The 57,671-nt window shown below is 70.3% G+C and carries 47 protein-coding genes and 1 pseudogene (1 of these 48 only partly in view); 29 read left to right on the top strand and 19 right to left on the bottom strand.

Annotated elements, in window-relative coordinates; all coding sequences use genetic code 11:
- Positions 1-18: 18 nt before the first annotated feature.
- The 5 genes from ABGB10_RS26940 to ABGB10_RS26920 all read left to right on the top strand — a co-directional run bounded on the left by ABGB10_RS26940 (position 19) and on the right by ABGB10_RS26920 (position 6,098).
- The gene (locus ABGB10_RS26940; protein ID WP_347663773.1) at positions 19-1,155 is read left to right on the top strand and encodes a glycosyltransferase; all 1,137 of its coding nucleotides are present in this window, start codon (positions 19-21) and stop codon (positions 1,153-1,155) included.
- Positions 1,152-2,204, top strand: a complete 1,053-nt coding sequence (locus ABGB10_RS26935) for a glycosyltransferase (RefSeq protein WP_347663772.1) — start codon at positions 1,152-1,154, stop codon at positions 2,202-2,204. The genes ABGB10_RS26940 and ABGB10_RS26935 overlap by 4 nt, the downstream gene beginning before the upstream one ends.
- Positions 2,201-3,700 carry a glycoside hydrolase family 130 protein gene (locus ABGB10_RS26930; protein WP_347663771.1) on the top strand — a complete coding sequence of 500 codons (1,500 nt, stop codon included), beginning with the start codon at positions 2,201-2,203 and terminating at the stop codon, positions 3,698-3,700. Before ABGB10_RS26935 ends, ABGB10_RS26930 begins: the two co-directional genes overlap by 4 nt.
- A gap of 47 nt (positions 3,701-3,747) precedes the next feature.
- Entirely contained in the window at positions 3,748-4,962 is a 1,215-nt protein-coding gene (locus ABGB10_RS26925; RefSeq protein ID WP_347663770.1) for a PP2C family protein-serine/threonine phosphatase, read from the top strand.
- Between the two features lie 68 nt (positions 4,963-5,030).
- Positions 5,031-6,098, top strand: a complete 1,068-nt coding sequence (locus tag ABGB10_RS26920) for a DUF2855 family protein (RefSeq protein WP_347663769.1) — start codon at positions 5,031-5,033, stop codon at positions 6,096-6,098.
- Positions 6,099-6,126: 28 nt separating this feature from the next.
- On the opposite strand, the gene ABGB10_RS26915 is transcribed toward ABGB10_RS26920, so the two are convergent.
- Positions 6,127-6,279, bottom strand: coding sequence for a sigma factor-like helix-turn-helix DNA-binding protein (locus ABGB10_RS26915; protein ID WP_347663768.1), 153 nt, complete (start codon positions 6,277-6,279; stop codon positions 6,127-6,129).
- Positions 6,280-6,456: 177 nt separating this feature from the next.
- Between ABGB10_RS26915 and ABGB10_RS26910 the strand changes: the two genes are divergently transcribed.
- The 3 genes from ABGB10_RS26910 (at position 6,457) to ABGB10_RS26900 (ending at position 9,794) form a co-directional block, all read left to right on the top strand.
- Entirely contained in the window at positions 6,457-8,328 is a 1,872-nt protein-coding gene (locus tag ABGB10_RS26910) for a sigma-70 family RNA polymerase sigma factor (RefSeq protein WP_347663767.1), read from the top strand.
- Positions 8,329-8,585: 257 nt separating this feature from the next.
- Complete coding sequence (locus ABGB10_RS26905; RefSeq protein ID WP_347663765.1) at positions 8,586-9,071, top strand: DUF305 domain-containing protein; 486 nt, start codon at positions 8,586-8,588, stop codon at positions 9,069-9,071.
- Positions 9,072-9,095: 24 nt separating this feature from the next.
- Positions 9,096-9,794, top strand: a complete 699-nt coding sequence (locus ABGB10_RS26900) for a hypothetical protein (protein WP_347663764.1) — start codon at positions 9,096-9,098, stop codon at positions 9,792-9,794.
- Between the two features lie 18 nt (positions 9,795-9,812).
- On the opposite strand, the gene ABGB10_RS26895 is transcribed toward ABGB10_RS26900, so the two are convergent.
- A complete protein-coding gene (locus ABGB10_RS26895; RefSeq protein WP_347663763.1) occupies positions 9,813-10,373 on the bottom strand; it encodes a GNAT family N-acetyltransferase in 561 nt (186 codons plus the stop codon).
- Between the two features lie 81 nt (positions 10,374-10,454).
- On the opposite strand from ABGB10_RS26895, the gene ABGB10_RS26890 reads away from it, so the two are divergent.
- From ABGB10_RS26890 to ABGB10_RS26830, 13 genes are all read left to right on the top strand, one after another.
- Positions 10,455-11,165 (top strand): siderophore-interacting protein, encoded by a 711-nt coding sequence (locus ABGB10_RS26890; RefSeq protein WP_347663762.1) that lies wholly within the window; start codon positions 10,455-10,457, stop codon positions 11,163-11,165.
- Complete coding sequence (locus ABGB10_RS26885) at positions 11,162-12,418, top strand: MFS transporter (protein WP_347663761.1); 1,257 nt, start codon at positions 11,162-11,164, stop codon at positions 12,416-12,418. Before ABGB10_RS26890 ends, ABGB10_RS26885 begins: the two co-directional genes overlap by 4 nt.
- 28 nt (positions 12,419-12,446) lie before the next feature.
- Positions 12,447-13,616, top strand: a complete 1,170-nt coding sequence (locus ABGB10_RS26880; RefSeq protein ID WP_347663759.1) for a siderophore biosynthesis protein — start codon at positions 12,447-12,449, stop codon at positions 13,614-13,616.
- The gene (locus ABGB10_RS26875) at positions 13,613-15,241 is read left to right on the top strand and encodes an IucA/IucC family siderophore biosynthesis protein (protein WP_347663758.1); all 1,629 of its coding nucleotides are present in this window, start codon (positions 13,613-13,615) and stop codon (positions 15,239-15,241) included. Before ABGB10_RS26880 ends, ABGB10_RS26875 begins: the two co-directional genes overlap by 4 nt.
- Positions 15,238-16,836: an IucA/IucC family protein gene (locus ABGB10_RS26870; RefSeq protein ID WP_347663757.1), complete on the top strand. Its 1,599-nt coding sequence runs from the start codon at positions 15,238-15,240 to the stop codon at positions 16,834-16,836. The genes ABGB10_RS26875 and ABGB10_RS26870 overlap by 4 nt, the downstream gene beginning before the upstream one ends.
- Positions 16,833-17,975 (top strand): alanine racemase, encoded by a 1,143-nt coding sequence (locus tag ABGB10_RS26865; protein ID WP_347663756.1) that lies wholly within the window; start codon positions 16,833-16,835, stop codon positions 17,973-17,975. The genes ABGB10_RS26870 and ABGB10_RS26865 overlap by 4 nt, the downstream gene beginning before the upstream one ends.
- 370 nt (positions 17,976-18,345) lie before the next feature.
- Complete coding sequence (locus ABGB10_RS26860; RefSeq protein ID WP_347663755.1) at positions 18,346-19,620, top strand: cellulose binding domain-containing protein; 1,275 nt, start codon at positions 18,346-18,348, stop codon at positions 19,618-19,620.
- 206 nt (positions 19,621-19,826) lie between these two features.
- Positions 19,827-21,221 (top strand): glycoside hydrolase family 6 protein, encoded by a 1,395-nt coding sequence (locus tag ABGB10_RS26855; RefSeq protein WP_347663754.1) that lies wholly within the window; start codon positions 19,827-19,829, stop codon positions 21,219-21,221.
- Between the two features lie 244 nt (positions 21,222-21,465).
- Entirely contained in the window at positions 21,466-22,122 is a 657-nt protein-coding gene (locus tag ABGB10_RS26850; RefSeq protein ID WP_347663753.1) for an AraC family transcriptional regulator, read from the top strand.
- Between the two features lie 56 nt (positions 22,123-22,178).
- Positions 22,179-22,838 carry a dihydrofolate reductase family protein gene (locus tag ABGB10_RS26845; protein ID WP_347663752.1) on the top strand — a complete coding sequence of 220 codons (660 nt, stop codon included), beginning with the start codon at positions 22,179-22,181 and terminating at the stop codon, positions 22,836-22,838.
- 121 nt (positions 22,839-22,959) lie between these two features.
- Positions 22,960-23,946 carry a MerR family transcriptional regulator gene (locus tag ABGB10_RS26840; RefSeq protein ID WP_347663750.1) on the top strand — a complete coding sequence of 329 codons (987 nt, stop codon included), beginning with the start codon at positions 22,960-22,962 and terminating at the stop codon, positions 23,944-23,946.
- 73 nt (positions 23,947-24,019) lie between these two features.
- Positions 24,020-24,907: a helix-turn-helix transcriptional regulator gene (locus ABGB10_RS26835; protein ID WP_347663749.1), complete on the top strand. Its 888-nt coding sequence runs from the start codon at positions 24,020-24,022 to the stop codon at positions 24,905-24,907.
- 99 nt (positions 24,908-25,006) lie between these two features.
- Positions 25,007-26,011: a hypothetical protein gene (locus ABGB10_RS26830; protein ID WP_347663748.1), complete on the top strand. Its 1,005-nt coding sequence runs from the start codon at positions 25,007-25,009 to the stop codon at positions 26,009-26,011.
- A 101-nt stretch (positions 26,012-26,112) separates the two neighbouring features.
- Here the strand turns inward: ABGB10_RS26830 and ABGB10_RS26825 are convergent, their stop codons facing one another.
- Together ABGB10_RS26825 and ABGB10_RS26820 are read right to left on the bottom strand one after the other, a co-directional pair.
- Positions 26,113-26,523 carry a hypothetical protein gene (locus ABGB10_RS26825; protein ID WP_347663747.1) on the bottom strand — a complete coding sequence of 137 codons (411 nt, stop codon included), beginning with the start codon at positions 26,521-26,523 and terminating at the stop codon, positions 26,113-26,115.
- 11 nt (positions 26,524-26,534) lie between these two features.
- A complete protein-coding gene (locus ABGB10_RS26820) occupies positions 26,535-26,963 on the bottom strand; it encodes a hypothetical protein (RefSeq protein WP_347663746.1) in 429 nt (142 codons plus the stop codon).
- 82 nt (positions 26,964-27,045) lie between these two features.
- Here ABGB10_RS26820 and ABGB10_RS26815 point away from each other — a divergent pair, with 82 nt between their 5' ends.
- A complete protein-coding gene (locus tag ABGB10_RS26815; protein WP_347663745.1) occupies positions 27,046-27,663 on the top strand; it encodes a TetR/AcrR family transcriptional regulator in 618 nt (205 codons plus the stop codon).
- A gap of 32 nt (positions 27,664-27,695) precedes the next feature.
- Here ABGB10_RS26815 and ABGB10_RS26810 read toward each other — a convergent pair whose 3' ends face one another.
- The 4 genes from ABGB10_RS26810 to ABGB10_RS26795 all read right to left on the bottom strand — a co-directional run bounded on the left by ABGB10_RS26810 (position 27,696) and on the right by ABGB10_RS26795 (position 33,438).
- Entirely contained in the window at positions 27,696-29,315 is a 1,620-nt protein-coding gene (locus ABGB10_RS26810; protein WP_347663744.1) for a protein kinase, read from the bottom strand.
- Between the two features lie 740 nt (positions 29,316-30,055).
- On the bottom strand, positions 30,056-30,763 hold the full coding sequence (locus tag ABGB10_RS26805; RefSeq protein ID WP_347663743.1) for a DUF305 domain-containing protein: 708 nt from the start codon (positions 30,761-30,763) through the stop codon (positions 30,056-30,058).
- 82 nt (positions 30,764-30,845) lie between these two features.
- Entirely contained in the window at positions 30,846-31,319 is a 474-nt protein-coding gene (locus ABGB10_RS26800; protein WP_347663742.1) for a hypothetical protein, read from the bottom strand.
- 46 nt (positions 31,320-31,365) lie between these two features.
- Positions 31,366-33,438 (bottom strand): copper-translocating P-type ATPase, encoded by a 2,073-nt coding sequence (locus ABGB10_RS26795; protein ID WP_347663741.1) that lies wholly within the window; start codon positions 33,436-33,438, stop codon positions 31,366-31,368.
- A gap of 390 nt (positions 33,439-33,828) precedes the next feature.
- Between ABGB10_RS26795 and ABGB10_RS26790 the strand changes: the two genes are divergently transcribed.
- Entirely contained in the window at positions 33,829-34,263 is a 435-nt protein-coding gene (locus ABGB10_RS26790) for a transposase (RefSeq protein WP_347663740.1), read from the top strand.
- A gap of 264 nt (positions 34,264-34,527) precedes the next feature.
- Here ABGB10_RS26790 and ABGB10_RS26785 read toward each other — a convergent pair whose 3' ends face one another.
- On the bottom strand, positions 34,528-35,514 hold the full coding sequence (locus ABGB10_RS26785; RefSeq protein WP_347663739.1) for a helix-turn-helix domain-containing protein: 987 nt from the start codon (positions 35,512-35,514) through the stop codon (positions 34,528-34,530).
- A 295-nt stretch (positions 35,515-35,809) separates the two neighbouring features.
- Between ABGB10_RS26785 and ABGB10_RS26780 the strand changes: the two genes are divergently transcribed.
- Positions 35,810-36,304 (top strand): peptidoglycan-binding domain-containing protein, encoded by a 495-nt coding sequence (locus tag ABGB10_RS26780; RefSeq protein ID WP_347663738.1) that lies wholly within the window; start codon positions 35,810-35,812, stop codon positions 36,302-36,304.
- 243 nt (positions 36,305-36,547) lie between these two features.
- Here the strand turns inward: ABGB10_RS26780 and ABGB10_RS26775 are convergent, their stop codons facing one another.
- On the bottom strand, positions 36,548-36,772 hold the full coding sequence (locus tag ABGB10_RS26775) for a hypothetical protein (protein WP_347663788.1): 225 nt from the start codon (positions 36,770-36,772) through the stop codon (positions 36,548-36,550).
- A 102-nt stretch (positions 36,773-36,874) separates the two neighbouring features.
- On the opposite strand from ABGB10_RS26775, the gene ABGB10_RS26770 reads away from it, so the two are divergent.
- Complete coding sequence (locus ABGB10_RS26770) at positions 36,875-37,486, top strand: transposase (RefSeq protein WP_347663737.1); 612 nt, start codon at positions 36,875-36,877, stop codon at positions 37,484-37,486.
- A 384-nt stretch (positions 37,487-37,870) separates the two neighbouring features.
- Here ABGB10_RS26770 and ABGB10_RS26765 read toward each other — a convergent pair.
- The 5 genes and pseudogenes from ABGB10_RS26765 to ABGB10_RS26745 form a co-directional block, all read right to left on the bottom strand.
- Positions 37,871-38,519, bottom strand: a pseudogene (locus tag ABGB10_RS26765) (nucleotidyl transferase AbiEii/AbiGii toxin family protein).
- Positions 38,520-38,521: 2 nt separating this feature from the next.
- On the bottom strand, positions 38,522-39,088 hold the full coding sequence (locus ABGB10_RS26760) for a hypothetical protein (RefSeq protein ID WP_347663736.1): 567 nt from the start codon (positions 39,086-39,088) through the stop codon (positions 38,522-38,524).
- Between the two features lie 96 nt (positions 39,089-39,184).
- Positions 39,185-39,679 (bottom strand): helicase-related protein, encoded by a 495-nt coding sequence (locus ABGB10_RS26755; RefSeq protein WP_347663735.1) that lies wholly within the window; start codon positions 39,677-39,679, stop codon positions 39,185-39,187.
- Positions 39,680-39,887: 208 nt separating this feature from the next.
- On the bottom strand, positions 39,888-41,201 hold the full coding sequence (locus ABGB10_RS26750; RefSeq protein ID WP_347663734.1) for a reverse transcriptase family protein: 1,314 nt from the start codon (positions 41,199-41,201) through the stop codon (positions 39,888-39,890).
- Between the two features lie 342 nt (positions 41,202-41,543).
- A complete protein-coding gene (locus tag ABGB10_RS26745) occupies positions 41,544-42,725 on the bottom strand; it encodes a toll/interleukin-1 receptor domain-containing protein (RefSeq protein ID WP_347663733.1) in 1,182 nt (393 codons plus the stop codon).
- Between the two features lie 105 nt (positions 42,726-42,830).
- Here ABGB10_RS26745 and ABGB10_RS26740 point away from each other — a divergent pair, with 105 nt between their 5' ends.
- Together ABGB10_RS26740 and ABGB10_RS26735 are read left to right on the top strand one after the other, a co-directional pair.
- Complete coding sequence (locus tag ABGB10_RS26740; RefSeq protein ID WP_347663732.1) at positions 42,831-46,997, top strand: CHAT domain-containing protein; 4,167 nt, start codon at positions 42,831-42,833, stop codon at positions 46,995-46,997.
- Complete coding sequence (locus ABGB10_RS26735) at positions 46,990-47,673, top strand: hypothetical protein (RefSeq protein ID WP_347663731.1); 684 nt, start codon at positions 46,990-46,992, stop codon at positions 47,671-47,673. Before ABGB10_RS26740 ends, ABGB10_RS26735 begins: the two co-directional genes overlap by 8 nt.
- Before the next feature lie 35 nt (positions 47,674-47,708).
- Here ABGB10_RS26735 and ABGB10_RS26730 read toward each other — a convergent pair whose 3' ends face one another.
- Positions 47,709-48,215, bottom strand: coding sequence for a GNAT family N-acetyltransferase (locus ABGB10_RS26730; protein WP_347663730.1), 507 nt, complete (start codon positions 48,213-48,215; stop codon positions 47,709-47,711).
- An 88-nt stretch (positions 48,216-48,303) separates the two neighbouring features.
- Between ABGB10_RS26730 and ABGB10_RS26725 the strand changes: the two genes are divergently transcribed.
- Both ABGB10_RS26725 and ABGB10_RS26720 read left to right on the top strand, forming a co-directional pair.
- Positions 48,304-48,933 (top strand): hypothetical protein, encoded by a 630-nt coding sequence (locus ABGB10_RS26725; protein ID WP_347663729.1) that lies wholly within the window; start codon positions 48,304-48,306, stop codon positions 48,931-48,933.
- A gap of 190 nt (positions 48,934-49,123) precedes the next feature.
- The gene (locus ABGB10_RS26720; protein ID WP_347663728.1) at positions 49,124-53,167 is read left to right on the top strand and encodes a tetratricopeptide repeat protein; all 4,044 of its coding nucleotides are present in this window, start codon (positions 49,124-49,126) and stop codon (positions 53,165-53,167) included.
- 125 nt (positions 53,168-53,292) lie between these two features.
- On the opposite strand, the gene ABGB10_RS26715 is transcribed toward ABGB10_RS26720, so the two are convergent.
- The 3 genes in view from ABGB10_RS26715 to ABGB10_RS26705 are tightly spaced (each overlapping or abutting the next) and all read right to left on the bottom strand, a layout consistent with a single transcriptional unit that may run on beyond the window.
- The gene (locus ABGB10_RS26715) at positions 53,293-56,196 is read right to left on the bottom strand and encodes a Z1 domain-containing protein (RefSeq protein ID WP_347663727.1); all 2,904 of its coding nucleotides are present in this window, start codon (positions 56,194-56,196) and stop codon (positions 53,293-53,295) included.
- Positions 56,193-57,182, bottom strand: a complete 990-nt coding sequence (locus ABGB10_RS26710) for a PD-(D/E)XK motif protein (protein ID WP_347663726.1) — start codon at positions 57,180-57,182, stop codon at positions 56,193-56,195. The genes ABGB10_RS26715 and ABGB10_RS26710 overlap by 4 nt, the downstream gene beginning before the upstream one ends.
- A protein-coding gene (locus ABGB10_RS26705) for an ATP-binding protein (RefSeq protein WP_347663725.1) crosses the window boundary here: on the bottom strand, positions 57,179-57,671 show its 3' end. The gene runs 1,022 nt beyond the window's last position; 493 of the gene's 1,515 nt are visible here — the last part of the coding sequence; its start codon lies beyond the right edge, outside the window; the stop codon is at positions 57,179-57,181. The genes ABGB10_RS26710 and ABGB10_RS26705 overlap by 4 nt, the downstream gene beginning before the upstream one ends.

The raw sequence follows: 57,671 nt of genomic DNA, 5'->3' as shown, positions 1-57,671 counted from the left end.
CCGGAAGGCCTGACGCTCATGCCCAGCTACGGATTTCTCAGCACCCATCCACCGACCCGGTGCGGACTGGCCACGTTCAACTCCGCCCTCGCCGCCCAGCTGACCACCGACGACACCCGCGGCGGCATCGTCCGGGTCACCGACCACGGCGACGACCAGCGGACCCCGCCCGGGGTCGTGCACACCTGGTCGGCGGGTGCTCCAGCTGGCTGGCGGGACGCGGCGGCCGCCCTGAACGCGTACGACGTGGCGATCGTCCAGCACGAGTACGGCATCTACCCCGGCAACGACGGCGAGGAGGTCCTGCCGTTGCTGCGTCGGCTCAGCGTGCCGAGCATCGTGGTCCTGCACACCGTGCTCCGACAGCCCACCGCACGGCAGAAGTCCCTGCTGGAGCAGATCGTCGCCACCGCCGACGCGGTCGTCACGATGACCGACACGGCCCGCGACCGGCTGCTCGTCGGGTACGCCGTGCCAGCGGGCAAGGTGACGGTGATCCCGCACGGCGCGGCCGAGCTTGCCGGTGTGCCCGTCGACCGGCGTACCCGCCCGCACCTGCTGACCTGGGGGCTGCTCGGGCCGGGCAAGGGCATCGAGTGGTCGTTGCGGGCCCTCGCGCGGTTGCAGGATCTGGAACCGACTCCGACCTACACGGTGGCGGGGCGGACCCACCCGAAGGTGATCGAGCACCACGGTGAGGCGTACCGGGCGGGGCTGCACCAGCTCGGTGCCCAGTTGGGCGTCGCGCACGCCGTCGACTACCAGGACGTCTACCACGACCAGGAGGCGCTGGGCCGGTTGATCCGCTCCGCCGACGTGGTGGTCCTGCCCTACGACTCCCGTGAGCAGGTCACCTCCGGCGTACTCATCGAAGCGGTGGCCGCCGGGGTGCCCGTCGTGGCGACGGCGTTCCCGCACGCCGTCGAGCTGCTGACCAGCGGGCCAGGGTTGGTCGTACCCCACCAGAACCCGGCGGCGCTGGCGAAGGCGATCCGGCGGGTCCTGACCGAGCCGGGTCTGTCCGCCCGGCTGGCCGGGCGCGTCCGCCCGTTGGCCGCGCACCTGCGTTGGCCTGCGGTGGCGGCCCGCTACGGCACCCTCGCCGAAGGACTCATCGAGGCCCGCTCGCCCGCCGTCAGCGCCGTGCCGGCATGACGGCGACCACCGGACGTCCCTGGACCTCGACGGGTGGGCGCTGGGTGAAGGCACCCGCGCCGAGCTTCGCGCACCTGGCCCGGCTGAGCGACGACACCGGTCTGTTCGAGCACGCCCGGCACGCCATCGTCCGCCGCGAGCACGGCTACTGCACCGACGACGTGGCCCGCGGCCTGGTGGTCGTCAGTCGGGAACCGGAGCCGAGCGAGGAACTGCTCCGGCTCGCCGAGCGCTACCTCGCGTTCCTGACCCACGCTCAGGACACCGGCGGCGCGTTCCGCAACCGACTCGGACACGACCGGCGTTGGGCCGACGAACCAGGCCTGGGCGACTGGTGGGGTCGGGCGCTGTGGGGCCTGGGCACGGCCATCGCCCGTAGCCCCGCTCCCTGGGTACGGGAGGAGGCGTTGGTCGCCTTCAGTCGGGGGGCCACCCGACGTGCCAAAGCGCCGCACACGATGGCCTTCGCCGGTCTGGGTGCGGCCGAGGTGCTTCGCCGCCACCCGGGCCACGTCGCCGCGGCGTCCCTGCTGGCGGACGCGGCAAGCGCGGTCGGCCGGGCCGGGTCCGACCCGCGCTGGCCGTGGCCACGGCAGGAGCTGACCTACGCGAACGCCGCCCTCGCCGAGGTGGTCATCGCCGCCAGCCAGCTACGCGAGGGTGGCCCGCCCCTCGACGACGGGCTGCGGATGTTGAGCTGGCTGCGCGACGTCCAGCTCCGCGACGGGCGACTGTCGGTCGTACCCGCTCGCGGGTGGCGGCACGGTGCCGTCCGGCTGCACCACGACCAGCAGCCGATCGAGGTCGCCGCCTTCGCCGACGCCTGCGCCACCGCGGCCACGGTGACCGGGGACCCCACGTGGGACACCGGGGTGCGGCAGGCGGTCGCGTGGTTCCTCGGCGACAACGACCTCGGCACGCCGATGTGGGATCCAGCGACCGGTGGTGGCTACGACGGGTTGACCGCGCACGGGCCCAACCTCAACCAGGGCGCCGAATCCACCCTCGCGCTCATCTCCACGCTGCAACACGCCCGGCGGTGGTCGTGAACCGGGGTCTGGCCGTCCGGCAGGACGTCACCCTCACCCCGGATCCACGCCGGGTCATCATCAAGCTCTTCGTTCCCGGAGAGGACGCCGCGGTCGTACGCACCCGCGCGCGGGCGCTCATCGACCGGGTCGCGCACCTCGACGACGAGGAGACCGGCCGGCTGCTGCGGGACACGTTCGACCGGTTCGGCGCCCGGCACCGCGACCTGGCCGGCACGTTCCACCACCACTACGACCTGGTCCGGCACCGGGCCGCGCGGGCCGGAGACCTCTCGCCGACCAGCCGCCTGCTGGTCGGCGCCTACTTCAGCCACGAGTACGCCGTCGAGGCCGCCGCCCTGTGCAACCCGTCGATGGTGGCCCACCCGGACCAGACCGATCTCGGCGACGGGCAGCTGCGCGTCGCGGTCAGCCTGCGTCAGGTCGGGGAGGGTCACGTGTCGTCCATCGGATTCGCGACGGCGGTGATCGGACCCGGGCGGCAGCTCAGTCTCGCCGACCGGGCCGGCCCGTTGGCCGTCGGGCAGCGGATGGGCGTGCGGCACCGTCGGGACCTGCTCGTCGCCGGCCTGGCCGAGGAGGACTGCGACAACGAGGTCACCGCCACGGTGTTGGACGCCCTGCCCGAGCGGTACGACGAGGCCACCTTCGAGCGGGTGCTCGGTGCCCTGCCGCCCGATCTGCTCACCCGCAGCACCGGGTTGGGCACCGTCGAACAACTGCGTCGCACCAACGCCGGTAGTTACGCCACGGCCTTCCCCGCCGACACGGCTCTGCACCAACGGGTGCTCTGGCCGGCCACCCCGGCAGAGAGCAACGGCATGGAGGACGCGCGGTTCGTCCGGTTCGTCGACGAGTCCGGGCCGGTGTACCGGGCCACCTACACCGCCTACGACGGCCGGAGCATCGGTACCCGCGCGCTGGTCAGCCACGACCTGCGTCGCTTCGAGATGACCCCGATGCGTGGTCCGGGCGCGCGCAACAAGGGGATCGCGCTGTTCCCGCGTACCGTCGGCGGCCGGCACCTGGCGCTGTGCCGCGCCGACGGCGAGACCATCGGCCTGACCACCCTGGACGGCGAGAACCGCTGGCAGGCCCCGGTCCCGCTGCACGCTCCAGCTGAGAGCTGGGAGTTGATCCAGGTCGGCAACTGCGGATCTCCCATCGAGTCCGACGTCGGCTGGATCGTGCTCACCCACGGTGTCGGGCCGATGCGTCGGTACGCGATCGGCGCGCTCCTGCTCGACCTGCACCGACCGGAGCGGATCGTCGCGCACCTGCCCGGTGTGCTCCTGGCACCCGAGGAGGACGACCGGGACGGGTACGTCCCGAACGTCGTCTACTCCTGCGGCGCGCTCGTTCACGAGGGTGAACTGTGGTTGCCCTACGGGGCGAGTGACACCCGGGTGGGTTTCGCCACCGTGCCGGTGTCCGCTCTCCTGGCCGCGATGGTGCAGGGGCGATCGGCACGCGAGCGACGCACCGCGGCGAGGTAGCCTCACCACCTGCGCTACGTGCTCCGGTAGGCAGGGGAGGTGGGGCCGTGACCGACGTCGGCGAGGTGGTGCGTTGGCTGCAGCTCAACGCGCCCCGAGGTGGCCCGGACGAGCTGTCCCAGTTGGTCGCCCGGGCGGCTCCGGCCATCGACGCCAGCGAGATCGTGATCTATCTGGCCGACTACACGCAGACCCTCCTCGTGCCGCTGCTCGGCGCGGGTCTGGTCCGGGACGAGCTGCCGGTCGAGACGACCCTCGCCGGTCGGGCCTTCACCACCCTCGACCTACAGCGCGCGCCCGACAACCCCGATCGGATCTGGGTCCCCCTGCTGCTCGGGTGCGAGCGGTTGGGTGTGCTGGAAATCGTCTCGCCGGCGGCCACCAGCGAGGCGATGGACGGCCCTGCCTGGGAGGTGGCGGTCAACGTCGCGCAGATCCTGGTCAACCGCCGGCTCTACGGTGACGTGGTCGAGCGGATGCGGCGTCGTCTCCCGATGCAGGTCGCAGCCGAGATCGTGTGGGGCCTGCTCCCACCGCTGACCTTCGCTACCGACGACCTGGTGATCACCGCCATCCTCGAACCGTGTTACGACGTCGGCGGCGACATCTTCGACTACGCGCTGAACGACGACGTGCTCAGCGTCGGACTCTTCGACACCTGCGGGCACGGCATCAAGGCGAGCACCATCGCCTCACTCGTCGTCAGCGCGTACCGCAACGCCCGCCGGAGTGGCCTCGACCTGGTCGACACGGCGATCAGCATCGACCGGTGGGTGCGATCCGAGCACCCGAACTTCTTCGCGACCGGGTTGCTCGCCGAGTTGGATCGCCGGACCGGCCGGCTGAGCATGATCAACGCGGGTCACCCCGGTGCGATGCTGTTGCGCGACGGCAAGGCCATTCGCGAGCTTCCCGGGCCGACCGCGCTGCCGCTCGGCCTGGGCCACCTGTCCTCGCGCCGCCCGAGGGTGCACGTGGAGGACCTGCACCCGGGCGACCGCATCCTCGCCTACACCGACGGCATCACCGATGCGCGCAGCGCCGGCGGGGAGCAGTTCGGGCTGGACCGGCTCGTCGACTTCGTCAACCGGGCCCTGAACGACCAGTTGCCCAGCCCGGAGACGATGCGTCGGCTGGTACGCGCCGTCATCGGGTACCAGGACGACACGCTCGAGGACGACGCGACGGCTCTCTTCGTGGAATGGCGACCGCCGCACCTGCCGCTGGCGCACCTGCGCGATCTGGCCGCGAACCGCTCCTGACCGAGCGAGTGGGATTTTGCACTCGCAGTGCACTTGCCTGCTCCCGTGGGGGTGTCTAGCGTCACCTCATGGCCGACTCATGGACCTTCGCCGTGACGCGCGACGACCTCGGGCAGATCACGCTCGTCGATGGCGCCGCGCCGGTGGCTGCCGACGGTGAGGCCGTGCTGCGGGTGGATCGCGTCGGTCTCACCGCCAACAACGTGACCTACGCGGTGCTCGGCGACGCGATGCGCTACTGGGAGTTCTTTCCGCCGGCGACCCGAGGGCTCGGACCGCAGTGGGGCCTGCCGCCGCTCTGGGGTTTCGCCGAGGTGGTCGCCTCGACAGTTGCCGGCGTCGAGGCGGGACAGCGGGTCTACGGATACCTGCCGCCCGCGGGTCACCTGCTGGTGCGTCCGGACCGGGTGGACGCCTCCGGCTTCCGCGACGCGAGCCCGCACCGGGCCCAGTTGCCGTCGCCGTACAACGCGTACCGGTCGACGAGCGGTGACCCGGCGTACCGGCCCGACCAGGAGGACCTGCTGATCCTGTTCCGGCCACTGTTCTTCACCTCGTTCATGCTGGCCGACCAGGTCGTCGACAACGACTTCTACGGGGCCGAGTCGCTGCTCGTGTCGTCGGCGTCGAGCAAGACGGCGTACGCCGCCGCGTTCGAGCTGCGCGGTCGCGGGCCGCGCCTGGTCGGGCTCACGTCGCCCGGCAACCTGAGCTTCACCCGGTCGTTGGGCTGCTACGACGAGGTCGTCCCGTACGACGACATCGCCGGCCTCGACGCCGTCCCGACCGTCTACCTCGACCTGTCCGGCGCGCCCTCGACCCGTGCCGCCCTGCGCCGGCACCTCGGCGACCGGCTCGTCCGGGACATCGCCGTCGGGCTCACCAACCAGACGCCGAACGCCGACGCCGCCGAGGAGGTGTTCTTCGCGCCGGTCCAGATGCGCAAGCGCAGCCAGGACTGGGGGCGCGACGGTCTCGACAGGCGATTCACCGAGGCCTGGCAACGCTTCACTGCAGTCGTCAGCGCATGGCTCGACGTCCAGCTGGGGGTGGGCCCGGAGGCCCTCCGCGAGGCGTGGCTCGACGTCCTCGCGGGTCGTACGCCGCCGCGGGTGGGCCGCGTCGTCCAACTCTGAGCGGTTGACCAGCCGTTCGACCCCGGCCCTAGAAGGCGCTGTCGTCGGAGTGATGGCGACGCAGCGTGGCCAATGATCGGCTGATCAGCCGGGAGACGGGCATCCGCGAGACACCGACCTGGTCGGCGATCTGGGCGGTCGGTCTTTCGGGCAGGCCGAGGTAGGACGCGATGTCGGTCACCGTCGGCGAGCGACGGAGGGTCTGGGGCAGGGTGCTGTTCGCCGCGCTGGGTGGCCATCGACTCGTCGGCGGCCCGACAATTCTGTAATCCGACCCGACGCTGCCAGTCTCCGATCTTGAGGGCGGTCAACGCGCAGCGCGGCCGCCGCGCGGGCGAGCACACGAGGAGTGACACAGATGTCGTCAGCCGGTCGAGCACTACCCGATGTCGGGTTGGTCGTCGCGGCCCGACAGGGCGACCAGCGCGCCCTCGACGACGTCGTCGCGGCCTCACTCCCGCTGGTCTACAACATCGTCGGGCGTGCGCTGCGCGGTCACGCCGACGTCGACGACGTGGTCCAGGAGACGTTGGTACGGGTGATCCGGTACCTGCCCGCGCTCAACGACCCGGCGGCGTACCGATCGTGGCTGGTGGCGATCGCCATCCGCCAGGTGCGCGACTGGGAACAGCGCCGACGCGTCGCGCTCAACCGCGACGCCGGGCTCGACGCGATCCACAACGTGCCCGACCCCGCCTCGGACTTCGCGGGCATGACCATCCTCCGACTCGGCCTCACCGACCAGCGACGGGAGGTCGCCGAGGCGACCCGCTGGCTCGACCCGGACGACCAGGAGCTGCTGTCGCTGTGGTGGCTGGAGGAGACCGGCGAGATCGCCCGTAACGAGGTCGCCGACGCGCTCGGGCTGTCACCAGGGCACGTCGCGGTGCGGATCCACCGGATGAAGGAGCAGATCCAGAGCGCCCGGGGCGTCGTACGCGCGCTGCGTGCCCGGCCCGGCTGCCCGGACCTGCAGGCCGTGACCGCCGAGTGGGACGGCACTCCCAGCCCTCTGTGGCGCAAGCGACTGGCCCGACACGTCCGCGACTGCGCGTTCTGTGGGCGACTCGGCTCCACGCTCCTGCCGATCGACCGGCTGCTCGCCGGCCTGCCGATGCTGCCGTTGCCGGCGGGCCTCACCGCCCACTTCCCGGGCACGGCAGCGCCGACAGCCGCCGCGCAGGTCGTCGGACCCCCGAGCCCGACGGTCGCCCACAGCACCGGGCCGACCCCACCCTCCGACGCAAGCGGCGGCCCGAGCGTCGTCGACCTCGCGATGAACCGGCCCCGTGGCCTCGTCCCATCCCTGGCCGCCGGTGTGGCAGCGGCCGTCCTGGCCATCACCACGGCGGTCGTGATCCTGCCGGACGATCCGTCCGCGCCCTCCTGGGCCGCTCCGCCGTCCACGGCGCCCACCGTCGTAGCCCCGCCGAGCGTCGCGCCCTCGCCGAGCGCACGGCCCTCGTCGAAGGCTCCGGTCGTCCCTGCGGTCAGCTCCGCCCGCAAGGGCGTCGGAGTGTGGAACTTCGCCGGGGCCAGTCAGGCGTTGGCGAACTCGAAGGCGGGTTGGTACTACACCTGGGGCACCCAGCACCCGGGGATCAGCACCCCGCGCGGTGTGACGTTCGTGCCCATGATCCGCAGTGCGGAGAACGTGACGGCCACGGAACTGGCCCGGGCGAAGGCGGCAGGGCCGGACCTGCTCACCTTCAACGAGCCGGACATGCCCGAGCAGGCGAACATGACCGTCGAGCAGGCGCTCGACCTGTGGCCACAGGTGATGGCGACGGGCAGCAGGCTGGGCAGCCCGGCGGTCGCCTTCGGCGCGCCCGATCCGCAGGGTTGGCTCGACCGGTTCATGACCGGCGCCCAGGCCCGAGGTCACCGGGTGGACTTCATCACCCTGCACTGGTTCGGGGCCGACTTCGCGACCACCGCCGCGGTCGACCAACTCCGGCGGTACCTCCAGGCTGTCTACCAGCGGTACCGGAAACCGATCTGGCTGACCGAATTCGCCCTGATCCGCTTCGACGGCGGCGGCGCACAGTTCCCCGGCCAGGAGCAGCAGGCGGCCTTCCTCACCGCGGCCACCGCCATGCTCGGCCAACTGCCCTACGTGCAGCGCTACGCGTGGTTCGGCCTGCCCGCCACGGACAAGGACCGGTCCGGGTTGTTCAGCAGTGGAACCCAGGCGACAGTGGTCGGCCGCGCCTTCCAGGCCGCCCGTTGAGCGGGGGCGCGCCGGTAGACCAGCCGGTCACGGGCGGACGCTCCGGGGTCGACGGGCGCGTCGCAGCGCCTCGTCGCCCGCGCCGGGGAACCACGGCGGAGTCTGCCTGGCGGATCGTCGGTGTCGTCGCGACCCTGGTCGCGACGACGCTGGTCGTCGGTCTCAGCCAGGGTTGGGGCCGCGCCGAGACGGCAGATCGGCCGGCCGCAGCTTCGTCGACGGCAGCCCCATCGCCGGCTGCGGTGCCGCCCGCTGCGGTGCCGACCGCGCCCGTGGTGCTCAACGGCACCGATGACGCCTTCATCCAACTGCTGATCCCGATGAACGAGGGCGCGCTCGCGCTTATCGACCACCTCGACACCCGGTCGACGGGTGCCGATCCGTCGCTGTTGGCCCTTCTCGGCGACGTTCGGAAGGCGCACCAGGCCGAGTTGCGGGACCTGCGCGGAATCCTGGCCGCGGGCGACGATCCGGAGCTGAACATCCACGAGGGGCATCAGATGCCCGGCATGGTCACCGCTGCCAGTCTCGCCGAGCTGCGCGACGCACCCGATGCCGAGGTGCCGTCCCGGGCGGCTGCCTTGCTGCGGGCGCATCTCGCGCAGACCGTGGTGTTGTGCCGGGGGGAGCAGACCGCCGGGGGCAGCCCGGAGCTGAAGGCGCTCGCCGGCCGGATCCAGCAGGCGCGGGCCATCGAGTTGAGCGCTCTGGACGGTCGGCCCGGCGCTGCGCAGGTCGACTGAGCATGCCGCGCAGAAGACCGACCGATGCGGGTGTCTGACCTCCACGCCCCCGTCCGTACCCCGGCCCGGGTGTCACCGGCGGCTCACCGCGCCGAGGCGTCGCCGGTCGCCCGGCGTGCCGCGCACCGTACCCGGACCTCATCGCCGCCCGGCGCGGTCGCAGCGGTCATCTCGTCACCTGCGGCGGGGTGGCGGGGTGGTCATCGCCGCGCCGCAGGGCGGAACGCGATCGTCGCGTCGATCCTGACGATGAGCGCCGGGTGGTTGTTCGCGATCCTGGTCGCGCCGCACCTCACCCTCTCTCCGGGTTGGCGGATGGTCGCTCTCTTCTGCCACCTGACCTGCCTCGTGGTGGGCTTCGGCGCGGTGTTGACGGTGGACTGGATCAGCCTCCGCTGGCTGCTCCGCCGGGAGTCACTCGGGAACGTGCTGACCGCCGCACGTGGCGTGCACCTGCTCATCTGGCTGGGCCTGGTGGGTCTCCTGGTCAGCGGCGCGGCCCTGGGCCCGGACACGTCGTCCGGGCTGGTCTGGGTCAAGCTGCTCGCGGTGTTGGCGGTGGGCGTCAACGGGTTGTTCCTCGGCCGTGTCCGGGACCGACTCACCGCCGCGGACGGCCCTCCGCCCTGGTCGGCTCTGCTCGCTGGCGTCGTCGCGGCCACCGTCTCCCAGGTGGGCTGGTGGACCGCGACTCTGATCGGCTTCTGGAGCGCCAACAGCTGACACCCGCCGCCCGGGTGCTCAGGCCGGTGTGGGGTGGTTCGCCGCGAACCGGTCGCGCGTCAGGAACGCGAGCTGGGCCCGCTTGTCTGGCATGTCGATCTCCGAGTCGAGGGTGAACCCCTCGATCTCCAGCCGGCGTAGCGCGAGATGGTTGCGGACGTCCGGCTCGACCACGATCCGCTGGGCGGACGGGTCGCGGAACAGGAAGCGGGCGAGGGCCGGGCCGACGACGTTGGTGAGGCCGCGGGCCAGGCGTCGGTCCGGGCTGAGCAGCAGGTGCATGCCCACGTCGCCGGGCTGGACGCGGTAGCGCTCGCCGACCGGGTCCGCCTCGGGCTGGTAGGTCTGGAAGAGGCCGACCGGCTCCGCGTCGACCATGATCAGGTACGCGTGGTGCGTCGGCAGGCCGTCCACGAAGGCGTAGATCTCGCGCACCTCGTCCAGTGTGTGTGACCCCATGCCCCAGAACGAGTTGCGGGGAAGGGTCACCCAGCCGTGCAGGAGTGCGGCGTGGCGGTCGGGGTCCACGGTCACCAATGACAGCTCGCCGAGACCGGCGACTTTCTCCAGGTACGTCATCGGGCGCTGTCCTCTGTTCCTTCCAGGACGCAACTTAGGTTAACCTCCCCTAACCAAGGATGACCTTACCTGGAGGGGTGCGTGAAACGGAACTGGGAGGCCCTGGTCCTCAAGGCCATGGGAGGCCGGGACTTTCGGTTGACCGTGCTGGGCACCGAGTCGATCGATGGTCACTACCAGCGGCTCCTGCTCGACGGCGGCGGCCTGCTGGAGGCGTGCGACGTGCACCCCACGATGTGGATCCGGCTGTGGTTCGACAACGACGGCCGGGCACACCAGCGGGCGTACACGCTTGTCGACCCCGACCCGGTCACCGGCCGCTTCACCCTCGAATTCGCCATCCACGACGGCTGCGCCGCCCGCTGGGCCACCACGGCCCAGATCGGCGACACCATCAGCGCGACCGTGCAGGGCAGCGCGTTCGAACTGCCGGACCCGGCGCCCGAGCACCTCTACCTCGTCGGCGACGCGGCGTCCCTACCCGCGGTGAACAGCCTGCTCGACGCCGGCGCCGACATCCCGGCGACGGTCTGGCTGGAGTACGCCCACGACGGCGAGAAAGCGCTCGTGCCGCGCGCCCGATCGCACCACGACGTCACCTGGGTGCCTCGGCGCGACGGGGGTCAACATCTCGTCGACACGGTCTGCGCGGCCCTGCCGCCCGGCGGCGCGGGGCACTACTGGGTGGCCTGCGAGGCGGCCACGACCCGTGGCATCACCCGACACATCCGGCGGACGTTGGGTGTCGACAAGGACCGGGTCACCTCCCTCGGCTACTGGAAAGCCGCATGAAGGGCCGGCTCGGCACGCTGACCGCGCTGTACGTCACGCAGTACCTCGGGGTCGGCTTCATCACCGTCGGGCTGACCGCCATCCTGCGCGACGGCGGCACCTCGCTGGACACCCTGGCCCTGTTGCAGATCGTCGGCCTGATCTGGCCCGTCAAGTTCCTCTGGGCACCGATCCTGGACCGGTACGGCTCGCGACACCGCGGCCACTACCGGTCCTGGTTGCTCGTGCTCCAGAGCGCCCTGGTGCTCGCTCTGCTGGCGCTGCTGCCGTTCTCCGACCCGGCCGACGCGCTCGGCCCGATCGTCGCGATCTGCGCCGCGTACGTCTTCTTCTCCGCCACGCAGGACATCGCCGTGGACGCCGTCGCGGTCCGGATGCTCGCCGAGTCGAGCCGGGGGACCGGTAACGGAATCCAGGTCGCCGCGAGCTACCTCGGCAACCTGCTCGGCGGCGGAGCCTGCGTCCTGGTCTACGACCAGTTCGGCTGGGTGCCGGCGATCGGCCTGCTGGCCGCGATGACGGCGGTCGGCCTGCTGGTGGTGTGGCGGTTCCGGGAACCACCCCGCACCGATCGGGTGGCGGGGATCGGCACCGCCTACCGGGCGTTGCTGTCCGTCTTCGGCCAGCCGGGCTGCCGGTGGTGGACGTTCGGCGTGGTGCCGTTGGTCTACGTCGGGGCGGGGATGGCGTACGCGCTGGTCACGCCCGCCCTGGTCGACGCCGGGTGGTCGTTGGGCCGGATCGGCGTCGTCACCGGGGTGGTGATCAGCGCGCCGGCCATCGTGGCTGGTCTGGTCGCCGGTCTGGGCATCGGACGGTTCGGGCGCAGCGGCGTCCTCGTGGTCGGAGGCGCGGCCCTCACGGTGTCGACGCTGCTCCTGCTGCCGCTGATGAACGGTCGCGCGCCGTTGGGCGGGACGGTCGCCGCGCTCTGCTGCTTCATGGTGGCCTACACGATCGCCAACGTGGTGCTCTACACGGTCAACATGGACTACTCCCGGCCGGACACCGGCGGCACCGACTTCACCGTCCTGTCGTCGTTCGGCCTGGTCTGCTCGTTCGTGGCCGCGTCCATCGGCCTCGCGGCCGCCGACCGGGTCGGCTACCCGGCAGTCGCGGTCGCCGCCATCGTGCTGGTGGCCGGCGGAGTCGTCCTCGGTCTGGCCCACCAGCGGCGATTTCCCCGCGGTTCCGGTCCCGTCGTCGACCCGGCAGCGCAACCAGCGGCGGACGGTGTGAAGGCAGTGGCGTGACCACGGTCGGTGGCCGACGGAGGCGTCGTTGCGGCTGTACCTGACCGCGCTCAACCCCACCGACGCCGTCGTGGAGGGGTTCCTCCCAGCGGCGGCGGCGCTCGGGCTCCCGGTCACCGTGCTGACCGACCGGCCGGCGGAGTGGCCGGCGGACGTCCCGGTGGCGCTCTGCGCGGTCCGCGACCCGGCTGCGGTGGTCGCGGCGACGGCACCGAACCGACCGGTGGCGCTACTGTCCAATAGCGACCACCTTCAGGAGGCCACCGCGATCGCCACCCGACAGCTCGGCCTGCCCGGCAAGGACCCCGACGCCGCCCGTCTCTGCAAGGACAAGGCCGCGGCCCGCCGGGCGATCGCGGCTGCGGGGCTCGACCTGGTACGCACCGTCACCATCGACCCCGGTGTCGTACCGCAGGTGCCGGCCGGGATGTTCCCGGCCGTGGTCAAGCCTCGTGCGGGGGTGGCCAGCGAGGACGCGTACCTGGTGGCCGACCAGCCCGAGCTGACCACTCGGGTCACCGAGATCCGTGGCCGCCGCCCCGAGGTGGCCCTGGTGGTCGAGGAGTACCTCGCCGGCGAGCTGCGGACCTTCGAGACCCTCGGTGACGGCACCGCACTGGCGTCCCTCGGCGGTTGGCGTACCGGTCTCGGGCCGCCACCCACCTTCACCGAGGAGAGCCTCGCCTGGTCGCCCCCGGCGGAGCGGGAGAGCACCCAGTTGCGGGCACGCCTCGACGCGCTCGGGGTCGGCTTCGGCGCCTGCCACACCGAGTACGTCGTCTCCGACGACAGGGTCCGGCTGATCGAGGTGAACTACCGGCTCATCGGCGACCGGATGGACCTGATCCTCGCCGAACTGCTCGACGTGCCGTTGTTCGAGCACGTCATCCGCCTGCACCTCGGCGAGCCGTTGACCGCACTCGACCTGCCCGCCACGGTCGACCGGTACGCCCAGGTCGAGTACGTCTGCGCGGATCGACCCGGCCGCCTCGTCACCGCGCCAGGGCGGGTGGAGGCCGTCCACGGCGACGTCCGGCTGGCCTGCCATCCACTGCGCGAGGTGGGCCGCGTCGCCGACCACACCGGAACGAACCGTGACTACCTTGCCGTGCTGCACGCCGTCGGCCCGGACGAGGGCACTGTCCGGCAGTCGCTGGCCGCCTTCCGCAGCGACCTCCAGTGGACCATCGTCGCGTGACTGACGACTGCGAGCGGGAGGTCTTCGCCCGGGTGCTCGACGCACTGCTGCGCGAGGATCACCTCGGTCTGCTCAGCACCGGCCGCCCGGACGGCCCCGACTGGTGGCAGGTGCCGCATCCCGCCGGCCTGCTGCGCGTCCCGGTTCGGGCGGACGGGTTCCAGCAGGCCCGGCGCAGCGCCGCGCCGATGGTGCTGCTGCTCGACGGTGGCGGCAACACCCACCGCACGGACACGCTGGACGGGCTGTTGACGCTGCTCGCCCCGTGCGACAACCCGGAGGCCGAGGCCGGCTGGCGGGACTTCGGCGTCGAGTGCCGTGCCGACCTGCGGGCCCGACGGCTCGCCGCCCGCCACCGGCCACGGGTGCTCGCCGCGGTGGCCGCCGAACGTACGGGCACCCCGACGGGCCTGCCGGCGGCGCTCCTGGACGACGTGCTCGCCGCCCACCACGGTCACCCGGTCTACCCCACCGACCGGTGCCGGCACGGTCTCGGTGACGACGAACTGCTCCGGTACGCCCCGGAACACGCCCGGCGTCTCACGCTGCGGTGGTATGCCGCCCCCGCCGAGGACGTCCGGCTCACCGGCGAACTCCCGTCCTGGTGGCCGCGCGCGCGGCGACCCGACCAGGTTCTGTTGCCGGTGCATCCGATCACCGCGACACGGGACGCGCTACCGGTGACGGACCTGCCGGCGATCACCGCCCGGCCCACCCTCTCCATGCGGACGGTGGCGCTCGACCACGACCCGTACCTGCATCTCAAACTGCCGTTGCCGACCGCGAGCCTCGGTGCCCGCAACCGGCGCACGCTGCGTCCGGGCTCACTCGCGGACGGCGCGGCCGTCGCAGTGCTGCTCGACCGGATCGCCAACGCCGAACCCACCTTCGCCGGGCGGATCCGGCACGCCGACGAGGGCACCTGGGCGCACGTCGACGGGGACGAGCGGCGCAGCTTCCTCCTGCGCCGATTCCCACGCGATCTGGCCGGCGCGCACGTGGTGCCGGTCGCGGCCCTCGCCGCAGCCGACCCGGTCGCGGGAACTGTCCTCGAACGCGTCAGCCCCGAGCGGCCGGTGACGCTGTTGGAGTCTTACCTGGACCTGCTGCTCGACTGGCACGTCCACCTCTGGCTCCGGCACGGGATCGCCCTGGAGGCGCACCCGCAGAACATCCACCTGCTGGCGTACCCCGACGGCACGGTCGGTCTGCTCTACAAGGACAACGACGGGGCCCGACTCGACGCGAGGCACGGCGGCCCGGGTGGGCTCGCCCTCGACGACGACCGGATGTGGGCGCGCGACCCGCAGGAGCTGGCCGACGTGTTCATCACCATCACCCTGCACCTGGCCGCCGCCGCGCCCCTGCTCGCGCTGGCCGCCCGAGGGCTGCCCGTGCCGTCACCCGCCGAGGCGCTGGCACCCCGGCTCGCCGCCGCCCGCGACCGTTGGGGTGACGGACCCGCCGCGCGAACCTTCACCGAGCGGGTGTTGCGGGCCGCCCACCTGCCCATCAAGGCGATGCTCACCGCCGGCACCCTGCTGCCCAAACAACGGTTGGGCTGCGCCGACATCAACAAGTACTACCTGCGTACCGGCCCGAACTACCTCCGGGAGACACGATGACGAGCGCCCAGTTGCGCTCCCGGCCGGCCACCGACACCGGTCAGGTCGCCGACCTGGCCGCCGCGCACGCCGTCTTCGGCTGCCTGGTCCGCGAGCTGGCCCTGCCGGACAGCACCCCGAGGGTGGTCGACGGTGCCGCGCACCTGCTGCTGCCGGACCTCGACGTCACGGTGCGCTGCGCGGTCGCGCGAAACTCACCGCTCGGGGCACACCGCTACGTCGGCCCGGTGCAGCGGACGACCGACAGCGGTCGCTGGGCGGACCTGGACGCCGACGGGCTGGCCCGCCTGGTCGCGGCCGAACTCACCACCCGTACCGGCCTGGTCAACGACGAGTTCGTCGAGCAGGTCCAGGCCAGCCGGGACACCGTGGCCCGGCTGCTGGCCGACCGACCGACCGAGAACCCGAACCCCACCGGCGATCCCGCCATCGACGCGTACGTCGACTCCGAACAGTCACTGGTCTTCGGCCACCCGCACCACCCCACCCCGAAGTGGCGCAGCGGTGACCCGGACCGCTGGCGGGCGTACGCGCCGGAGCTGCGTACGTCGTTCCGGCTGCACTGGCTCGCCGTACCGGACGATCTGGTCGTCGGCGCCGGGCCGTTCGACTCTCTCGTGGCCGCCCTCGACCCGCCGCGACCCCCGGCCGGGCACCGCGTCCTGCCGGTGCATCCCTGGCAGCTGTCCCTGCTCCCGCCGACGCATGCGCGCCTGCGCGACCTGGGCGAGGCCGGCGTGCCGGTACGGCCCACGGCAAGCGTCCGCACCCTCTACGCCCCGGCGGCCGACCTGTTCGTCAAGACCAGCCTGCACGTACGGATCACCAACTGCCTGCGCAAGAACGCCCGCTACGAACTCACCGGGGCGGTGGCGCTGACCGACCTGCTGGCGCGGGTGCCGATGCCGGACGGCGTCGGGCTGCTCACCGAACCCGCCTACCGCACTGTCGACGTCCCCGGCCCGGACGAGGCGTACGGGACGATCCTGCGTACCGGCCTGGGCCCGCACCTGCGTCCCGGGGACACCCCGATGCTGGCGGCGGCGCTGGCCGCCACGCCACTGGTGACACCGGATCCGGTGGCCTGGTGGCGTGCGTACCTCGGGTTGCTGGTGCCGGCGGTGCTGCGGTGCTGGCTCCGCCACGGCGTCGTGCACGAGGCGCACCTGCAGAACGTGGTCGTCGTGCTCGACCGCGACCGCCGCCCGGTCCGCATGCTGTTGCGCGACCTGGAGGGGGTGAAACTCGACGCGGATCGGCTGGTCGGCTGGCCGGACGGGGTCCCGCCGCAGGTCCGTTACGGGTCCCGGGACGCCCGTCGCCGGATCGTCTACTGCCTCTTCGTGAACCACCTCGGTGGCATCTGCGGCGCGCTGGCCGACGCGCGACCCGGGATCGAACGGCGGCTGTGGCAGGAGCTACGGACCGTCCTCGACGCGGTGGCGACCGACCTCGACGACCCACCCGAGCTGCGCGCGCTGCTGAACGGGGAGCCGCTGCCCGCCAAGGCGAACCTCCTGGTCCGGTGGCGGCGCGACGCGGACCGGGCCGCACCGTTCGTGCCGGTGCCCAACCCGATGGGCGGGCCACGATGACGCGACCCGTCTACGTCCACGACCTCGACGCGCTGGCCACCCAGGTCCGCGCCATCCGGGCGGCGCTGCCCCGGCAGGTGGAGCTGCTCTACGCGGTCAAGGCCAACCCGGACCCCGGTGTGCTGCGCACCCTCGCCCCGGCCGTCGACGGGTTCGAGGCCGCGAGCCGTGGTGAGCTGCGCAGACTGGCCGAGGTGCTGCCGGGGCGGGCCCCCGCCGCGTACGCCGGGCCGGGCAAGACCGAAGCGGACCTCGCCGCCACCCTCGCCGCCGGGGTGCACCGCATCCACGTCGAATCGCCCGCCGAGCTTCGGCGACTCGGCGCGCTGGCCACCGCCTCGGGTATCTCGGCCCAGGTGCTGCTGCGGGTGAACCTGCCGGTCGACGCGCCCGGCGCGAGCCTGGTCATGGGCGGCGGGCCCAGCCCGTTCGGCATGGACCCGGCCGACGCGGTCGAGTGCGCCCGCCGGCCGCCCGCCGGCATCGACGTACGCGGAATCCACGCTCACCTGGCCAGCGGGCTGGACGCCTCCCTCGCCGGCACGGTCGCCGCCGCCGTGGTCGAGTGGGCGGTCACCGAGGTCGGTGCCGAAGAGGTCGACGTCGGCGGAGGCATGGCCGTCGACTACACCGACCCGGCGGCGCGATTCGACTGGGTGGCCTACGGTCGGGCACTGGCGGACGTCCTCGACACGTACCCGGGGGTGCGGCTGCGCATCGAGCCGGGTCGGTCGGTCACCGCCTACTGCGGGGCGTACCTCACCGAGGTCATCGACGTGAAGCGCTCCTACGGCGAGTGGTTCGTGGTGGTGGCCGGGGGCACCCACCATCTGCGCACGCCGGCGGCGAAGGGGCACGCGCAGCCATTCAGCGTGCACCGGCGGCGCGACCTCGACGGCCCGCGTACCGACGGCGGGCCGGTCACCGTGGTCGGGCAGCTCTGCACCCCGAAGGACGTGCTGTCCCGGTCGGCCACCGCCGGGCCGATCGGCGTGGGTGACGTGCTGGCCTTCGGCATGGCCGGGGCGTACGCCTGGAACATCAGCCACCGGGACTTCCTGCTGCACGAGCCGCCGCTGTTCCGGATCGGTGACCCGCAGGAGGTGGCCGCCGAGTGGGCGGCCCGACCGCCCGGCTGATGACCTTGCGCCGGCAGGGGCCGCATCCCGTCCCTGCTGCGGCCCTTTTCACGGGCTCTGTCCGGCTCGCGTGTTATCGATAACATGCTATCTTTCACCCGGGAGCGAAGGGCACGCTCCCGGTCACCTCGACCAGCTGGTGAAGACAGTCCGAGGGCACGCCTCTCCCGCGGTCTTCCCGGCGGTGACCAGTCCGGGCCCCCCGTCGACGCCAGGCGACCGCGGTTGATCGCCGGACGACTTCGCCCGGTCTCACGCCCAGCTCCTAAGCCCACCACGGGTGGCCCGGTGCCGACGGATGGCGGACGCACACACTCTGTGCCGCTGCCGAGTCATGAGCACCAGACGCCCACTGGCAAGGAGCCAAGCAATGCTCAAACGTAGGCACCTATTCCCATCCATCGCGGCTGCGGCGCTTCTCCTCGCGGCCACCACCGGCGGAGCGCTCAGCGGCGGCCTCGGCGAAGCCGCTGTGGCCTCGACGAACGGCACCCTCGCGGCGACCGCCGGCTGCGGCAAAGCCCCCACGCTGACCAGCGGAACGCGCACGATCCAGAGCAGCGGGCAGAGCCGTACCTACAACCTGCGGATCCCGGACGGGTACGACAGGAACCGTCCCTACCGATTGATCTTCGGTTTCCACTGGTTGAACGGCTCGGCCAACAACGTCAGCTCGGCTGGCTACTACGGGCTTCAGCCGTTGTCCAACAACAGCGCGATCTTCGTCGCGCCACAGGGCATCAACGCCGGCTGGGCCAACACCAACGGTCGGGACCTGACCCTCTTCGACGACATCTCCCGGCAGATCGAGAACGACCTCTGCGTCGACACGACCCAGCGCTTCGCCCTGGGCTGGAGCTACGGCGGAGCCATGAGCTACGCGGTGGCCTGCGCCCGACCCACCGTCATCCGCGCGGTCACCGTCATATCCGGCGCCAACCTCAGCGGATGTAACGGCGGTACCCAGCCGGTCGCCTACTTCGGCATCCACGGCACCTTCGACAGCGTGCTGAACATTTCCCAGGGTCGGCAACTGCGCGACACGTTCGTGCGGAACAACGGCTGCACCGCGCAGAGCCCGCGCGAGCCCAGCCGAGGCAGCCTCACCCACATCACCACCGCCTACTCCGGCTGCAGAGCCGGATACCCGGTGCAGTGGGCGGCGTTCGACGGCGACCACACGCCCAGCCCTGTCGACGGGTCGGGCAGCCCCAACGACTCCCGGACGTGGACCTCGGGTGAGATCTGGAGGTTCTTCAGCCAGTTCGAGTCGACGACTCCGCCGACGACTCCGCCGCCGACCACCCCGCCGCCCACCACCCCGCCGCCCACCGGCGAACCGGGCACCTGCACCGCCACCTACCGGGCGGTCAACAGCTGGCCCGGCGGCTTCCAGGGCGAGGTGACCGTCGCCAACAACACGACCACGACGATCAACGGCTGGACCGTGGGCCTGACCCTGGCCGGCGGCCAGGCCATCAGCAGCCTCTGGAGCGGAACCAACACCGGCACCACCGGCAACGTCTCCGTGCGGAACGCCGCCTACAACGGCACGCTGGGCTCGAACGCCTCGACCACGTTCGGGTTCACCGCCACCGGCGACGGCTCCACTCCACCCGGCAACGTCACCTGCACCAGCCCCTGACCGAGGCAGCATCAGGGCCCGGAGCCGGCTGGCTCCGGGCCCTACAGGTCCCGGGTGGCCCAGGTACGCGAGCCATGACGCGCGAACGTGGCCGCTGCCGCATCGACAAGTCTCCACACCTTGGCAGGGGGGCGCGCCTCCGCTACCGTCCATGGGAACGCTCCCATGAACTTAGATACATCAATGTGATCAGGAGGAAACACGTCGTGGCTATCCTCTCCCCACTCCGCCGCAGATCGGCGGCCATCAGTGTGGCTGCCATCGCGGGCACCGTCGCCGCTGGCGTCTGCTTCGCCGTCGGCGGCGCGTCCGCCGGCACGGTGTCCGGGTCGCTCTACCGCGACCCGAGTTCGGCAGTCGTCCGCTGGGTCGCCGCCAACCCCGGCGACTCCCGTGCCGGCGTCATCCGCGACAAGATCGCGAGTCAGCCGCAGGCCCGCTGGTTCGCCAACTTCAACCCGTCCACCGTGCAGGCCGAGGTCTCCGAGCACATCGGCGCTGCCAACGCGGCACAGCAGATCCCGGTGCTGGCGGTGTACGAGATCACCAACCGGGACTGTGGCGGGGCCAGCGCGGGTGGGGCGCCGGACCTCAACCAGTACCAGACGTGGGTGTCCAACTTCGCCAGAGGTCTGGGCAGCCAGACGGTCCTGATCATCCTGGAGACCGACTCGCTCGCCCTGCTGACGTGCCTGAGCAGCAGTGAGATCAACGCGCGCAACCAGGCGATCACGACGGCCACCCGGACCATCAAGTCGGCCAACCCCAACGCCAAGGTGTACCTCGACGCCGGCCACTCCACCTGGAACAGCGCGGGTGAGACGGCGAACCGACTGCGGGCAGCCGGCGTGCAGTACGCCGACGGTTTCTTCAGCAACGTGTCGAACTACAACTCCACCTCCAACGAGGCGAACTTCGGCCGCTCGGTCATCTCCTCCCTCAACGGCATGGGCATCTCGGGTAAGCGCCAGGTCATCGACACCAGCCGCAACGGAGGTGCCAGCGGGGACTGGTGCGGCGACGACAACACCGACCGCCGTATCGGGCAGTACCCGACGACGAACACCGGCGACGCCAACATCGACGCGTACCTCTGGGTGAAGCCTCCGGGCGAGGCGGACGGCTGCCGCTACACGGCTGGTTCGTTCCAGCCCGACCTGGCCTTCAGCCTGGCCAACGGCGCACCGAACCCGCCGACGACCACACCGCCGACGACGACCCCGCCGACCACCACGCCGCCGACGACCACGCCCCCGACCACCACGCCCCCGACCACCACCCCGCCGGCCCCATCCACGCCGCCGCCCGGTGACGGCTGCTACGCGTCGGTGGCGCTCAACCAGTGGGCCGAGGGCTTCACCGCGAGCGTGACGGTCACCGCCGGCACGTCGGAAATCAACGGCTGGACCGTGACCATCGTGCTGCCGGGCGGCACCGCGGTCACCGGCACCTGGAACGCCCAGGCCAGCGGCACCAGCGGAACCGTCCAGTTCCGCAACGCGAGCTACAACGGACGCATCGCCGGCCGGCAGTCGACCAACTTCGGCTTCCAGGGCACCGGCACCGGCCCGGGCACGACGGCCACCTGCGTGACCGCCTGACCCACCCGATGTCGCGGCCCGGCGCGGAGGAACACTCTCTCCGCGCCGGGCCGTCGCCGTCCTGCGGTACGAGCCGGAGCGGCGCTCGGAATGACGCCGGAGCGGCGCTCGGAATGACGAGGACTCCACGAGAGTCGGCCATCCCCTAGGCTCAGGAGCCGACACTGGTGGATCGCGGCGGAGGAGGCCCTGCTTGCGATTCGAACATCGTGACACCGAGACAGACGCGAGCATCGTCAGCCGTGTGTGGCGCACCTCCAGCGACGCCGAAGACACGATGACATCCGCAGCGCGCACGTGCTGCCAGCTGATTCTCACGCGGATGCAGGGGCGGTTGTTCGCCAGCCTGCGCGGGCCGGAGACCAGGGCGACCAGTGCGCCGGTCCCGCCGAACGCCGAGTTCCTCGGGATCCGGCTCACGCTCGGCACCGTCTTTCGGCCGCATCCCGCAGCGTCACTCGTCGACGGCCACGTGGCTCTCCCGGTGACCGACTCGGGCCGGGTGGTCATCGGCGGTGAGGACTGGGAAGCCCCGACGTACGAGAATGTCGAGCAGTTCGTCCGACGCCTGCGGGACGCAGGTCTACTGGTGCGATCGCGTCTGAACGAGGAGCACTTCGCCGGCCACCGGTCCAGACGAACCCTTCAGCGGCAGTACCACGCCAGCACCGGCCTGTCGCAGACCGCTGTGACCCAGATCGACCGCGTGAACGCCGCCGCCACGATGCTGCGCGGCGGCCTCGACTGGCGCACGGTCGTCGAGGCGCTGGGGTACTTCGACCAGGCTCACCTGGCACACGCGCTGCGGCGCTACGTCGGGCGCACCGCGCGCGGGCTGCAAGCGGGCGACGACGCATCCATGTCGTTTCTGTACAAGATCTGCCCCCAACCAGGCAGCTAACCTCCGCGTGCCGGCTGCCCCGGCTGCTGTTCCCGATCGGAATGCGGAGGAGAACCGTGCTGCTCAGCGTCAACGTCTTCGTCAGCCTCGACGGAGTCATGCAAGGACCGGGAGCTCCCGACGAGGACCGCTCGGAGGGCTTCGACCGGGGCGGGTGGCTCGTCCCACATGCATCCCCGCACACCAACGAGGTCGTCGAAGGTTGGTTCCGTGAGGCGGACGCATTCCTCTTCGGCCGCACGAGCTACGGCCTGCTCGGCGGGTACTGGCCAAAGGTCACCGCACCTGACGACCTGATCGCCAGCAAGCTGAACACACTGCCGAAGTACGTCGTCAGCAGGACGATGACGGACGAGGAGGCCGCCTGGAGCCCGACAACGGTCCTCCGCACCGAGGTCGTCGACAACGTGCGCCGGCTCAAGGAGCAGCCTGGCAAGGAACTCCAGGTTCACGGCAGCTGGAAGCTCGTGCAGGCGCTGCACCGGGCCGGACTTGTCGATCTGTACCGGCTGCTCCAGTACCCGGTCGTCGTCGGAACCGGGAAGCGCCTGTTCCCGGACGGGTCGACGCCCGCCACATTCGCGACCCCGGAAGGAAGTTCGCACGTGCTGCCTGGCGGCGTTGTCTCGCTGACCCTGACCCCCACGACCCTCGGCAGGATCTCGGCGGGCGCGTACACGGTAGACGAGGGGCGCTCGACGGCAGTCCGCTCCTGACACCGGTGCAGCGTCAGGTGCCGCCCTGGCCGGCCGCCGGTTCGCCGGGGCGTCTCCCCATTGGCGGTGATCCGATGAAGGGCTTGTATCTCGAGCCGCTTGAGATCGCATAGTGGGCGTCGTGGACAGAGACGAGCTGTACGCCATTGGGGATGTCGCCCGGCGGACCGGTCTGAGCGTCAGCGCGGTCCGGTACTACGCGGACGCCGGTGTCGTCACGCCGGCCGCCAGCACCCCGACCGGCCACCGCCGGTACGACGTGTCGGCGATCGCCCGGTTGGAACTGGTCCGGACGCTGCGGGAGCTGGACGCCGGTCTGGACGAGATCCGGCGGGTGCTGGCCGGCGAGGCGACGCTGCGGGAGCTGGCCGCCACCCACCTGGCGCTGCTGGAACGGCAGGAGGCGCGGCTGCGCAGCCGTCGCGCGGTGCTGTCGGCCATCCTCCGGCAGGACTCCACGGCCGAGCAGGTCACGCTGATGCACAAGCTGGTCGGCCTGTCGGACGAGGAACGCGACCGGCTGATCGACGAGTTCTGGATCGAGGTGTCTGCCGGCTGGGAGCCGCCGGAGCGGATGGTCGAGTGGTGGCGCGCGGCCCGACCGGAGCTGCCCGACCATCCCAGCGCGGCCCAGCTGGAGGCGTGGATCGAGCTGGCCGAGTTGGTCCAGGACACCGAGGTCCGGCAGGCCGTACGCCGTGAGCTGTACGAGGCGTGCACCACCGGGGCCGGGCCGCTGATGACCTCGTCGCCGATGCTGGACGCACTGGAGGCGGGCGCAGCGATCGGCCAGCCGGTGATGGACGCGGCCCGCGAGCAGGTGCCGCCCGACTCGCCCAGGGGCCGGGAGATCGCCGACCAGTGGATCGGGTGGCTTACCGGCATCTTCGCGATAGCGGACAGCCCCGGGATCCCGGACACGCCGGAGTTCCGGATCCAGGCGGCCGAGCAGATGCTGAGGGGCGCGGAGTGGGACCGCAGGCCGCCGGAGGGGCCGTTCGACCGGTACATGGAGCTGGTCACCACCGTGAACAACGCGCCACCGGAACGGTTCCCCTACGAGTGGCTGGCGGACGCGCTGCGCGCGTCCGCTCTACCGCCTTCCTGATCGGCCTCGCCATGCGGTGCCTACCCCTGGCAGGGAGTGGTTGGCGCAGGCAGGGCTCGCGATACTTCGAGTCATGAACGCGAGAGGACAGCTCGGCGACTTCCTCCAGGCCCGGCGCTCCCAGCTGCGGCCGGAAGACACCGGCGTGGTCACCTACGGTGAGCGGCGCCGGGTGCGGGGGCTGCGCCGGGAGGAACTGGCCCTGCTGGCCGGGGTGAGCGTGTCGTACTACTCCCGGTTGGAGCAGGGTCAGGCCGTGAACGCCTCACCCGAGGTGCTCGACGCGCTCGCCCGGGCACTGCGGCTCGACGACGCGGAGCGCCGCCACCTGAGCGAACTGGCGGCCGGGACGCGCCGCCGGCCCGCCGTGCGCCGCCCGGCCCCGGAGCGAGTGAGCCCGGCGGTCCGCCAGCTCGTCGCGACGCTTGGTGACGTACCCGTGGTGGTGCTCGGCCGCCGCGCCGACGTGCTGGCGTGGAACACCGCGGGTCATGCCCTGTTCGCCGGTCACCTGAGCCCGGAGATCCCGGAGCGGCCGAACCAGTACCCGAACATGGCACGGCTGGTGTTCCTCGACGCGCACACCCACGACCTGTACGCGGACTGGCCCACCAAGGCCCGCGCGGTGGTCGCGACGCTGCGGATGGCCTCCGGGCAGCATCCGGACGACCCGCTGATGGCCGCGCTGGTTGGCGAGTTGACAGTGCGGAGTCCGGAGTTCGCCACCATGTGGGCCGACCACCGGGTGAAGGCCGGCGGCGACACCGTCCACCAGATGCGTCACCCGCTGGTCGGGACCATGGACGTGACGCAGCAGACCCTGCGTACCGAGGACGGTCAGACCGTCGTCGTCGCCACCACCGAACCCGGCTCGGCATCGCACGCGGCGATGACGTTGCTCGTGCACGGCGCGGTCACCACCCGTGCCGGCACTCCACAAAAGCCTGTCCTGCGCGAATAGCACTACCCCATCGCTCGTCCCGAGGTGCTCCGAAAGGAGCGCCGGACCCGTCGTGCCCGCTCCACGCCAATCAACAGGACCGTTAGTAAGGACAAAGAAATGCGCAAGGGAATGATGACCCTCGCAGTCGCTCTCGCAGCGGCGGGGATCGGCGCCGTGACCGTCGTGCCGTCGAGCGCCGCACCGGCCGCGACCGGACGGACCCGGACCGAGGGGCCGGCCCGGCAGTCTGCCCCGCCGATGCCCTCGCGGATCGCGGTCCACTTCGACGTGACGAAGGGGCAGATGCCGGAGAACGTCGCCATCGGCCCGGACGGCACGGCCTACGTCACCTTCGCGGCCTCTCGACAGGTCGCCGCAGTCACCCCGTCCGGCGGGACGCGGATCCTGGCGACCCTGCCGGCTCCAGCCGACGGAGGCGTCAATACGCCGGTGCTCACGTTCGCGCTGACCACGGGCATTGTCCGAACGACCGACGGCACCCTCTATTTCCTGTACGCGAGCGGCGATGCCGCCTCGACCGGTCTGTACCGGCTACGCCCCGGCCGGGCCCCGCACCGCATCGCCGCCCTGCCGGCCGACGGGCTCCCCAACGGCCTGGCGTTCGACCCGGCGGCGAAGAGGTTCTACCTCACCGACTCGGTGCTCGGCACGATCTCGACCGTCGCCCTGGAGGGCGGCCGTGTCGAGGTTTGGTCCTCGGCACCCGAGCTCGCCGCGGCGGGTTTCCTCGGTGCCAACGGCATCAAGGTACGCGCCGGCGCGATCTGGGCGACCAACCTCGACCAGGGCACGCTGCTGCGCATTCCGTTGCGGCACGGCCGGCCCGGCCCTGTCCGGGTCGCGGCGACGGGTCTGGTCGGCATTGACGACTTCGCGTTCGTCGGCGCCGGCGATCAACAGGTCATCGCCGCATTGAACGGACCGAACACGGTGGTGAGCATCGACGCGGCCGGCCGGTCCCGAACGCTGCTGACCGCCGCCGACGGGCTGCAGAATCCGACCTCGGTGGCCGTGCGCGGCCGCACCCTCTACGTGCTCAGTGCCGCGTACACCACCGGGGTCGACCCCAACCTCGCACTGGGCACCCTGCCGGGCCGCTGACCCGTCCCCCTCGATACTGAGCAGTCGGATCGCCCGCCACCGTCGGATGACGGCGACGGGCGATCCGACGCTTCCGCTCAGGCGGGGGAGACGTGGCTCGGTCACCGGGCGGCCCGGAAGTCCGACGGCTCGCTGGATGACCCGTCCGGCGTGCTCGGGCGTCGACGGCCGAGGTGGAAGGCGGCGCCCGCAACCAGCGCGGCCACGACAATCAGTGCGGCGAAGACCGGGTGCATGTCCTTGGACAGGCTCGGGGCGCGTTCGGGCCCGATGGCCCAGAGGACCAGTGGTGTGGCGTAGGCGGTGGCGAGAGCGACCGTCCAGCGGCGCATTCCACGGAGATGGGCGTGCCGCAGGCTGACGATCAGCGCAAGGGTGACCGGGACGATGGCCAGCATGGCGAACTGGCTGATGACGAGGACCGGGACCGCCCAGATCGACATGATGGCGGTCCGGTCCGAGCGTCGGGAGGCGCGGTCTTCCTGGGTGCGGGGATGCGAGGTGGAGGACATGGTCGTCCCCGTCACCGGGTCGGGTTGGTGGTCGCGGGACGCCACGCCAACCAGCCGCGACACAGCACGTAGGCCGACGCGACGACGGCGACGAGTCCGAAGTCGATGATGGCCGACAGTCGCGCCTCGGGGACGTCTCCGATCAGCGCGCCGAACACGACGAGAGCGGCCTTGCCGACGAGCACGACCTCCCAGACGCCGGCCATTTGGCGCGGCCTGACCGCGAGCAGGACGAAGAGCGCGGCGAAGATGCCGAAGCTGGACACCCGCCAGCCTTCGATGAACAGGCGATCGTCGCTGGCATTGATGGTGAGCAGCACACCGTTGACGAACGCGACGGCGGTGGCGAGGGAAGCGAGGGCCGCCAACCAGCGGCCGACGAGATCTGCGCGGCGGGTGGGGGTGGCGATGCCGATGCGGTGAGCAGTCACGGCGGTCATGGGGGAGCCTCTTCTCCGGGAAACGAATGTAAACTTACATTCGTTAACTTATATGTTCGCCTAACACATGTAAAGTCAAGGAGTGACCACACCGCGAACACGTGCCCGCAACAAGCGCGGCGAAGGTGCTCAGTTGCGCGACGAGATCGTCGACGCCGCGATGAAGCTCCTGGAGGACGGCACGCCGCAGAACGTGACCCTGCGGGCGGTGGCCCGGCAGGCCGGCATCTCCGCGCCGTCGATCTATCCGCACTTTCCGGACCTGGACTCGATCCTGCTCGCGGTCGCGCAACGCGCGTTCGGCATTCTGGAGCAGGAGTTGGGCGTACCGGATGACGCGGATCCGGTGGAGCGCCTGCGCGCGATCTGCGCGGTCTACCTGGCCTTCGCCGAACGCCGGCCCCACCAGTACCGGGTGATGTTCGGTGCTGTCTGGGATGCCGGACAGGCCCTCGAACGGGCCCCGGCCATGGCGGACGCGCTCGCCGATCTCGGCATGGGAGCCTTCGAGGTCTTCCGGCGTACGCTCGCCGACTGCGTTGCGGCGGGACGGTCGGCCAGCGCGGACCCCTTCGGCGACGCGACGGCGCTCTGGGTCGGGTTGCACGGGTTCGCCCAGCTCCAGGTGGCGGCGCCGTTGTTCCCATGGCCACCGGAGCTGCGCGACTCCGTCATCGACCGGATGGCGCTGCTGCGCTGACGGTGAGACCGGCCGGACCCCTCAGACGCGAGTCAGACCGCGCCTCGGTCGACCATGCTGAACGTGGTGTCGATCGGGGCGTCACCGAGAAACTCGACGTAGATCTCCTTCTTGGTCGGGCTCCACTGCACCACGCCGTACTCGTCGTTGACGATGGAGTAGGACGTGCGTCCCTTGTCGTCCTTGCCCTCGCGGGCTATCCCGAACAGAGTTGCGGCGGTTGCGTAACACTCGGCACCCACCAGCGACGCGTACCCCTTTGAATCGATCTTGACCCCGAGGCACGGTCGGTGGGCGATCTCCGGGTTCACCGATTTGATCATGTAGTCGACGCCGACCGGTTCGAGCACGAAGAGCGCATCCTCGCCGGTGCCGTCGCCGACCTCGAGCTCGCCGTGGGACGGCAGCGCCAGGTCGCGGTCGATCTCCACCACGTGCAGCAGGAATCGCCGCTGACCGGCCAGCATGGCCCGGGTAGGGTCCGCGCTGGTCGACGGTGACGCGGTCGGCGTACCCGATGGGGCCGTGGACGCGGTGGCCGCCGGCCCGCTCGTTGCCGGGCTGCCGGTCGCCGCCGGGCCGGTCGGGTCCGGTTTGGACTGGCCGCGCAGCAGTTTCGGGCCGACCAGGAAGGCGGGCACCAACACCGCGATCACCGCGGCGGTCCCCCCCAACGCGGTGAGCCAGCCACGCCGGCCCAAGCCCGCGCGACCGGCCGTGGCCAGCCCCGACGGCATCGACCGCCGGCCCTGGTCGTCACCGCCGCCAGCGGGCAACGCATTCGCCGTCGGCGTCGCGGCCGGGAGCTGGGCCGGCCCGCCAGCACCCCCCGGATACCCTGCGGTCAACAACCCGTCGAGCAACTCCCGGGCGGTGGGCCGGGCGGCGGGATCCTTCTCCAACGCCCGGGAGACCAGCTCCCGCAACGGCCCGTCGAGCCCGGTCAGGTCCGGCGGTTGAGTGAGGATCCGCATGGCGGTGGCGGTAGCGGAGTCGCCCCCGAACGGGTTGCGGCCGGTCGCGGCGTGGGCGACCACGGCACCCCAGGCGAAGATGTCCGCGGCCGGGCCCACCGAGGCGCCGGACGTCGTGTCGAACCGCTCCGGAGCCATGTACGAGACGGTCCCGACCATCTGGTTTGTCCGGGTGTGCTGGCTCGTCGCCTCGAACGCACGGGCGATGCCGAAGTCGATGACCTTGATCCCGCCCGGTGCGACCAGGACGTTCGCCGGCTTCAGGTCCCGGTGGATCACCCCGGCACCGTGGATGGCGGTCAGCGCGGTAGCCACCCCGACCGCGATGCTGTGCAGCTGAGCCGCCCCCAGCGGCCCCTGTTCCCGGACCACCTCGGCCAGACTGGGACCCTCGACGTACTCCACCACCAGGTACGGCGGGTCATGGTCCGGGTCGGCGTCCAGGACCTCGGCGGTGCAGAACGGTGGAACCTGGCGTGCGCGGTTCACCTCGCTACGGAACCGACCCCGGAACTCCTCGTCGTGCGAGAGTTCCGGGCGGACAACCTTGACCGCCACCCGCCGTCCCTGCGGCGAGCGGGCCAGGAAGACGCTGCCCATGCCGCCGTCGCCGAGCCGGGCGAGCACGTCGTACCCGCCGAGGCGGACCGGGTCACCGGGACGCAACCCGTCGTTCACGCCGGACGTCCACAGACCGCGACCACCGCGCGAACCGTTCCGCCTATCACCCGTTCCCCTTAGGTCAGTCGGACGCCGCCCGCAGCCTATCGTCCGTCCACCCAGCGCCGTCGATGCCGTCCACGAGTGAGGTGGACCCGCAACGTCTTCGGTGCGGCCACCGCAGCAGGGCGGCTCCCGCTCCTCCCTGGCGGTCTGGCCGCGTAGCTCAGAGCCCGGCCGGCGGTCTCGGGAGGGAGGACTCGGCGGCGGACGAGTTCCGGTGCGGCGGTGTCGAGTGGCACGTCGGCGCCGGGCCTGAGCCCAGGCGGCGATGTTGTCGGCGGCCGGCCGGCCCTGTCGAACGGCGTGCTGCGCGCTCATCGGGGTGATCTCCCCGGGGCGGGCCGGGTCGGGTACGGCAGCGGCGTCGCCGCAGGCGAGGATCTCCGGGTGGCCGGGCACGGCGAGGTACTCGTCGACGGTGGCCCGCCCCCTGGTGATGCACCCGCAAGGCCCGCGCGGCGTACGCGGCGAAGGTTTCCAGGATGGTGACGGTGTCGTCGTCGAAGGCGTGGGGGTGCGGGCGTAGACGTTGAGCGCGCCGACGACGGCGTCCTGGATCGGCAGGCCGATCGACGGTTAGTGGATGACCCACTGCCACAACGCCCACCACGCCGAGGCGGGCATGATGACCAATCTGGCGTATGCGTGCCGACGGGTGCGGTGGCCGGACAGGTCCAGCCACCGCACCACACCGGTCAGATCCTTGCCAGGATGGTCTTCATCGTGTCGATCTCGGTCTGCTGGGTGGTGGCGATCTGCCCGGCGAGCGCCTTCGCGTCGGCGCTGGCGCCCTGGGCGGCCTCGGTCCGGGCCATGGTGATCGCGCCCTCGTGGTGGGCGATCATCATGGTGAGGAACCGCCGGTCGAAGTCCCGGCCCGAGGCCGCCGCCAGCCGGGTCATGTCGGCGTCGGACATCATGCCCGGCATGCTGTGATCCATCCCCGGCATCCCAGAGCCGGTCGGGGCGGCGCTACCACCGTGGTTTATCCCCGGCATGGCGGTGCCGCCGTGGTCCATGCCCGGCATGGTGGTGGGCGCACCGCTCGGCGTCGGCGTGCCCCAGGCGGTCAGCCAGCCGCTCATCGTGGCGATCTCCGGCGCCTGGGCGTCCTTGATCTGGGCGGCGAGCTGCTTGACCTGCGGGTCGGCGGCCCTGGTGGCGGCCAGGTCGGCCATGGCCACGGCCTGCTGGTGGTGCGGGATCATCATCTGCGCGAACATCACGTCCGCCGCGTTGTGCCCCTCGGCGGAGGTGCTGTCGGCCGGGGCGGTGGCGGTGGGCGAGCCGTGGCCGCCGCCGGCCGCGACGTGGTCGTCGCTGCTGCCGCAGCCGGCCAGGACGGCGGCGGCGGTGAGGCTCACGCCGGCCACGAGGGCACGGCGCAGGAGGGTACGGGACATGATGAGGTAAGCCTTTCGGAATCGGTGGACGTGCGCGGAAGCGGGCGCGGGGGCACCGGGAGGTGACCGTCGCGGGGCGCTTCTATATGCGCAGCACCGACAGTGCGGCGACGCGTCGGCCCATCGGGAACCACGCCGGCGGGCCCCGGGAAACCGTCACGGACGGCTGGCTGCGGTCGCGGGATGTGATGCCCGTTCGGCGCAGCAGCAGGGCCGCCGTCAACGCCAGCGAAACCCCGAACGCGCCGACGACCGCCAGGCACACCGCCCACCCGGGCATGTGTCCCGGCGCGCCACCCGGCGCGGCGGTCAGGCCCACGCACCCTTCCCCGGCACACCCATGCGGGACTGCGGCGTTCACCGCGGCAACCGCCGCCAGGACCGCTCCCGGTTGCGCCACCGCGTGCCTGTTCGGAGGCACGGCCGAGCCGTGGTGCGGGCCGGCCCCGGCAGGCTGGTGGCCCAGACTGTGCATCGCCGCGAGCCCGATCAGGGTGGCGGTCAGCAGCACGAGGCGGACGAGCCATCCGCCTCGCACCGCCGACACACCGGTCACGGCCACCACGCTACCGGCCGCCTGCCGGCTCGCGTCGCGAACCCGGTCACCCCGTCTCCTGCGGGCGCAGCCGCACCCGGCGCAGCAGTTGGGCGTTGAGTGCCACCACGATCGTCGACGCCGACATGAGCACCGCCCCGACGGCGGGGCTGAGCGTCACCCCGGCCCAGGCCAGCGCCCCGGCAGCCAAGGGGAGGGCAACCACGTTGTAGCCGGCGGCCCAGGCGAGGTTCTGGATCATCTTGCGATACGAGGCCCGGGACAGGGCGATCACCCCGGTCACCCCGCGTGGATCCGACGAGGCCAGGACCACCCCGGCGGACTCGATGGCCACATCGGTGCCGGCGCCGATGGCGATGCCCACGTCGGCCCGCGCCAACGCCGGGGCGTCGTTCACCCCGTCGCCGACCATCGCCACCCGCAGGCCCCGCTTCTGCAGGTCGGCCACGGCGTCGTCCTTGTCGGCAGGAAGCACCTCCGCGTACACCTCGTCCTCGCCGGCCCGGAAGCCGAGGTCGGCGGCGACCGCGTCGGCGACCGGCCGGGCGTCCCCGGTGATCATCACGATCTTCCGGACGCCCTGGGCGCGCAGGTCGGCGATGGCCTGCCGGGCCTCCGGCCGGACCTCGTCGGCCAGCGCGAGGGCGCCGACCACGGCCGCCCGGTCGCCGTCGAGGCGCAGCAGGTGCAGCACCGCCGCCCCCCGGCCGGCCCATTGCCGGGTACGACCGGCCAGGTCCTCCGGCACCGTCGCGTCCACCTCGCGCAGCAGCGCCGGGCCGCCGACCGCGTACGTGACGCCGTTGACCTCCGCCTGCACGCCGCGCCCGGTCAGCGACCGGAACCCGGACGCCCGGCGCGACAGTTGCCGCTGCTGCGCGGCGGCGACGATCGCCCGGGCCAGGGGATGTTCGCTGTCCGCCTCGACCGCGCCCGCGACGGCGAGCACCTCGTCGTCACCGGTGCCGCCGGTGCCGGCCACCCCGGTCACGACGTGCTCGCCCCGGGTCAGGGTGCCGGTCTTGTCGAACAGCACCGCGTCCACGGTGCGCATCCGCTCCAGGGCGAGCCGGTCCTTGACCAGGATGCCGCCCTTGGCCGCTACGGCAGTGGACAGGGCGATCACCAGGGGGATGGCCAGGCCGAGGGCGTGCGGGCAGGCGATCACCAGCACGGTCACGGTGCGCACGACGGCCTCGTCGAGGTTCCCGACGACGGTCCAGACGACGAGGGTGACCGCCGCGGTGGCGGTGGCGATGTAGAACAGCCAGGCGGCGAACCGGTCGGCGAGCACCTGCGCCCGGCCGCTGGACTGCTGCGCCTGAGCGACCAGCCGCTGGATACCGGCCAAGGCGGTGTCGTTGCCGAGCGCGTCCACCCGGACCCGGACCGCCGCGTCGGTGGCGACCGTGCCCGCCACCACCCGGTCGTCGACGCTCCTCGCCACCGGTCTGGACTCCCCGGTGATCATCGACTCGTCCAGCTCGGCAGCCCCGTCGACGATCCGCCCGTCGGCCGGCACCCGACTACCCGGGCGGACCAGCACAATGTCACCGAGACGCAGCTCCGACACCGACACCGCCTGCGGCTGGCCGTCCTCGCCGACGCGTTCGGCGTCGTCGGGCAGCAGCGCGGCGAGCGCGGAGAGCGCCCCTTGCGCCTGCCCGATGGCCTTCATCTCCTGCCAGTGGCCGAGCAGCATGATGGTGACCAGTGCGGCCAACTCCCACCAGAAGTCCAGGTCGAAGGCACCCAGCGCGGTGGCCAGCGACGCCACGTAGGCCACCGTGATCGCCATCGCGATCAGCAGCATCATGCCCGGCGCCCGGTCCCGCACCTCACGTACCGCGCCCTGCAGGAACGGCCAGCCGCCGTACGCGAACACCACGGTCCCCAGCACCGGCCCGACCAGCTCCATGCCGGAAAAGTCCAGGCGGTAGCCGAACCAGTCCATCACCATGTGACTGGTGGCCACGATCGGCACGGTGAGGACCAGGGTCAGCCAGAACTTACGCCGGAACACCTCCGGGTCGTGTCCGGCGTGCTTGTCGTGCCCACCGTGCCCCGCCGCGTGGTGCGCCGTCGGGTGACTCTCCTGCTCAGAGGTCTCTCGGGACATCTCGCCACCTCCCTTCGCCATCACTATATACCCCCCGGGGGTATCTGCCAGTGTCTCGCAATTCGCCCAGTCGGTGGGCGGCGTGGTGCCCGGGGGTGCCCACCCCCGGCGGCGGTGGGCTCCAGGTGTCCGTCGTGACCCGCAACCAGACATGGAACTCTGTCGTCTGATGGGTGGACCCGGAGGGACGGGTGACTGTCTGGGTGTGTGCTGCCCCGATGTCATCGCCAGCTAGGAGTAGGACGCCCCGGCCCTCGCTGATGACCGCTGTATCAGCACTGGATGGAGACTTGCGACCGATCGCCCTTTCCGAAGTTGTGGCTACTGAACCGCGGCGGGTCCACGCCCCTGACCAGACAACCGAAAAGGGTGGTGCACGATGGGCAGCCTGTGGGCCGCGTCGACGTCGGCAAGACCCACCACCACGTGTGCGTTGTCGACGACGACGGCACCGTAGTTCTGTCTGAGAAGATTCCCAACGACCAGCAGGCCATCTCCGGCATCGTCGGGCGGCTCGGCAAACGCCGTAAGCCGATCCGCTGGGCAGTCGACCTCCGCGGCGGACCGGCGTCACTGCTGCTGGCGGTCCTGTTCGATCGCGGCGCGGACGTGCGCTACGTCAGCGGCACCGTCACCTCACGGATGGCGGAGGCGTTCCACGGTGAGCGCAAGACCGACGCCCACGACGCCTACGTTCAACGACCGGGCGCGCGGCGCAGCGGTCTGCGTGATCGAAGAGATGGCGGCCGGATCACTCTTACCAGCCACCTGCCGCCAGCCGCACCGAGACGACCCCGGCGTTCCAGTGAGGACACCACGCCCTAGTGCCAGCTCCGCGTCCTCCCGCCGCGGCCGGGCCAGCTCCGTCCGCTCGTCCTCTGCCAACTGCCCGGCAGCGGCCTCACCGTCTCGCGGTCCTCGCTCACCCGGTCGGCCAGGTCCCGCTGTTGGTCCCCAAGTCGTGGGCGCGCCCCCGACCCTGGCCGCCCCGACCACCTCTTGGCGATCATCCGCAACCGGCTCAAGCGCATCCAGTACCTCCCCGACCTGCTCGACGGCTTCCTGCCCCTTGCCGGCCTCGAACCCGACTCAACCTGACGAGTCAAGATCTGTAGGCGGAGCGGGGTGGTTCTGGTCGCGCCAGGACCGAGGCGAGATTCCGTACGCCTGTCTGAACACCTTGCTGAAGTGGGTCGCGTCCACGAAGCCCCAGCTCCGTCCTATCGCCGCGATAGTCCGTAGCCGACCATTCGGGCCGGCCAGCTCTCGCCTGCATTCGGCCAGGCGGCGCGTACGGATCCATTCTCCGAGGCTGATACCCGACCGGGATAGCACAGCGTAGAGGTGACGTACGGAGATGTTGTGTGCGGTGGCTATCCGTTCCGCGGACAGATCAGGATCAGCTAGATGCTGCCGGATGTAATGAGTGACGCGCAGGCTGAGCGTGGCCTCCAACGGCGCCTTGGCCAGGCTGGAGTCATGGTGCCGGGACGTCAGGACAGCACGGAGGAGTTCGACGCTGGGTTCCACGGCGGCGTCGGCGTGCCCGCCCTGGTGCAGCTCCCCGTCGACGGCGAGCTGATGGAAGTAGGTGGAGGCGAGGCGCGCGAGGGGATTGTCGGAACCCAAGGTGACTGAGGTGGCTTCTCGTACCAGCCGGTCGGGGAGCGCGAGTGCCGCGCGGGGGAAACGTATGAAGTGGTGGTCGACTCCCTCGGCGAAGCTGAGTGTGTAGGGAGCGATCGACTCGTACACGGCGAACTCCCCTGGCCCCAGTGCGCACTCGCGACCGTTCTGCGCCACGATGCTGGTGCCCGTCACCTGTAGGCCGAGGAAGACGGCCGGTTCCTCGTCCGCCTGGGCCAGCCGCTGCGTTCGATGGACGGTGACCGCGGTCGCCCGCGCCGAACAGATCCGGACGGGCCCGATGGTGCCGAGACCCATTCGGACGGAGATGCCCTCAGCCGGCGGCCGGTGGTCGATGTCGACCGCGACCACAGAGTCCCACACCGCGTACCGGATCGCTTCCTCCCGGTCATGCGGAGGTATGAACGCGGTGTCCAGGACGGGACTCATGAGACAGACCCTCGTCTGCGTCGCTCATGCAGGCGGCCTGCCGGTTCCCACACACGTACCCCCTCGACAAGTCCCGTTCCGACATCGCTCGGACGAGTTTGCCCGCCGTGCGACGGCTCTGACGGGCAGGCGCAGCCTTTCGCTTGATGCAGCACCGACTGAAGCGGTGCATCACAGACAAAGTCTCCTGCACGGACGGCAAAGTCCGAAACCCACGACAACCTTATGGTTCGTGGCGAGGTCGTCGCTGAGGCGACACCACCGACAGAAGGACTTCATCGTGCAACGAGTATCCATGACGCCCCGCAGGCGCATCGGATTGTTGGGGGCTTTGGCTCTCATCCTCTCCGGCGGTCTGGTGGCCAGCCCGATGACGGCTGCGCCGGCCCACGCCGCCTACGGTCCGTGCAACACGACAGTGCACCGCACCGATGGATTGGCCGTCTACAACTACTACGTGGTTCCCGCGCGTACCGGCAACGGTCTCAGCTGTTACATGCAATGGCAGACGGGCAGCTCCAACGCCGTGCGGGCGTTGCAGAACGCCATCCTCCGCTGCTACGGCAGCACCTCTGCCGCCCAGCGCATCCGCGACACCGGGGGAGCAGACGGCTTCTACGGCACCGGCACGGTGGATGCCGTTCGGTGGCTCCAGGCAAACCGCCTCGGCGTGAGCGCTGACGGCGTATACGGGCCGGCGACCCGTCAGGCGATGCGGTGGCCGGACTACTGGCGTGATCCCCGAGACGGATCGGTTGATTTCATCAGCTGCTATAACCCGCCGTTCTAGTCTCGCAACCTGTGCCGACGCTGACTTTCGTGCCGAAGTCAGCGTCGGCGTCCTTCGGCATGAGTCCCGCTGTATCGCTACCTGATCCTCGGTTCCGGCGCCGATGGCGAGCCGGGTCCTGCGGGCGGTGGCGGTGATCCGGGCCGTGACGTGCAGGAGCCGGTAACTCGGCGTGCCCAGATGATCCGGAACCTCAGGTTCGACGCGAGCGCGCCCACTGCGCGGACCCTCATCCGGCAACTGTCAGCGTGGACCGGAGTTTCGTAGGTCCGTGACGGCCAGCCGCGATCCGGCGTGTTCGACGATGGTGGCGATGGTGTGCCGCAGGCCCCGCGGGAGGATCAGGCGGTCGTCGAGGGTGAGGTCGTAGCCCTGGATGAAGCGGGGGGTGTCCCAGGTGGATTTGCGGAGTCGCTGATCGAGCTGACTGCGGACAGTGTCGCTGCGGTCTGCGTCCGAGGCCGCCACCGGCAACGGGTCGACCTTCTCGACCTACCGCTACCCACCCCCGCGCCGGACGGTGCCGGGTGGAGCGACGCCTACCGGCACTGGGCCGGAAGGTAGGCCACGATGAGCGAGTACCAGTACTACGAGTTCAAGACCGACGCTCACGTCATCGCCCAGACTCTGCGCATCCGCACTGGTCTGCCGACCCTCACCCTCGCAGACGGGGTACAGCAGCAGTTGAAGCTGCTCGTCTCCCGCCGCCTGGGCCTGGTCGCCGACCGCGTGCGCATCACCGCCCGCATCCAGGACCTACTGACCATGATCAGCCCCGTCCTGGAGAAGACGCTGAACCTGCGCAGCAGGGGTGCACTCCGGCTCCTCGCGCAGTGGCAGACCCCCGCCGGGCTGCGCCGTGCCGGTGAAGCCCGCATCCTGGCCTACCTACGCCAGCACGGCGTGCGGGCCGCCAAGGCACTCACCGCCAAAGTCCTCACCGCCGCGCGGACGCAGACCGTCGCCGTGGCGGGAGAGGCCACTGCGGCCGGGATCCTGGCGCAGATGGCCATCGACCTGGAAGCGATCAACGACCGCATCACCGCCATCGAGGAAACCATCGCCGTAGTTGTCGCCGAGCACGAACTTTGGGAGATCGTCACGAGTCTCCCTGGTATCGGCACCACTCTCGCCGCCGAGTTCCTCGCCCACGCAGGCACATGTCCAGTTTCACCGCGCTGACCCACTGCCCACGATCACGCGCCTACTACGACAAGAAGAGAGCTGAAGGAAAGACCCACCGCCAAGCCACCGCCGCACTGTCCAGACAACGCCTCAACGTCCTCTGGGCCTGCATCCGCGACAAGACCCCCTACCAGCCCAAACAACCAAGATCAGCAGAGCTGGCGCCATGCGAACTGGCGTAGAGACTCCAGGGGATAGAGCATCGGTGTCCTAACCCGACGCTCCGCCGGTGTCCACAGGCCGACGACCTGCGGCTTTCTATCGTCTGCCGTTGCGTGCCGGTCGCTTCGCAGGCTCGCTGCGATCGCTTGCCGAAGATCAGCTGGAACGCCGCGGTTCCTGCGGGTACAGGCTTAACGCTGCCGCGAGTCGGGAGCCGAGTCATCCTTCCTTGTCGTCGAGCAGGTCGCGGCGCCACTCCGCAAATCGGCTTCGGAGGTCGTCCAGCGCTCGGCCGGTGACACCGTACTGGGCGAAGTCGTCGGGATCGAGCTGGGTGGCTTGTCCGAGGGCGTCGGCGAAGACGCGCCGGTCGAAACCACGGTCGGCGCGCTGCACGAGGGCGAGGAGGTTTTCGCGGGTGTAGCGGCCGGATCGGAGTGTGGCGTCGATGTCGATGAAGTCCCGGGCGAACGCTCGTCCGTAGAGGGCGCTCATCTTGTTCGCTACCGCGTCGTCGGGGTGTAGTACCGGTCCGATCGCCATGAGGATCGGTTCGTTGGCACGCCAGTCCACGCCGAGTTCGACCTTGGAGACCCGCACGCCGTCGGTGACAGCCAGCCGGGCGAAGGGTGTCGTACTGCCGTTCGGTCTCGACGGTCAGGCCGTCGTCTCGGTAGGCGTGCACGACGGCGGTGACCGCGGCGGTGAACTCCCGCCGGCGGTCCCAGGCGGTGAACAGGTCGACGTCCTCGCTGGGCCGCTCGAGGAGTCCGGCGGCCTGGACCGCGTAGCCGCCGGCCAGAGCGAAGCCGTATCGGTCGGCCGCCCCGAGCCCGGTACGGGCGAGGCGTTCGTGGAAGGGATCCACCGCTACGCCGCGTTGCTGCGGGTCGCGGCGAGTTCGGGGAAGGTCTCTTCCCAGCGTTGGCGGAGTTGGGGTGGCAGCCAGAGGGTGGGCCAGAGCTGCTGGAGGAGGTCGGCGTCGAGCCAGGTGTTCAGATCCTCGACCGTACTGGCTTCGGTGAGCACCACCTTGTACATGCTGGCCAGGCGTGCGGTCCGGTCAAGGTCGTACTCGGCCTGCCCGGACCAGTCAAGATGACGCGGAAGCGTCACCGTGCCCTCGGTCGGGCCATGCAGCGCGGTAAGGGTTTCGGCCACTACGTAGGGCCTCCGGTCACCGTAGGGCCGGTAGTCCGCCGGCGGCTGGGGTGATGTCCTGCGTCGGCTGATGTTGGTCGCCCGTCGGACTTCCGGTCGTAGCGCCTGACGGATCGTCTCCCGGCTGTACCCGGTGACCCGCTGCAGATCCACCGGTCGCCAGCCGGCCGCATGGAACGCCCGCAGCTGCTCGTCCCGCTCGGTCAACGCGGCCGCCCGCGTCGCCTCGTACCGGGAGACAACCCCATGCAGCTCGTCCTCGGAGAACCGGCTCATGCTCGTCAGCCTACTACGCTAGGCCAAGCGCGCTTGGCTTTCGGTCACTTCCGGGTAACCGCCGGGACCAGCCATGGTGATCGCGATCGGATGCACTCATGTTCTGCTGAAGCCGAGTGCCCGATATCCGGGCATGCGGCGTGGGAGTGAGGCGGCGAGGATGGGGGTGGCCGGGTCGTGGTAGTCGTGGACCTCGGCGACGTCCTTGCCGGGTGCGGCGCGGATGACGCGGCCGGCGCACTGGACGAGTAGGCCGTCGTAGGAGATCGGGCCGGCGAGGAAGAGTGTGTCGAGGGCTGGGGCGTCGAAGCCTTCACCGATGAACGGTGTAGTGCCGATGACGAGCAGGCCGTCGCCGGCCTTGGCGCCGTCGAGCCGGTGAACGATGGTCCGCCGTTCGCTGGTGCTCATCGCGCCTTGGAGCACGAGCGCCTGATGTCCGCGTGCGGCGAGCAGAGCGGTGAGTGCCCTGGGCTGGGAGAACGGCGGCCCGGGAACGTGGGTGAACGTGGGCCACTCCCTGCCACCCCAGGTGAACCCCAGGTCGCTAGACTGTGCGCTCGCGCCCCCGTAGCTCAGGGGATAGAGCATCGGTTTCCTAAGACGACGCTCTATCTGTGCCCGGAGGCTGACTACCTGCGGGTTCCTATTTGGTTTACGTGTTAGTGGGTCGCACCCGCGCGTTGCTGTGCTCGCTTGCTGAAGATCAGCAGAGCGGGCGTAATTCCTGCTCAGGCCGCGCTTCGTTCGGTCCGACACGTCCTTATCAGATCCGGCGAAGTTGCCGCGCCGCGTCAGTCTACGGTGCCGCGAGAGCGTGGACCAGCATCGTGGCGAGTTTGGCTGCGCGTGCCGGATGGTAATGACCGACCCAGAGAACTCGTCCGATGAGGTATTGGGCGAAGTCGGGGTGGCCGGTTCGGTTCTGCGCGGCGAGGCCGGTGCGGGCGGCGTTGTGGAGGATGGCGCGGAGCCGGTCGTATTCGTCGCGTGGTGTGGCGGGGTGGTGGTTGACGACGAGTCCCGCGAGGAGTTGCCGGTCCGCGCTCCCGCGGATGCGGGTCTTACCTGTGTGGACTTGGAAGCCCTCGTCGCGGGCGATGCCGGTGACGGCGGCGATCAGATCGTCGATGCGTCGGGTGGTGAGGTCGCCGGAGAAGGCGAGATCGTCGGCGTACCGGGTGTAGGCGATGCCGAAGGCGTCGGCGAGGCCGGTGAGGCGTCGGTCGAGTCGGTAGGCGCACAAGTTGGCTAGAGCGGGCGAGGTCGGCGCGCCTTGGGGCAGGTGGCCGGTGCGGAGCGCGGTGAGCCGGGCTGTCCGGTGCGGTAGGTCGGTGGGTGCGCGGCGCAGGACGGCGTGGGGGGTGCGGGTGGTGCAGAGTCCGGTGAGGGTGTGGGCGACGGCTTCGGGGTAGCCGGCGGTGCGGAACAGCCCGTGGACGCGGGTGGCGGGGATGTGGGTGAAGAAGGCGAGCAGGTCGATCCGGACGACGACCGGCTGCGCGGCGTGGGCGGCGGCGAAGGTGTGTGCGGAGCGGCCGGGTACGAAGCCGTGGGCGGCGGGGTGGACCGGAATTGGGCCGAGGACCTCGGTGAGCAGCCGGCGTTGCAGGGCGCGGAGCCGGGACTTGGGTGCCTCGATCAGCCGGCCTAGGTCGGTCCAGCGGTAGTGGTAGTGGTGCAGGCGGTGGGGGGTGGCGCGCCGGTTCATGGCGTGTCGGTCGGCGTACCAGTCGAGGTGTTCGATGCGCAGGTCGAGCATCGCGGCCAGGTCGCCGACGGTATCGATGACCGGGGTGTGCCAGGGGCGGCGGACGGTGCGGGTCGGCGTTACGGGCCGCGTGCGGATCGCGATCGGCCGCTGGTGCTGGCGGGCGGCGGCGATTGCCGCGCGGAGCGGATCGAGGGTGCTCAGGAACGTGGCCAGCTCGCGCGGCCGGTCGGTGGGTGGGCGCGGGTAGGCGACCAGCACCGCGTCGGCGACCGGCCACAGCCACCGGCGTCGGACACCGAGGACGAGCCCACCCTGTTCGACGAGATCAGCGCGGCGCCAGCCGTCGCCGGCGAGGAACGCGTCGCCGAGCGCGGTGGCCAGGGCGTGAATGGTGGTCACGAGCGGGCCGGTGGTGGCAGCGTGTCCCGACGATGCCCGGTCGTGCGGGTGCACAGGCTCGCGGAGCGTGCCGACGCACCTGTGGTGTGGTGCCGAGGTGAGTATCGCGTCCCCGGGGTTGCCCCGGAGAGACCGTGACCGCACCCCGCGAGGGGGGCCGGCCTGGTCAGCTCGGGACACGCTGCCATGGGAGCAGCGTAGAGAACGCAGACCGCCATCGGGTGTCCGTGATGCGCGTGGCGCGGCCCAGAGAACCGTTTCACCGAGCACCTTCGCGGCCGGTGGTCGGCGGCGGCTTCCTGCTGGGACTCGTCCTAGCGGGGGGCGATGATCAGTGTGTTTTCAGCGTAGGCCTGTGGCGGCCCGGTGGTCGGCGATGAGACGCGCGACGAGCTCGGCAGCCACGTCGTCGGGGCGGGCGGCGACGTCGCCGTAGTCGATGGCTTCGTCCGGGGAGACGTGGATGTGGCCTACCTGCCCGAACCCGTAGGTTGCGGTGTTGCTCGGCACGTTGACCTTGCCGTAGGCGATCATGGCGGCGGGGTCGAGACCGATGGCGGGTACGACGAGGTAGCCGTGAGGTAGTTCCAGCGCCGTCAGCGTGTTGAGCATGGCAGTGAGCTGCTTGGTCAGGTCGGCCCGGTCGAGCACCGCGCCCATTTGGCCTCGGGGCAGCGGGGCCCACGCCGACCGTTGCCCGGATCGGGTGACCACGAGCCCTTTCTCGTTGTCCCGGCCGCTGCTCGTCGCCCGGGCGACGGTGGAGTCGGCGTGCGCGTGCAGGGCTTCCAGCCGGGTGAACATGCCGTGCTGTCGGCCATGGTCGGGCAGCAGGTCGGCGAGGGCGGCCAGCTCGCTCACTTGCAGTCGCGCATCGTCGGCGGCGAAGGCTAGGTGCACCTCGACGGCTGCGGCGCCTAGCCTGCGGTCCTGGGTGCGTTGGTCGAGGTCGCTGCGCCAAGAGATGCTGACCGGCGGTCCCGGGCTCTGCCAGCGCAGTCGCGGTGGGATGGCCGGCGAGGCAGCGTTGGCTGTCGGATATGGCACAGCCTGGGCGGGCGAATCAGTAGACGCCGCCGAGGTACCCGGGAACGGCGGGGGTGTGGCGGGCTTGTTCCGATCGCGGCGGACGCCTTCCAGGATCTGCTTCTGCGCAGCGGATTCGTCGAGTCCGTGAATGCGGATCTGCACCACCTGGCTGAGCAGCCCCTCCGGCTGGCACTCCTGCACCATGATCGGTACGAGGGCGTTCTTCGCGCCCTCAGGGTCGCTGGCGAAGACGGCTGCCCACTCCGAGGCTGGGAAGGGCGCCTTCAGGTAGGCCGGGGAGAGCACAGCGATCATCCGGGGACACTGCTTGAGGGCCTTGTCCATCTCAACGGCGAAGTTGCTGCCTGGCCGGAAGTCCCACTCCTGAATGGTCACTGCGAAGCCGTCCGCCTCGAGGATGTAGGCGATCCAGGTGGCCCATGCCTTGTCAGCGGCCGTATACGAGATGAAGAAGTCCTTCGCTACACCGTCCACCTGACCAGGATAGGTACAGGCGGCGACATCGCCCGTCGTGGACCGCCGCGATAGTTGCCGCCTCTCCATACACTGGTCCTGGTCGTGACTACGGAGGTGCCGGGAGTGCGGGATGTCCTGCTCGCGGATCTCGTAGGCCGGGTGAGCAACTTCCAGGCGGGCGGACCCCCGCAGCGGGTACTGGATGCCGATGGGTTGGGCGTCGCGGCGGATCTGCTGCGTCTTACGGCTGATGAGGTGACCGACCGCGAGTCTGTCGACACCGACGCTCTCTACGCGGCCGCAGCGTACTACCACGCAAGGTTCGTCGCCTGGCAGCACCTCGTGACGTCCGTCGAACCCGACTCACATGCGCCGTCCGGTCAGGATTCGCGCCGTAGTGCCAGGGAGGAGCTGGTCAAAGCGCTCGATCTGTACGGGCTACTTTTCCTGGCCGACCATAGGCGGGTGCCGCGGGACCTGTGGCCCTACGTCATCCGCGCGACAGGACACGACCCATGGCGAGATCCTCTTGACCGCGCGGCTGATCTGATCATCGATGGGGAAGAGTCCGGAAGCCTGGTTCCTGTCGACGAAGCAATCGCTCTCCTGCGAGCGCTCACCGATGCCAGCGACGCCGGCGGCCGCGACACCCTGCTTGGACACGCACTGCTGCTGCGCGCCAGTGCGACCGACGCGCCGGCCGCCCGTCGACGCGCCGATGTCGACTCGGCAGTTGATGCGCTGAGTGCCGCTTCCGTCCGCTCCGAGGTGACAGCGGAGCTTCGGTCCACGCGCCAGTCGGCACTCGGCAACGCCTACCTGACGCGGTTCGCGGTCACCAAGGATCCCCGTGACCTGCTGGCAGCCGAGTCGGCGTATCGCGCCGCGCTGGCTGACGTGGCGGCCGATTCCCGGGAGTACGCCAACGCTTGCGCTGGGGTAGGGACGGCACTCGGGAGACGGGCCGAGGTCGCCGTGCCGGCAGAACAGCAGGCAGTGCGACTGCTGCGCGAAGCCGCCGAATGGTTACGCCGAGCGACTGACGGGGATCCGTCGAGCAACGGCGAGGCGGCCTTGGCCAACCTACGTCGGGTCATGGCCCTGTGGATCCGTGAGAATGCTCGCACTGCCCGCGCGACCGACGAGGCCGACTCTGCCGTGCCGGCGGCGCTCCCTGTCGGGAACGGCGACCGGCCGGCGCCGCATGCCTACGAGGCGGACGTTCGGCAGGCCAACGCCCTGGCCCAGCTCAGTGTTCAGGTCGGCGCCCGGGTGCTGCCGGAGGCCGAGGGGTTCCGTCGGGTCGTCGATCCGGCGTTCGCGCTGTCCGCCGCCGCCGTTGACCTGGTGGTCGAGGCAGCCGTCAATAGGCGCCGCCGTGACGTCCCCGCCGACGTTGTGCTCTTGCTACGGCTGGCCATGGCGGCTGCGGAGAGCCGCTGGGGTGCCACCAGGGACGGCCCCTGGTGGAGGGCCGCAGATGCCTATGTGGAAGCGGTGCGGCACAGCCTGGCTGATACTCCAAGTGGAGAACGCCTCGTTGAAGCCCACAACGTGCTGACCCGGCAGCTCACGCTGCTTCGAGCACGCGAGGCTGAGGAGCGCGACGAACTCTCTGGGACCCTGTTCGCCGCTGGCCTGCTGCATCTGTCCCCGTATATGGCACACACGTCGGGGCTGTCGTTCGACGGGGCGCATAGCCTCTGGCTGGCTCGGCATCGACGTCAGTCAATGGCTGGCCCCGAACGGTCCGACGATGTGGACCCGAGCCCGCTGCCATCGCCGATGGCAGCCGCCGAACAGGCCGTCGGGTACCTGGAACGGGCGGCTGAGCTGGCTCGCGGTCACGAACGCGGCCGAGCGCTCAAGGCGCTCGCGGAGGCCCGTTCCTTCCTCGCCGGGCTGCGACAGGAATCGGCCGACCAGGAGATCCGGTTGGCGTGCCGGGAGGCCTTCGCCCTCCTCAACCCGGCCCACGACGTGATTGGCTACCTGTACCTGCTGCGGATCCTGAACCGGTTCGGCGAGGTCGGTCTGCCTGACGAATTGGTCGACCTCCTACCAGTCCCACTCGCCACACTGCGAGACCGCTACGGCTTGAACGAGGCATCCTCCACGTTCGCCGAGGCCCTCACACTCGCCGCAGAGGCGGTACGGCCGGATCTGGAGGCGGAACTGCTGGCGGCAGCGGACGACGAACTGCCCCGTCTGTGGAACGACGCGCACCGCCGTCAGCGCTGGATGAGCGAGGTGCACCTGCTCGTCGACGGGCACCTGCCCTGCTCACCAGCGCTTCGCGAGATCCCGGAACTGGTCGAGCAAGCGCGGGCCCTGGCGGATGAGGACAGCTGGAGCGGAGCGGAGTGGGCCGCTACGCTCATCCACCTGGCCGCGCATTCGCCCGTCGACGGTGCCCACCAACTCGGCCGGGATCTAATAGCAGAGGCCCACGAGGCGGCGCCGCAGCTGTGGGACTGGCACCACGACGCCATCGACTATCTCGACGCAGGCCTCGCCTATGACCTCGCCACGCAAGCCGACAGCGCCGACGCGCACGGCGACGCGGCGCGCGAGTACGGCTCTGCGGCCCTGCGCTATGCCCTGTGCGGACAGCTCGACCTCGCACTGAACAGCCTCGATGGGGGGTTGCAGCAGGTGTTCGCCTGCGACGACGCCACCGCCGGCCGCGCGGCCACCGCCTTGCTACCCGCCGCGGCCGGGCTCGGGGCCGGAGCCGACGAATCCGTGGCCTGGACGCTGCACCAGTTCTACCGCAGGCTGCTGTTTGGGTTGATCGGATCCAGCGTCGACGTCGCTGCGGTGGCGGTCGTCCACCAGGCCGCGAAGGGCCGCGGGTTCTCCTCGGCGCTGCGCTCGCGCGGGCCGCTGACGGCCACCCCTCGCCTGCTGCGGGACCTGCAGCGGACCCGGGCCGACGAGGCGCTGCTGCCCGGCCCGCCGCCTGACGTCGAGCTGCCTGGCGGGGCGGAGACGGCGATGGTCTGCTACGCCGGCTCCGCGGAGGCTGAGACCGAGTCCGACGTCGATGCCGTGCATCGCAACCGGCAGCGGGCATCCGATCGACGCGTCAGCGACGAATTGACGACCGCCCGCAGCCCGTGGCGGCTGCCCCTGCTCGCGCTCGACGAAGTGCAGGCGCTCCTGCCACCGGAGACCGTGCTCGTGTCGCTGATGCTCGGTGAGGGCCGCCGCGACGCGGCAGGCCCGCCGGTCGCCGCCCTGCATGGGCTGGCGATCAGCCGGGACAGCGTCGAGCACCGCAGCATGCTGCTCCCACAATTCGCCGGCGGCCTGATCAGGTTTTACCGGGGCACCCACCACCTCACGCTGTCCCCGCTCGCGCTGCGCGTCGCCGACCTTCGTCGCGCCATCACCGCTGATCCACTGCATCGCGTCGTAACCCGCGACGCCCAGCAGATTCTGGCCGAACGGCCTGACACGTTCCTCGCCGGATTCCTCGACCGTGTGCCGCACTGGCACGCGGAAGGCCGCCGGCACCTGTGCGTTTGGGCCGACGGGCCACTTCATTACGTCCCGTTCCACCTGCTCGCCGCCGGCAGCGGCACGCTCGCCGACGACTGGACAGTTACCCAGGTTCCCAGCGCCGAACTGCTGCGTGGGCGCCCACCCTCGACCCGCTGGCGCTTCCTCGCGTTTGCCTCGGCGGCCGGTGGCACCCGACATGGCCTGCCGGCTGAGGACGCGCTGGAGGTTCACGCCGCACAGGTCGCCGAGGCAATGGCCGGCGAGGCGATCCTCGGTACCGCCGCCACCCCACAGCGCTTCCTCGCCGCGCTGGCCGAAGCACGGTACATCCACGTCGCCGCCCACGGCGCCCACAACGAATGGGCACCCTGGTTCCAATGTCTCTACCTGTCGCCCGGAGCCGACGACGACGGTCGCGTCTTCGCCCACGACATCCTGCGCACCGACCTGCGCGGAGTGGATCTGGTGACACTGAGCGCCTGCGAGTCGGCGCTGGGCCGATTCGACCCCAACGACAACCTCCGCGGCCTGCCGGCCGCCCTGCTGTCCGCCGGCGCGACGACCGTCATCGGTTGCCTGTGGCCCGTGCATCCCCAGGTTGCCACCGACTTCTTCGGCCATCTCTACCAGCGGCTCGCCTCCGACCCGGATCGGCGCGCCGCCTTCGACGCGGCCCAGCGCGCTACCCGTGACCGCCATCCCGCCTACCGTGACTGGGGCACCTTCGTCTTCATCGGAGACTGGCGCACCATCGCGACCACCGAGGAGCCAACAAGTGGATGATCAAACCACCGCCCCACTTCATGAGGTCGACCTCGTACTGGAGCCACGGCTGCACGCGCCCGATGCGCCATCGCGTGTTCTCGGTCGCGTCTCTCTCGGTAGTCCGGTGGTGCGTCAACTGACCGCCGCTTCGGCGACCTCCGACCCCGACTGGCGGGAGTTCCTCGAGGCTGAGTCGGAGCACAGCACCTACCTCATGCTGAGCCTGTTCTGCGCCTTTCGTGCCGCACCTGGCAGCGACCCAATCGTCGACGCGGCCGTCGGCGTGCACCTGAAAGCACCGGACGCGCCCGCCGATCGGCAGCCGATCGCTTGGTCCATCAACCCGAAGCGGCGCTCCCACGTCGTGCCCCGGACCGGCCGTATCTCACTCACGGCCAAACTCACGATCATCGAATCAACCGTCGAATACGCACCGGACGGCAGCGGCGAGGAGCTTTTCGTCGTCGGGATGGGCGAGCACGACAGCGACCCCGAATGGCGCTTCCGAGCAGTGAGCGGCGCGCCGCTGATCGGCGACGAAGAACTCACCATCGTGGTCAAGACGCCAGCTGGCACTCCCGCCCGAGCGGACGTCACGGTGGCCGCCACCGTCAAACACCGCCGGCTCGGGTTGCTCCCGTACCGAGCGGACCTACCGCCCGTCGTACGGACTGTTGATCTGCCAGCCATGTAACCCTCAACCATTCCACGCCAGGCGTCGCACGGGTCTCAGCCTTCGCCCGGCAGCTCCGGCAGACGGGCTAGCAATTCGGCAAGTGGCGCCCCGTGTACGTCCTCAGGATCACCGTCCACCAACGGCATGAGGCCACAGGACCGGAAGAAAGCCACTCGCTTCAGAAGGTCGTCATCGCTGCGGTCAGGCAACAGAGCGACGAAAGAACAGCCTGCCATGGCTGCCTGCTCGGCGAAGCAACGCAGCAGAGCTGTGCCGACGCCCTTCCGCTGCGCCTCGGGACGGACCCCAATCAGGTATATCCATGCCTGCGGCAGGGGATGGCCGGACTGCTCGAGGCGCTCGTCATACGTCGAGTCGAAGCGACCCTCGACCAGGCCAAGAACCTCGTCCCCGTCGACGGCCACCCAACTCGGCAGGGACGGTTCAGGGCCTCCCTCGGAGGCGTACTGGTAGTCCCAGCCTTCCTGGTCGTGGCCCATGCCGTAGAGGATGTCCGCCATCTGGTGGTAGTCGCCGGGCTTGGACTCGCGTAGCAGCATCAAGCCAGGGTAGGCACGGCGGTCCACGCCTCACCGGCGCCTGACAACTGCGTTACCTCCCCTTGCTCGGGCACGCAATCATTTTGGAGTGAACATCCAAGACATGAACCTTGCCGATTGGGCAGCGGTGCTCCTGGCTCCCGTTACCATCGCAGGCGCGGTTGTCGCCGCCCTGGCGTGGCGAACCTCCGTTGGTGTGCGCCGCGATCAGGCCGACGCTGAGCAAAAGCGCCGGCATCGGGAGATGCGGCCCGATCTGCACCTGACGCTCGACATGAGGTGGCCGCCAGAGGTTGGCCTGGTGGTGGTGAAGTTAATGTGTCCTCGGGACGTGGAGCGGTACGACCGCATCCGGGTTGAGGTGCGCGACGACGGCAAGAACCGGCAACCACGCCACGGCGTGACCGCGGAGCACATTCGTCAGCAGGTGTGGGGACCGTTCCGGCTGCGTCCCGGTACCGATGGTGCAGACGCGGATGGGCGTGCCGCCGAGCAGAACGGCCAAGAGGTCACCGACTCGTGGCTGTTCACGGTCGAGCGCACCACTCCGCCGGCCTGGTATTCGGGTGGTGATTCGGCGTGGCGTAGAGACTACGTTGACGAGCCGCTCCGGCTGCGGATAGAGGTCGGGTTGGGCGACCAGTCGTGGGTGGAGATGCAGGAGGTTTCGCAGCCTCAGCGCAGCGCCTACGAGGACGGCGGCCTGACGGTGGTGTGAACCTGCGTTCAGACTGCCGGGGCGACCGTCGATCTCCGATAGCTCTTGCTCTCTGATCGAAGCATGGGACATAGGGAACGGCTACCAACCGGCGCTGACCACTGCTGCCGACGCGGCGAAAATGCTGTCAAGACCGGTCCGAGCCGCCAACTGTTTGCCCGGGCACGCCGCACCCAGGAGGATGGGGTGCGTGCGTTGGTGGCTCACCGGGATCGCGGCGTGCGGATTTCTTCTGCTCGTCTTCTTTCTGACCCGGCAGGGCCGCAGCCAGGCGGACGAGTGGATGAGCATCCTCGGCGGCCTGGCTGGGGTAGCCGGCACTTCGGTGCTGTTCGGACAGCTCGTCCTGCAGGCGCGCTGTCGTCCGCAACGGCAGGCCCGGCGCGAGATCCTGCGGCGGTGCGCCCTCCACCTATTCGAGGAGGACCTGCCCCGGGTCCGCGACTTGCGCCCGGCACAGCTCGGGGTCAAAGCGGCTATCGGTTCCACCGGACCGACAGCCCGGAACGCCCTCCCTTACCTCGAACGCGAGGCGGACAAGGAGCTGGACTGGCTGGTGGCCGGCGGCGGCGTGGTGCTGGTGTACGGCCGCGCCGCGGTGGGGAAGACCCGCACTGCCTTTGAGGCGATTAACCGGATGCGGCCGGAGCACGAACTGCTGGTGCCGGAGTCCGGCCGGGCGCTCCGGGAGCTTGCCGACTCTGGGGAGGTACTGCGGAACGTTGTCGTCTGGCTCGACGACCTTGAGCGTTACCTGACGCCGCAGGGGCTCGACCGCAGCGTGCTGGAGCGGCTGTGCCCGCCAAGTCGTTCCGATGTCGTCGTCCTCGCCACAATTCGGGGCGAGGAACTCGACCGGCTGCACCGGCGACCGGCCGGTTTGGGCAGCGTGCCGGCTGCCGAGGAGTTCTGGACCGGTGTCGGGGTGCTCGAACGCATCTCGGAGGACCGGCGCGTCCGCATCGACCAATATCTGAGCCCGGTGGAGCAGCGGATCGCTCGGCGCAGCGATGACGACCGGATCGTGGCGGCGGCCGGGGCGGACGCGGGCTTCGCCGAATACCTGGCCGCGGGCCCGCAGCTGATGCAGCGCTGGACCGCCGAGGGGAACCGGCTAGCGGACCTGGGCCAGGCGCTGATCAGCGCCGCTGTGGACTGCCGCCGCGCCGGATGGTCCCGGCCGATCCCTGAGGATCTGCTAACTGTGCTCTTCCGGCACTATTTGACACCGGCTCTGCGGGAGCGCGGTGACCTGCCGCCGACCGCGGCCGGGCTGGCCTGGGCGAGTGAACCGCTTCTCGGCGCAAGTTCATGCCTCTGGCCCGGGAGCGGCGACGGGTACCAGGTCGCCGACTATCTCGTCGACCGCACCGATCACGGGGAGGGCCGGCTGGTCAAGGCGGCGGTCCCGCGGATCGTCTGGGATGCGCTGCTCGGGCGGGCCAAATCCGAGACCCTCTTCCTGATTGGCACCGCCGCGTACACTCGGGGCGAGCACGATGTGGCCGAGGCGGCGATGCGCCCGCTGGCCGACACCGGGGATCCGCTGGCGATGTTCAACCTGGCGGTCCTGATCAGCCGCCGGACGGCCTGGGACGAGGCGAGGGACTGGTACCGGCGCGCCGCCGATGCCGGCCATATCGCGGCAATGGTGAACCTCGGGATGATGCTGCGGGAGTCCGGCGAGGACGTCGAGGCGGCGCAGTGGTACCGGCGGGCCGCCGATCACGGGCACGTGGCGGCGATGACGAACTTGGGCGTGCTCCGAAAGATTGGCGGGGACCACGTTGGTGCCGCCTACTGGTACCGGCAGGCGGTGGCGGCCGGGGATACCGACGCGATGTACAACCTGGGCCTGCTGATGGAGGAACGCGAGGAGCTCGGGTACGCGCGTCTCTGGTACCAGCGGGCCGCCGAGCAGCGGCATCTGCTCGCCGCCGAGCAGCTGCACGATCTGGCCGAGCCCGCAACCGAGCCCGAGAGCGGATTCGCCAAACCCGCGCCTGAGATGGTGACCTTCGACGATGAGGGCTCGCCGGCGCCAACCCGGCTCGAGCCAGGGCCTGCTTGGCGGCAGTGCCGGAACCACCTGATCGTCGACGCCGGGTTCCCCCACGCCACGGTGTCCGCGGTCGAGGCGCAGTCGGCGGAGCTGATCCGCCGGATGCCTCCGGCCGGGGCGGCGAGACCGTTCCGGGGTCTCGTGGTCGGTCATGTAGGCGCGGGCATCTCGGCTTGGCTGATCGCCACCGTCGCGATGGCGCTGGACCGGGGCTACCGCCTAGTCATCGTGCTGACCGGTCCGCTGAATGCACAGGAACAGCAGGTGCGGCACCGGATCGAGCGCACCCTCGGGGCCACGGACAGTTCAGGCTCTGTCCGAATCCTTGTTCTAAAGAAGAACATGGCGGCGGTGCGGCGGCTGCTCGCCGAGATCGACAGCGAGGGAATATCTGGATATCCGGCCCTGGTCATCGACGACGTGAGTGACGAGGCGACCGTCTCGGCGATGCCCCGCCGGGACTGGGAACACACGACGCGGGTCGAGGGCTCACTCGCGAGGCAGATACACCGGCTGCTGACGCAGCAACTGCCTCAGGCGGCATATGTCGCGTTCGGCAAGACCCTGTTCACGAACGCGCTGGCGGATCCGGCCCACCCGGCGGGACTGTTCCCCCGGGATCTCGTGATGTACCTTCCAACCCTGGACGGCTACGTCGGGCCGGCGATCCTGCGGGACCTCGACCCGGAATCGCTGGCGTCTGCCGACCCAGCGGCGATCTCCGAGCGGCCGGCCCACGTCCGACTCTTTGATGAGAACGAGCGGTACGAGTCGCTGCGGGCCGCGCTGGACCTCTGGGTCCTCACCGGCGCGGTCCGGCTCTATCGCGAACGATCGGGTTACGGTCCGGTCGGGGATCACGTTTTGCTCGTTCACGGTCCACGCCGGAGCGACGAGCGCCGGCTGCTCGCTGAGCGCATCCAGGCGCTGTGGCGCGAGGACGACGGCGACCGGGGTCAGAGGTTGCGGCACCGGTACGAAACCGACATTCTGCCGGTCAGCCGGTCGATCGCTCCTGAGCTGCCAATGCCGCGGGACTTCGAGGGTCTGCAGGCCGATCTGGCCGCTACTCTCCGGCTGATCGGTAAGCAGCCGGTGCAGGTCGACCTGGGTACTCGCCACGAGCAAAAAGGCCGAGCGTCGGGATGGTCGGTCATGGTGCTTTCCGGCGCGAGCCGGGGCACCGTGTCGAGCGGCACCACGATCACGCACATGTGGTACACCTCGGCCTCGCTAGACCTGCTATCTCAGGCGGGACAATCCCTGGGGTACCGCGCGGCCTACCGGGACCTGATTCGCTTCGTGACGACGCCGGCCTTGCACCGCCCGTTACTGGCGGCTTTTCGCGCGGAGTCGGCCGCTCGGCACGGCCTCGTGACGTTCGGTCCACTCCCGCCCCGCCAGCTGCCGCAGGCACTGGTCGCCCTACGCCCCGATGTCCGGGTTCAGCGCCGGGACCGGGACTGGAACGCGTACCTGATCGAGCTGCGATCACCGGGACGCCCGATCGAGCCGGTGGCTTATCCGGCCGACGGCATGGTGATCCGGCAAAATCTCCGGGCCTGGGAGCCAGTGCTGCGGATCCCGCGGACTAAGCAGCATTTCTGCACCGGGATCCGGGACGGAGATTTCCCGGCCCTGGTGTCGGCCGTCGACCATCGGACGCTGATGTCCGTGCTGGGCGGGCTGACCTGGCTGGCGGAGGATGCCTTCCAGCCCCACCTGACCTGGTTGCGGAGCCTGACCGAGCATCAGCTCGCCCGATGGGTCATCGTGTTCCCCGAAAATGCGCGCGCAGATAGCGCCCGGACAATCCTGGGAAGCGGGCCGTTTAGGATCTCGGTCCGTCGGCGTACCGATCGTGGCCCCTTCCGGGTCATGTCCACCCCGCTGCACCGGGCGGCCGCCCGCCGGATCGCCGGCTTCTCCTCGCAGGTCGCCGACAGTGCTGCGGACCGGCTCAGCGGGCCGGCCACCGGCTGCCTCTTGGTCTACGCCGTCGCGGAGGCTGTCCCAGACGGGGTCGCCGGTGGGCCCGCCGACGAGAAGACCACGACCCTGGCCTTCCACATGGTTACCCCAGTAAGCACGGCGCCGGCCGACGGCGTACTCAGCGCTTGGAGTGTCCGGTCACCCGGAGACCCCTCGGCGGTGACGACCGACGGTGCCTGACTGGCATCCATGGCCCAGCACCGCAACCTTGGTTGAACCTCAACACGGCCTCAGAGCCCATCCATCGTCCGGTCTCTCACCTCGTAGCGCTCCGCGACGGGCCCTACGAGGCATCTCAGCGGCTCTCATGGCGTATCGACGACCAGAGCGTAGGGGTTCGTCTTGTCCACGGTCACCCAGTGCAATATCTTGCCGCCGGCTGGCACCGTGGAAGTTGGGGTGACCAGGTGGAACCCGATTGTGACCTCATCATCTTCGACGGCTTCGCCCTCACGTCCGGAGAGGTTGCCCTTCTCAACGGTCGGGTAGAGGATGATCGCTCCGGTGGAGGCGCCCCTGAGGGCGTCGGCGACGAGATCCGGGGTCGCTGTGTCTAAACCGGCAATCCTCATTGCTGCGTTCCGGTGTCGTTCCTCGCTGAACACTCGGAACGAGGCGCTGGACGAGGTGCGTTGACGTTCGAAGATGCTGAAGGGCCCGTGCCCGGCGACGAGGCGTCGTGTGGTGGACCTCGTCTGCTGGGGCAGGAGCACAACCCACCGTGCGAGTTGGTCGTCGCTCAGGCGGCGCAGCCAGGCGAGTTCGGGTTGGAAGGTGTCATCGGCCAGCCATTTGAGGTTGCCGAGCACGGCCAGAAGCGCTGCGTGACTGACGATTGCCGCCCCCGCCTCGTAGGTGGTCTTGGCTCCCGGCACCACGAACCTGACGGACCGTTGGGCTGCGGCAGCGAGTAGCGGTTCCCACTGTTCGAGGTTGTGCTTAATCTTGGTTCCGACGGAGGGGAAGGCCACGGGTTCCATCGGCTGGCCGGGTGAGCTCTTCAGGACGAGCTTTGCGTTCCACATTTTGTTGCGGCCGGTGGGTCGCAGGTCCGGGCGGTGCTGGGCGATCAGAGGTGGGACCTGCCGGGGGGTCAGCTGGGGCCTGCCGTCGGCCGGGGCCGCGTACTGGCGTAGTTCGCGACGTAGAAAGTCCTCGTCGCGGCAGGCAGCCTCGAACATGTCGTGCAGGTCTTCGGTCGTGTAGAGACGAACTAGGTCTCGGAAGCCGTGCCGGAAGCCGAACCAGCGGCCCATCTGCATAAGGGTGTCGACCTGTGACGTCGCGCGTCGGTAGTAGGTCACCGTCAGCCCCTCCACGGTGAAGCCGCGGGCGAGCTTGTTACCACCGACCAGGATGCGCCAGATCTCTCGCTTGTCGAAATCGAGACTCTCCTGCTGCCGCTCAAGGTCGGTGTCGCTGTTCACGACGATGACCGGGCTGCCGTCACGGTCAGCGGGGCTGATGAGCCCAAGCGCTGCGCCAATGTCGTCGCGCAGGTAGTCGAAGTCGGCGGGTGTAAGCAGTGCTGGTGCCTGTGCGCGGGACACGGGCAGGACGTCGGTGAGGTACAGCTCCCGCAACCGGGCCAAGCCGCTGGCTCGGTAGTAGCCGGCGGTGTTCCACAGGTGGCTGATCAGCTCGGCTGTCTGCCGGTGGGAGTCCTTGCCCATGGCTTCATGGACGAGCATGGTGTGGTGCCGGTAGGTGGTTCCGTGTCGTTGGCGGTAGAGCTTGACGGCGCCGGTGAGGACGAACATGTCCATTGCGCGGCGTAGTTCGCCGTCGTCGGGCTCGTCGCCGAGGTGCCGCACGTGTGCCCGTTCCTTGGAAGTTTCGAGAGGTCGCTGCTTGACCGGCAGTTCGGCGTCGAAGTCGTGGAAGTCCTCCGCGCCCATGTAGCCGTTAGGTCGCGGCAGGGAGATGAGGAAGTCGCGGGGAAAGATGTCCTCGACGTCGGACGGGTCGATGAACACGTTGGCGTAGGGGGTGGCGGTGTAGCCGACGTACTGGGCGCGGGGCATCATGCGCAGCAGCTGCCCGATGAGGCGGTTGATCGCAGTGCGCTTCTTGCTGTCCTCCTTCCACTTCTTCGGGCTGACGGTGTTGACCGAGGCTTGGTCGGACTCGTCGTCGATGATGAGGACCGGCACCTCGCCGAGGCGGTCGCTGATCCGGCCTAGGTCCGCCACCAAGTCCTGAAGGACGCGCGCGTTCTTCTTGGCGACGACAAGACGGGCGTCGCTGGTGTGGAGGTTCACCGCGTCGTAGAACTTTCGGTTCCGCTCGCGCCCCTTGAACTCGAGGGCAGAGAATCCCATCTGCAGTCCGCTGTAATCCCTGGCATGCTTGCTCAGGCGGTGGATGTCGGGGTAACCGGAGTCGGACGGTCTACCACCGTGGCGGACGAAGCGGTCGCGTTTCCAGTCGGGGTCGTCGTGGTACTCGTGGGCCTTCTGGTCGTGAGGGGAAATCTCCCGCTCGATGTTTTCTCGGCCGCACAGCTCGATGTCGAGGCGCCGCTGGGTCTGGGCGCGGAGCATGTTGGTGGTGCCGGTGAGCACGATGACGAGCCGGTATCCGGCATCGATGGCTTTGGCCACGACGCCGGTGAAGTTGGCGGTTTTGCCGCTCTGGACGTAACCGACCACGAGCCCTTTGGCCTGGTACGCCACGGGGCGGGTCGGGTCGGACAGCCTACGAACAACCTCCTCGGTGGCCCTGTCCAAGTCGGCAACGGCCTTGGGGTTGCGCCATTTGTCGAGAAGGTAGCGGTGATAGTGCGCCCAGTAGAAGTTGCGTTCGGTACGCCGTTGGGGGGTGCGCCACTCCTCCCAGTCGTCGGCGATGACTATGAGACCGTCGGCGGACGCGTGAGGAAACACGTCAGCGAAAAGGTTCGCGGTTGGCTCGTCGACGCCGAGTGCGGTGATCACCGCTGCGCGGCGTTCGGCGGTGTTGTGGCTGGTGCCACCGGTCCAAGGGGCGCTGCTTTGTTCGTGGTCCCACGCGGCAAGGGTGTGGGCGAACTGTTGGCGCAGGGCGTCCTCGGGGCCGGCGTCACGCAGATGCGCTTGGAGGGCGGACCCGTCAGCGAGACTTAGGGTGTCACCGCCCAGCATGGCTGCCAGGGTGTGCAGTGGCTTTGGCCCGGGACGCTGCATGGCGTCGAGGGCGGCGCTGTAGGCGGTGGTGACGGTGTCGCTCATGGCAGTTCCCGCTGTCCCCTCGTCAGTGCGTCGGTGAGGATCTGTGGCGTCGGGTCGCCGCTTCGTCCGGTGAGGTCCAAGCGGTAGCGGACGTCAGTCACGTGCGTGCCGTCGACGCCGGCGTCGGCTAGGAGGCGGGGCGTGAGGCGTGGGAACGTTTCCGTCACCTGGAATGCCTCGGCCGGTGTTCGTAGACGCCACCGGCGTTGGCAGGTGGCCGAGTAGCGGTCCCGCCATCCGGAGCCGCGGAGCAAGTCGTCGAATGTGGCGCGGTGGGCCGTGGACGACAGCTTGCCGCGGACACTGGTGATGAGGTTCGGTAGCGTGCGGCCCGCGCTGCCGGCGGCGGTGATCTGCAGGGACACCAGCCAGAGTTCCCGACCGCCGGTCTCGACCATCTGGGTCAGCGAGGAGATCCAGTGGGCGCGGCGTTCGGACACGGTGGTCTTGACCTCGACGTCGTGGTCAGGGAGCCCGAAGTCGTGCTCCTCGGCCTGCCCGCCGCGCCATGACGCGAGCGCGTTGTCCGGTCCGGCCGCGTGTACGAGGCCGGCAAACAGGAGTAGTTCCCCGATGAGCCCCGTCTCCTTCTCCTGTGAGAGGGCGTCCTCAGTTTTCAGGAGATGTCCGAGGCGGCGCAGGGTCTCGACCAGCGCGGCGGTCAGTGTCTGTTGGTCCAGTTGGACTCGGTCGGCGACGGCGCACAGCAGGGGATAGGCATCGACGAAGAGCCGGGGATCGGTGACGGCAACCTCGATCATCCGCTGCCCGTCGTGGTGCACGACGCGGACGCTGAGGTGCTCCAGCCCGGCGGGTACAACCTCGTGGGAGGTTGCGGGTCCGCGTAGCCCGACTCGCCTGGCGTGGGGGTCGACGAAGAGCACGAGTCGGGGTGACCCGGTGATCGGGTGGTCGATCGGGACACTGCTTCTCAGGTAGTCGCTGAAGCTGTCGGTGCTGAGGTGACGGTCTGCCGGTGTCGTCATGAGCGGGCCTCGAAGGTGGACCTCTCCGCCTTGGCCGCGGTGGTGAGGACCTCCTGCCAGAGGTCGATGTTGTCCTTGTCGCGGGCGCCGAAGTGCGCACCCTCGAAGACGTTGCCGGCGAGCAGGAACAGCAGGGCCTTGAGAACCGGGGCGTCGTTGGCGCCGCCGCGTCGTCCGCCGAGCAGGGCCCGGCGGTACGCCTGGTTGAGCCACAGCGTCCTGGTTCCGCGGTCGAATTCGAGGAACGCGTCGGTGGTGAAGCGCTTCCACTGGATGTTGAGGGGTTCCTCGGGGAGTAGCGGCAACTCGTTGCGGACCTCACGGGATACCTTGGGGTGGAAACCCTTGCCGGGTGGTAGCACAGCCTTACGGCGTGCGGTCGTCCGTCGGTTGGCGTTGATCCATGCCGCCTCGGCGGCCTGGAGGTAGTCGGTGACCGTGGTGCCGTCGTCGGCGCGTGCCGTGGCGACGGCTTGGGCGAAGCGGGGC

It is taken from the genome of Micromonospora sp. B9E7, from assembly GCF_039871815.1.
GTDB lineage: Bacteria > Actinomycetota > Actinomycetes > Mycobacteriales > Micromonosporaceae > Micromonospora.
This window is presented reverse-complemented; position numbering and strand designations above follow the sequence as displayed.

Excerpts from the sequence above, each read along its gene's own strand:
- ABGB10_RS26785 (WP_347663739.1), bottom strand. The coding sequence starts at position 35,514 with ATGAGTCCCGTCCTGGACACCGCGTTCATACCTCCGCATGACCGGGAG.
- ABGB10_RS26900 (WP_347663764.1), top strand. The coding sequence starts at position 9,096 with ATGCGGGTGTCTGACCTCCACGCCCCCGTCCGTACCCCGGCCCGGGTG.
- ABGB10_RS26870 (WP_347663757.1), top strand. The coding sequence starts at position 15,238 with ATGACGAGCGCCCAGTTGCGCTCCCGGCCGGCCACCGACACCGGTCAG.
- ABGB10_RS26830 (WP_347663748.1), top strand. The coding sequence starts at position 25,007 with ATGCGCAAGGGAATGATGACCCTCGCAGTCGCTCTCGCAGCGGCGGGG.
- ABGB10_RS26865 (WP_347663756.1), top strand. The coding sequence starts at position 16,833 with ATGACGCGACCCGTCTACGTCCACGACCTCGACGCGCTGGCCACCCAG.
- ABGB10_RS26895 (WP_347663763.1), bottom strand. The coding sequence starts at position 10,373 with ATGACGTACCTGGAGAAAGTCGCCGGTCTCGGCGAGCTGTCATTGGTG.
- ABGB10_RS26885 (WP_347663761.1), top strand. The coding sequence starts at position 11,162 with ATGAAGGGCCGGCTCGGCACGCTGACCGCGCTGTACGTCACGCAGTAC.
- ABGB10_RS26710 (WP_347663726.1), bottom strand. The coding sequence starts at position 57,182 with ATGACGACACCGGCAGACCGTCACCTCAGCACCGACAGCTTCAGCGAC.
- ABGB10_RS26920 (WP_347663769.1), top strand. The coding sequence starts at position 5,031 with ATGGCCGACTCATGGACCTTCGCCGTGACGCGCGACGACCTCGGGCAG.
- ABGB10_RS26940 (WP_347663773.1), top strand. The coding sequence starts at position 19 with ATGCCCAGCTACGGATTTCTCAGCACCCATCCACCGACCCGGTGCGGA.
- ABGB10_RS26760 (WP_347663736.1), bottom strand. The coding sequence starts at position 39,088 with ATGAGCCGGTTCTCCGAGGACGAGCTGCATGGGGTTGTCTCCCGGTAC.
- ABGB10_RS26910 (WP_347663767.1), top strand. The coding sequence starts at position 6,457 with ATGTCGTCAGCCGGTCGAGCACTACCCGATGTCGGGTTGGTCGTCGCG.
- ABGB10_RS26805 (WP_347663743.1), bottom strand. The coding sequence starts at position 30,763 with ATGTCCCGTACCCTCCTGCGCCGTGCCCTCGTGGCCGGCGTGAGCCTC.
- ABGB10_RS26835 (WP_347663749.1), top strand. The coding sequence starts at position 24,020 with ATGAACGCGAGAGGACAGCTCGGCGACTTCCTCCAGGCCCGGCGCTCC.
- ABGB10_RS26730 (WP_347663730.1), bottom strand. The coding sequence starts at position 48,215 with ATGCTGCTACGCGAGTCCAAGCCCGGCGACTACCACCAGATGGCGGAC.
- ABGB10_RS26860 (WP_347663755.1), top strand. The coding sequence starts at position 18,346 with ATGCTCAAACGTAGGCACCTATTCCCATCCATCGCGGCTGCGGCGCTT.
- ABGB10_RS26825 (WP_347663747.1), bottom strand. The coding sequence starts at position 26,523 with ATGTCCTCCACCTCGCATCCCCGCACCCAGGAAGACCGCGCCTCCCGA.
- ABGB10_RS26795 (WP_347663741.1), bottom strand. The coding sequence starts at position 33,438 with ATGTCCCGAGAGACCTCTGAGCAGGAGAGTCACCCGACGGCGCACCAC.
- ABGB10_RS26780 (WP_347663738.1), top strand. The coding sequence starts at position 35,810 with ATGACGCCCCGCAGGCGCATCGGATTGTTGGGGGCTTTGGCTCTCATC.
- ABGB10_RS26770 (WP_347663737.1), top strand. The coding sequence starts at position 36,875 with ATGAGCGAGTACCAGTACTACGAGTTCAAGACCGACGCTCACGTCATC.
- ABGB10_RS26935 (WP_347663772.1), top strand. The coding sequence starts at position 1,152 with ATGACGGCGACCACCGGACGTCCCTGGACCTCGACGGGTGGGCGCTGG.
- ABGB10_RS26755 (WP_347663735.1), bottom strand. The coding sequence starts at position 39,679 with ATGCTCTATCCCCTGAGCTACGGGGGCGCGAGCGCACAGTCTAGCGAC.
- ABGB10_RS26715 (WP_347663727.1), bottom strand. The coding sequence starts at position 56,196 with ATGAGCGACACCGTCACCACCGCCTACAGCGCCGCCCTCGACGCCATG.
- ABGB10_RS26820 (WP_347663746.1), bottom strand. The coding sequence starts at position 26,963 with ATGACCGCCGTGACTGCTCACCGCATCGGCATCGCCACCCCCACCCGC.